Origin of the sequence: Bacillus sp. MAG717A (genome assembly GCF_036884855.1) — a bacterium.
Classification (GTDB): Bacteria; Bacillota; Bacilli; order Bacillales; family Bacillaceae; genus Bacillus; species Bacillus safensis.
The window spans coordinates 1,090,849-1,148,519 of sequence record NZ_CP145733.1 but is presented as its reverse complement, the minus strand read 5'-3'; the positions used below and the strand labels follow the sequence as shown (position 1 = coordinate 1,148,519).

Here is a 57,671-nt window from a genome sequence, read left to right as displayed (position 1 = left end):
TATCGGATTAAATTCTTTTACAATCTTACCTTTTAAATCTTTATGATTCTTATTTATTCCACTATCTAAAACCGCGACTTTAATTTTTTCATTTAATTCTCTCGTACTAATAGTTTCATTTTTTAAATTATCTTTTAGCAAAAAACTAAACACTCCAAAGAATAAAATCACCATTATAAAAACAAATAAAATCAACCATTTCTTTAACTTTAGAATTTTATCAATCATATCTTCTCACTCTTTCAATAATCATTTCCTCCTAGCCTTTTTTAATAATCGATCGTACCCCCAATAAGTCTTGGTATGTTTCTGAATTTTCATGAAAGATATCACTAATGTATCTCTAAATAAGATTTTTTCGACAACATCAGATAACTCTTTTTGTAAATCGAGTATTTGATAACATAACTTTTTTCTCTTTTGTCAACTAACTTATAGTAGTCTAATAATATTTTGAGATTTGAATTGTTGGATAAACAATATTATTGAGTTCACATTAGTATCTATACATTCGAAGGTTTCAGAAGCTAAGACATTTTATTAGACAAGATCATTTTCCATGGTAAATTTTCTCTTTGATGTGGTTACTAATTCTAGCATAATAATAATGATAAAAAGTTTAAAATTACCTTAAAAATGAGTATAAAGAACCTTTTTTTGAATACATTATAAAAATGAAATTATTTATATCTCGAAGAGTTTTATTAAGGAATAACTTAAATAGAAAAAGAGTGGGTGAATGAAAATGATGGTTTACTTTTATAATGAGTGGCTAGATTTATAATATAGTTCAATAGAAATAAAGAGTGAGGAGAACCTTTTTTTATTTTGAGTTTACATGTCATATTTAACACAAATAAGCAGAAAAAAATCTTAAGTACAAAAAAGAATAATCAGGATTGAATATCTCATAGTGACAAGCTAAAGAAATGGAACACTGATTATAGAAAGAAATGTTGTCAAGGGTAAGAATAACTTGACTATATTCTGGTTTTTGATGATAGAGGAGGTTCACGATACCAAACCAGGTGATAAATCATAACAAAAAAACCCCCGGGATCGGGGGTTTTTCTTTAGTTCTTGATGAATTTCTCAACTAATGAGCTTGTTTTGTAGTCGTTCAAATCAAGTTTCCATTGGTCGATATCATTTTTCTTCATGTTCACTTCTACTGTTTCTTCAGAAGATGATGGTCCTAATTTTTTAAATTCATCTGGATAGATAGAAAGTAGATATTTCTGTGCATCATCATAAGATGCTGAACGGTTTTTGCTGTAGAACTCAGTCGCTTTCTCTTTCAAACGATCGACAAGCGGGCTTGCATCAATCGGTGTAAGCGTCACAGTGACGACAGCTTTATCACCACTGATCGCTTTTGTTTTTGTTGATACTTTTGATTTTTCAGCTAATGTTTCTTTTACTGCTTTTAAAAGCTTATCAAGGTTTTCGTCCTTCGCTGAGCTAGAAGAAATACCTGATGAAGTGATGTAGCCTTGTTTGAATGATTTATCAAACTCGTTCACAACAGTTGATTTGTTATCACCTGTTAGTTTTTCGAAATCGTCGTTTTTCTTACCAAAAATCATAACATCAATATAAGAAGAAAGAGCTTTTGCAGATGCTTGTAGTGTATCTGCTTTTTTCATTAAGTCTTTTCCTTTAATATCGAATTCTAATGTTTTGTCATCTTTTTTCGATCCACTGCCTGGCTCTGTGTAAACAAGCTGATAGTCTTTGTCTTTGTCAACAACAAAGAATAGACCGCCTTTTGTTACTTTGTCTGCATTTAAAGAGCTTGAAGATAATACTTCGTTGTAGTCATCTGGAGAGATCGTAGATACCTGTGCGTCATCTTGGTAAAGTGTGAAGTTGCTTTTATCAACATTGAGAGGCTCTTTGCTGATATTTTTTACAGATACATTCACTTTTAGTACATACTGATCATCCTGTACAGATGTATCGTATTGAGGTGGTAATGTGTACTCAGCACTTTCTACCTTTACTTCTGCTGCATCAAGAGATTTTTTGGTATCGTTTTCTTTCGCAGCTGTTTTGTCTTTACCACCACTACAAGCGGCAGCGACAACAGTTACACACAAGATCAGAAGAAACAGGGATAATTTCTTTTTAAACATGTCGTGTTTTCCTCCTCGGGTTTATGGTGAATTTCATTGAAAAGCTGTAGTTCATATCGTTCTTTTTGCACAAAAAGAAAAATACTGTATGTTTTTTACTGTAGAATGAAGCGAAAGTACTGTCAATACCTCAGTGCGTTTCCGAGGTTGATTGGCTTCAAGTAGTAAAAATGACACTAAGTTGAGAGGAGAAACTTGTAATTTATTATTTGATATCTCCTGTAGAAACTCAACATTTTATATTTTAAGGTTTTGAGTCGGATTATTGAATAGGTTCAAATGACTGTTTTTGAAGATGATGTCGCAATTAGAAGGATTTTTATGACTTGTAAATGAGTATATAGTAATGAATATTTTTTCCTGCTATGTGGATGGTCACTTGGTTTGTGTGTTGTTGACAGCAAGACACATGTCCAGCAAATTTAGACAGGCTGTCGACACTGAACGTGCTTTTTCATGTCAAAATGGCAGTCATCTACACAGAAACACCACATAAAATAAAAGAGAAATGAACTGGAGGTGGATGTATGGCAGTGGTAAGAGCGACAAGCTCTGATATTGATTTAATGGCCAGACTGCTGAGAGCGGAGGCAGAAGGTGAAGGGAAGCAAGGGATGCTGCTTGTAGGAAATGTGGGCATCAATCGGCTGCGTGCCAACTGCTCGGACTTTAAAGGGCTGCGTACGATTCCACAAATGATTTATCAGGAGCATGCATTCGAAGCGGTCACGCATGGGTACTTTTATCAACGAGCACGAGAAACTGAAAAAACACTTGCGCGGAGAAATATTAACGGAGAACGTTTTTGGCCGGCAAAATTCAGCCTTTGGTATTTTAAACCGCCTGGCAATTGTCCGGCGACATGGTACAATCAGCCGTTTGTGGCAAGATATAAGTCGCATTGCTTTTATCAGCCAACCGCCGAAACGTGTGAAAATGTCTATAACACCTTTTAGCTTGATGAAACGCACAATCCTCTTAGAGTACGAATGCAGAGGGTTGTGTTTTTGTTTTTTCCAAAATGGGTAACCATTGTGTATCAACAAGATGAAGCACGTGAATGGAGGAAATGAAGATGTATCAAGATTTAAAAGGGAAAACAGCCATTGTCACAGGCTCTTCAAAAGGAATTGGACAAGCGATCGCATTGCGGTTTGGACAAGAGGAAATGAATGTGGTTGTGAACTATAAAGGCGATGAAGATGGAGCTGAAGAGACCGTACAAGCCATTCAGAAGCACGGAGGTGGGGCGGTGAAAGTACACGCAGATGTCTCCAAAGAGGAAGGCATCCAAGCCATCATGGATACAGCATTGGAGCATTTCGGTACAGTAGATGTATTCGTCAATAATTCAGGCTTCAACGGTGAAGAAGCGCTGCCGCATGAGATGACGCTGGAGCAATGGCAAAACGTCATTGATGTGAATATGACAGGCGCATTTTTAGGCGCAAAGGCTGCGCTCACCTATATGATGGAGCATGACATCAAAGGGTCTATTTTAAATATTTCCAGTGTCCACCAGGAGATTCCGCGCCCGTTCAACGTTCATTATTCCACTTCAAAGGGCGGAATAAATATGATGACGAAGACGCTGGCTCTTGATTATGCCGAAGCAGGTATTCGAATCAACGCGATTGCGCCAGGTACCATGGCAACCGAATCAAATGACGATTTGCAGGATGAACAGAAAAAACAAAAGCAGCTTGATAAAATTCCGATGAGAACCTTTGGTGAACCGAAGGAGATTGGGTCCGCTGCTGCATTCCTCGTTTCTAAGGAAGCGGCATATATCACAGGCACCACCTTATTTGTGGATGGTGGAATGACACTTTATCCTTCTCAAATCAATGATTAATCCGAAAAACATCCGCCTGTTCAGCCGGCGGATGTTTTTTGTTCGTAGCGTTGTGTAGCTTTGGCTCGTTTGCCAAGCAGCATCGGGTACTTGCTCAGGAAGGAGATACATGGCACCATGAGCAGCAATGTGCCGATTGTATAAAAAAGTGTCCAAGAGAGCTGCGCTGTATCAGCAATATTGATACCAAGTCCATAAAAAACAAATGCTTTCATGATATCGATGCCTGCAAACTGCAAGACAAGAATGACAATAGAATTTCGTCCTAGATACGTCAAAATAGAGGATGTTTTCAATTTAAAGCTTAAATAAATCACGGCAGCTGAACCGAGCAGAGCACATGCATAGAAAATAAAGAGATCACCGTAGTCGTTGACGCGCATATCAATCCGTGAATTAAAGCTCTGCATGTAAGCCGTCAGCACAAGCAGACCTGTACATAAAAGAAGGGTTGGGTCTGTTTTTAATTCTACAAACCACTGCTTTGCTAAAAATCCAATCGAATAAAACACAACAGCCGTCAAGGCGACATTGGCATTCCAAGGAAGACTTTGATCTAAAAGCAAGGTAGAGGCATATCCAGCACCTCCGCAAAGAACAGTCAGCAAGATTAAGGCAGCGGGTCTTCCTTTTGAAAGACGATGCATAAAGAAAAATAAAATTTCCACTAAAAAGAGTGTCGTTAAAAACCAAATCGCTGGGTTATGTGTAAGTCTTGCTTCATCTGCATTGGATATGAAAATACCTGTAAACGGAACGAAAGGGTCGATATCCGTTTGTCCCTTGAATGCGAAAAAACGAGTAACGGAGAACCAAAATACATACGTAATGATGGAGAAATAGAGATAGGGCAGGAGTAAGCTTTTGGCTTTTTTCTGAATAAATGACAGAGCAGGGGATGAGGATGATCGAAACATCATGCCTGATAGTAAAAAGAAAAGCGGCATATGAAAAGAGTAAATGAATTGCTTGAGCGAATCTGGAATGGGCACATGCGCCATAACCACGAGCAGAATGCCGATTCCTTTAGCTGCATCTACCCAATCGAGTCTCTTTTTCATGTCTGTCATCTCCTTTTTCTCAGCTTCGTAAACCGTTCATTGAATATGTACCTCTACTATATAAAAGGTACACCTCTTATGCGTTTACAGTTCGCTAACGATTAGAAGACACATTTGCGATCAGATGACAGACGGAAGGATTTTGACATCTTGATGTTACATTTCCCATTTTTTATGACAATGTAAAAAAAGAAGCCTGAAAAGCTGGCTTCAAAATAATTCTGCTATTCGCTTGTAGGAGCGTTGTTTTTCAATCGGATCAAAGGAATTGTTCAGAATCATGATGTCATCTGTTTGATAGCGGTCCATCAAGGTCTGTAATTGCTCTTTCACCGTTTTCTTCGAGCCGACAATCATCCGCTGGCGGTTTTGCAGCACTTTTTTCTTTTCCTGCGTGGTGTAGTGATAGGCACTTGCTTCTTCTATAGAAGGAACGCGGCTGTCCAGTCCTTTTTCAACACGCAGCAGCCATAAATCTGTACTGCTGGCGATCCGGTCTGCTTCTTCATCTGTTTCACCGCAGATGACAAAGACGGCAAACATAGATTGTGGCTGCCTAGAAAAGACAGATGGAGAAAAGTGTGATCGATACGTCTCAAATGCTTGTTTGCCGCGTGCAGGATGAATAAAGTGGCCAAAAATATAGTTGATTCCAAGCTCCGCCGCCTGTATGGCACTATTTTCTCCTAGTCCAAGCAGCCAAACCGGCGGATGAGCATCAACAAGCGGAGCAGCTTTCACACCTGCATGCGGATGACCAGAAGGCAGGCTGTCTGATAAGTAAAAAAGAAGGTCCTTCAGCTGGCGGTCAAACTGTGATAGGTCTTTTTTTGCACCGTCCGTCAAAGCGAGTCTCGTCCTTTCAATCCCGCCTGGAGATTTGCCGACACCAATCTCAATCCGTCCAGGATAAAGGGCTTCAAGCTGCCGCGTGACTTCTGCTACTTTAAAAGGACTGTACTGAGGAAGTAAAATGCCGCCAGATCCGGTACACAAGGTCGATGTATGAGCCGCAATATGAGCCATTAATATTTCAGGCGCTGTACTAGCGAGCCCCCTTGTGCTGTGGTGTTCAGCGAACCAATAGCGCTCATACCCAAGCGTTTCAGCCAGCTGAGCCAGCTGCGTTGTATGAATCAATGTCTCCTGCGCAGACTGACCTTTAGGAATGGCGACTTGATCTAATATATGAAGTGATGGCATCATCAACATCCTTTCAACAACATGCTGAATATAAGTATAAAGAAATCAATGGATGGAAGGAAACGAAAGGGTTTATCCTTTGAACACATGCTTTTATCTTTTCTATATCAACATATGAAACCACATCTTACGCTCCTTATCAGTAAGAGCTGCTCACCGGGAACTTTCGACAATGTTTCACATGAAACACTTCATTTACGACATGAACTATTTTCAATGTGCATCTTTCTTTAAAAAAATATAAAGTGTTTGAAACCTATCTTGAACATAGATCGTATATACTAGTAAATAGAAAAAAGAGTAAGAGGCTCCAATGTCATTTCATGAATTTTGTCGAATTTTCATGTATGATGATTTTAATAGGGTCCATCGCTTAATAAATAGATTTTTATTATGCTGGAGGAGTGATTGATTTGGCGATTACATTAGAAAAAGGTCAACGTATTGATTTAACAAAAGGGAAAGCAGGGCTAACGAATATTCTTGTTGGACTTGGCTGGGACCCTGTCTCACAAGGCGGCGGGTTTTTAGGAAAGCTGTTTGGCGGCGGAGGCGGCGCTGATGTTGATTGTGATGCTTCAGTGCTCATGCTGAAAAATGATAAGTTTACGGAAAATAAAGATTTGATTTATTTTGGCAACCTAAAAAGCAAATGCGGCAGTGTTGAGCATACAGGTGACAACCTGACTGGTGAAGGAGACGGAGATGATGAACAAGTCCTCGTCAACTTGAGCAAGGTGCCGGGTAATGTGAATAAATTGGTGTTTGTCGTGAACATTTATGATGCCCTTAGAAGAAACCAACACTTTGGTATGATTCAAAATGCTTACATTCGCATCGTTGATCGTTCAAACAATCAAGAATTAGTGAAATATAATTTAAAAGAAGACTATGCAGGAAAAACATCGTTAATCGTCGGAGAACTTTACCGTCACGAGAATGAGTGGAAGTTTGCGGCTCTTGGAAATGGTACAAATGATGCGAAGCTTGCCGATATTACGAGAAACTACATTTAAACAGAAGGGAGAGGTTCCTAGTGGGAATTTCTTTAGCGAAAGGTCAAAAAATTGATTTAACAAAAACGAATCCGGGTTTAACAAAAGTAGTCGTTGGTCTTGGCTGGGACGTCAATAAGTATGACGGCGGACATGACTTTGATCTAGACGCAAGTGTATTCCTTTTAGATGCAGCAGGTAAAGCAAGCTCTCCATCTGACTTTGTCTTTTACAACCAAACAACTGGCGGAGGCGGCAGTGTCGTACATACAGGCGATAACCGCACTGGCGAAGGGGACGGAGATGACGAGCAGGTCAATGTTGACCTTGCAGCTGTACCAGCAAGTATTGAGAAGATTTCATTTGTCATTACAATTCATGATGCAGAAGCGCGCAGTCAAAATTTCGGACAAGTATCTAACGCATATGTACGTATTTTAAATGCGGCTTCGAATGAAGAACTCATTCGCTACGATTTGGCAGAGGATTTCTCAATTGAGACAGCCATTATTGTAGGTGAATTATACCGTCATGGTGGGGAATGGAAATTCTCAGCTGTAGGATCAGGCTATCAAGGCGGTCTTGCACGCATTGCAACGGACTTCGGCTTAGATATCGGATAACGATAGTTTCCTATTTTCAAAGACAGGAGAGATACGAATATGGCGATTCAGCTTTCAAAAGGACAACGTGTCGATTTAACAAAAACCAACCCAGGGCTGACGAAAGTGATGATCGGTCTTGGCTGGGATACGAATAAATATTCTGGCGGAGCCGAATTTGATTTGGACGCTTCGGCTTTCTTGGTGGATGCAGACAATCGTTGTCAGCAAGATACAGATTTTGTGTTCTATAATAACCTTCAGCATCCGAGCGGCAGTGTCACTCATACAGGTGATAACCGGACGGGTGAAGGAGATGGAGATGACGAGCAAATTCTCGTTGATTTCTCGAAAATTCCTGCTAACATTGATCGTATCGGAATTACAGTTACGATCCATGATGCAGAGACGCGCAGCCAAAATTTTGGACAAGTCTCTAATGCATTTGTTCGTGTTGTAAATGAAGAGGGCGGGGAAGAATTGATTCGCTTCGATTTAGGCGAAGACTTCTCAATTGAAACAGCTGTTGTGGTATGTGAATTGTACCGACACGGAAGTGATTGGAAGTTTAACGCGATCGGAAGCGGATTCTCTGGCGGACTTGCAGCTCTTTGTCAAAATTATGGGTTAGAAGTGTAAATAAGAGAAACAAATCAATTCAAGAGGTGCTGTCAAAAACTCAAATGAGGGTCTTTTCCAAAGTGAGAAAGAAACAGCGATCAAGAATAGCAGCAGGCGAAAGCCTGCTGATGCTTCTACACTTATAGGAGGAAAACCAGTTGGACATTTTGAAACATATGTTGGATACATATGCCTCGTTTTTTGATTGGCATATGTGGGCAGAGGTGTTAACAGACCCTGTCTCTTGGGGGCTTATTGGGACGCTTGTCGTGCTTGAAGGATTGTTATCAGCAGATAACGCACTTGTATTAGCTGTGATGGTGAAACATTTACCGGAAAAGCAGCGTAAAAAGGCATTAACCTACGGATTAATTGGCGCTTATTTCTTCCGTTTTCTATTCATTGGCGTAGGGATGCTGCTGATTAAATTCTGGTGGATTAAGGTTCTTGGAGCTGCTTACTTAGCATGGCTTGTCATTAAGCACTTCTGGTTAGGTGACGGCGATGATGAAGCGAAGGAACTGAAAAAAGAAGGCTGGATGGTTCGTGTCTTTGGTGTGTTCTGGGCAACCGTTATTTCTGTTGAAATTATGGACCTTGCCTTCTCGGTTGATAGTATTCTTGCGGCATTCGCTGTATCTGAGGAAGTATGGATTCTTCTATTAGGCGGAATGCTTGGAATTCTCATGATGCGTACAGTGGCACAGTTATTCCTTGTTCTCATTGACCGTATCCCAGAGCTCGAGAATACAGCGTTTATTCTTATCGGGATCATTGCGATCAAAATGGGCTTGAGTGCTGCTCACATTGAAATCCCGCATCTTGTATTCTTTGCGATTATTATCCTAGCATTTATCGGAACGTTTATTATTCATAAAATCAATAAGAAGAAACATCAAGGTGTAACAAACGAAGCTGCGGCTTCAAAAGAAGAATAGGACGATCAAAAAGGAATGGAGTTGATTAGCGGCTCCATCCTTTTTTGAATCATCAAGTCATTTGTTCGATTTTCTCTCAACAACAGGAGGTGGCACAGCATGCGGTATTTTCAGTTTTTATCAGAGGCGAGGCAGCACGATATTTTTTTCAAACGGCCGGGGACGATGCATTTGATGACGCCAAGGCACGTACTTGCGCATGCATTAGGTGCTACTTTGTATATGCCTGCAACAAGACAGGATATAGCAGACATGCTGCTGTCGCAGAAATATGAAGCGCTTTGCTCTGTTGTATTTTGTTTAGAGGATGCCATCGGTGATCAAGAAGTGGAAATGGCTGAGCAGAATCTAGTGGTACAACTCGCCAAACTGTCGGACAAATTGACGCATACGCCTGAAACGGCTGAACAATTGCCGCTTTTATTTATTCGGGTTCGTTCGCCGAAGCAGCTGCTCGAAATGGCAGATTTGCTTGGTTCATCTCTTCATTTATTGACGGGTTTTGTATTTCCAAAGTGTTCTATTCATAATGCGAAGGATTATTTGGACAGCTTGAAACAGGTTTCAGCACAAACGAAGACAAAGCTGTACGGTATGCCCATTTTGGAAACACCTGATTTATTAGAAAAAGAAACAAGATATACGGTGCTGTCTGAGTTAAAGCAGATCATGCTGAATGATGAAGAATATATTTTGAATATTCGTATTGGGGCAACGGATCTTTGCGGCTTATATGGCATTCGCCGTGATCGTGACACCACCATCTATGAAATCAGATTGATTGCTGATTTGATCACAGATATGATCAATTATTTTGGCCGTTCCTTTGTTGTTTCAGGTGCAGTATGGGAGCATTTTGGCCCTGCACGAAAGGAACAAAAGCCATTCATACGTGCGCTTTCTAAGGGCGGTGAGCTGTCCTTATCTGAATTCGATGACGTACAAGGCTTACTCAAGGAGACAAGACTCGATGTAGCCAACGGCATACATGGGAAGACAGTGATCCATCCAACACATCTCAAGCCAGTGCAAAGCATGTACGTTGTGACAAAGGAAGAATACTTGGATGCATTAAGTATTTTGGAACATGCCGACGGCACAGTTGGCGTAATGAAGAGTTCCTTTTCTAATAAGATGAATGAAACGAAGCCCCATTACCGGTGGGCAGAGCACATATTAATTAAGTCAGACATTTACGGGGTGTTTCATGAAAATAGAAGCTATATCGACATACTCACAGAATCAGAAGCTGCATACGCTGAACATCTTGGAACATATGGAGGTTGAGCTTGATCTCAAAGAAGGTGCGCTCCAGCTCGAGAAAGAGCATCTTTTTGAGATGGCAGCAAGGGTGAACAAAAAAAGAGCCTTTTTATTCGTTAGTAAGGTGCTTGGAAAGCATATTCCTGTTCATCCAGTGAAACCGCTCCTTGTCTCGGGTCTTTTAGCGATGGCATATGCCAAAGAGCAAACGGGACAGACGCCTCCGTACCAAGATATTCTTGTAGAGGCACTCAAGGCGGATGATCACGCGGCGTTAACGGCAGCCTATGAAACACTCAAAAAAGAAAAGCTATCAGCTGGCAATGAGCCTGTCGTCATCGGCTTTGCGGAAACGGCAACAGCCCTTGGACATGGTGTGTATGATGTGCTAGAAGGCGCATCTTACATTCATACGACACGTGAACAGCTGCTGGGTCTTGACCCGTCATTGGTATTTGAAGAAGAACATTCGCATGCAACAGATCAGCTTTGTTATGCAGATGAAGCATTACTTCGCACAGACCGCCCCATCGTGTTAGTAGATGATGAAGTTACGACAGGCCGTACAAATATCAACATCATTCGTGACCTTCATGCAAAGTACCCGCGGCATTCTTATATCATTCTTTCCATTTTGGACTGGCGGACGGAGGAGCATGAGAAAGCCATGTGCCAGCTTGAAGAGGAGCTCGGAATTCATATCACATCATTGTCTTTATTAAAAGGACAGATGGTCTTTAGAGGAAAAACGCTTGATGAACCAGCTTATTCGTATGAGATTGCGGAGCAAGAGAAGCGGCCAAGTCTCTCTTTTCATTCTCTTCAATCTTTCTTTAAGCAAGTGCCGTATTCACTTTCTCATGCAGCAAATTCGGCTGGTCATTCGCCATATATACATGAAACGGGCCGTTTTGGTTTAAACGCAGCAGATACGGAAGCACTCGACCAAGCAGCTGCTGAAGCGGGATTGAAGCTGCGGCAGGAACGCAAAGGAAAACAAACACTCTGCTTAGGGACAGGTGAGCTGATGTATGTACCGATGAGACTGTCTGCACATATGGGGGAAGGCGTTCGCTTTCATTCAACAACGAGAAGCCCTATTCACCCAGTCGAAAAGAATGGATACGCTGTTCAAAATGGGTTTACCTTTATAAATCCAGAGGATGCCCGAATTCAGCACTACGTGTACAACATTCCAAAGGGTGAATATGATGATGTATTTCTCTTTTTTGAGAAAAAGGTCTCTCAGGAGGCATTGCTTCCGCTTATTCATTTATTTGCCGAGCGGCATGTGAAGCATGTGCATATTGTGACTTTATCAGACGAGGTGAAGGTGAATGGCTAACGTGTATACAAAGATGGGAAGCTATCCAGAGCAGGATGTAACCTTCTTACTCAAAGATTTATCCTCTATTGAGATGGAGAAAAGTACAGAAGAGCGGGAGCGTTCAATTCAGAGTGGTGCGCATTATTCAGAAATGCTGCCAATTGAATATAAACCAACGGCATCTTATATGACTTTATTCTATCAATCTCTTGAAGAAAGTAAGGAAAAGGTAGCCGAAGCAGTAGCTGTTGTAGCAGAACAGATTGTGAAAAAGCGAGGCTTTAAAACCGTGCTTTGCAGCTTGGCGCGTGCAGGAACACCGATCGGGGTGCTAATCAAACGATATATTCGAAAGACATATGGTGTCGATCTGCCTCATTACAGTATCTCTATTATTCGTGATCGCGGAATAGACGAGAATGCACTGCATTATATGCTGAAAGAACATCCAGGCTTTGAAATTGCTTTTATCGATGGATGGACTGGAAAAGGTGCCATTTCGAAAGAGCTCGAAAAAGCTGTGATTGATTTTGAAAAAAAATATGGTGTGCGTCTTTCGAGTGAGCTGGCTGTGCTGGCTGACCCTGGCTATTGTACACATGTATATGGAACGAGAGAGGACTTTCTCATTCCAAGTGCCTGCCTGAATTCGACGGTATCAGGGCTTGTCAGTCGTACGGTACTAAACAACCGCTGGATCAATGCCGATGATTTCCATGGGGCAAAGTATTATAAAGAGCTGCTTGATGAGGATGTGTCCAATCTGTATGTGGATACGATTGAAGATGCATTTTCCAGCCTCGGACCAAATGTACAAGAGAAAGCAGAAACCATACTTACGCAGGGAACGCCGGCAGATTGGCGCGGAATGGCATCCATTGAAGCAATCGGTCAGGAGTTTCAAATTAAAAATACCCATTTGATTAAGCCGGGTGTTGGTGAGACGACCCGCGTGCTGCTTAGAAGAATCCCGTGGAAAATCTTGATTCAGCCTGGATCTCAGGAGAAGCTGAAGCATATTTTGCTTTTGGCAGAGGACAGAGGTGTTCCTGTCATTGAATATGCCAATATGTCCTACACGTGCTGTGGGTTAATTCGCCCGCTGGAGCAAACGTCATGAAGACATATGCATTTGCTAGTGATTTAGACCGGACGCTGATCTTCTCACATCGAGTGCTTGACCAGTATGCGTATGAAGGAGAGTATGATCTAGTTGAGGTGCTGGACGAACGGCCGCTTTCCTATATGTCTGTTGAAACGAAAAAATCCTTGCAGACGATTCATCAATCAGGCTGGTTCATTCCAGTGACGACAAGAACAACTGCACAGTATGAACGGATCACCTTCTTTCAACAAGAGCTTCAACCGGAGTATGCTGTCACAACAAACGGGGGCTGTATTCTTCACCATGGCAAGCCGCTTGAGGATTGGCAGGCCATTGTTGATGAGAGACTTAGGGAGTGTATGTCGGTCAGAGAGATGCTGAGGGCGATCTACGAACTTCCGGTTGCGGCTTGGGTGAAGCGTACCCGAACAGCAGAGGGAAGATTTCTTTATTTGATTATGAAAGATGAGTATTTATCTCACATACCGCTTGCTGAATTGAAGCTGTGGGGTGAGGAGAGAGGCTGGCAGGTTTCTCTTCAGGGACGGAAGCTTTATTTTATTCCACAGCCGCTTAATAAGTGGGATGCTGTTGCTTTTCTAAAGGACAGGCTGAAGCTTGAATACGTCTATGGTGCGGGTGATTCCCTGCTAGATGCGGGGCTCATTCGTCAATCAGATAAGGGCTTTGCCCCAAGGCATGGAGAAGTTCTCGACTTTGACCCAGAACTTGAGCCGACAGCAGCCTTTGGCATGGCCGCAGCGGATGAAATCACCGCTTCTGTCATCGAGCAGATGACGAAGGCAAAAAAGCCTTCGATTCGATAGCAGAAGTAGAAGGCTGAATGATATGATAGTAGTAGCTTTCTAGAAAATATAGGAGAAAGGAAGGAGCGGCGTGAGTTATAAAGAAATCAATGTCACCCATACACGGGCGGAGCAGGAAGCCTGGAAAAACGTGCTGAAAAAGCCGCTCCCTGAAAGAGACGGTTATGTAAAGGACGAGCATACGTTGTCCTTACCGCGTCTCGCCGCCCGGGTCCTTGGAACTCCGCATGATGCAACCGATTATTTTATTTATTTACATGAATTATACGAAACAGACGGCATGCATATTTTAAGTGAAACGCTCAATCGTCATATTGAGCCAGAGCATTTTCAAGCGTTGCAGCGTATTCATTTGATTAACCAAGAAGAAAAGGGATTGTCCGTGAATCGCTTTGTGGCTTTTTTAGATGGTGAACAGCTGATTGTACGCCATCCAAACCCTGTGATGAACCGGCATATCCGTCTTTCATTGATCAAGGTGTTTGAGCATTTCAAGCAGCTGCATGAGGGTGGATTTCAGCATCCCGATTTCCGCCGGGTCTTGCTGGATGTCGTGAAGTTTTCAAATAACCATCTAGGTCCATGGCTGAAGGAAGTCAATATAGAAGAAAAAATGCCGGCTGTCATTTGGTATGGAGAGGCGAATAAAAGTCAGCTTTATTTTCTTTACTATGTCATGCTGATTGGCTGTGATGTTGTGCTATTTCATCCAGAAGGCGAGGATTCGTTCCGCGAATTAGATCCAGAAGAAAAGCTGACTTTTATTGATCAGTACCCGGGGACTTCAAAGCTTGAGCCGTTCCCTACTGAAAAGCCTGAGAGGAAATCAACGGTGGCGTACCGCTCGACAAGAGAGCTTGAAGAGGTGCTTCACACGGAAGATTCAATGCTGTATAAGCCGTGGCAATTCAGAGATCATACTCCTCATTCTATTACGCTGAAGACAACGTATGATGAGCTGTTTTTAATTGCAAAGGAACGATCCTTTATCCGCCCGAATTTCAAAGCAGACCGGGACACGATACAGATTCCGAATCTTTTTGCGAAAATGATGGGTGTCACACGAGACAAGCGTGAATACTGGGATCGCATTCACACGTTAATGGAGGGGAAAGAGACGAAGACCATTCGCCATTTTCCTTTTACAAAAGAAGTGACTTCGAATTATCAATTTCATTATCAGCATGCACTGTCTACTACTGGAGAGATTGATCCTGAATTATTAATGAAAAGCAATGTGTGGCAGTTTTCTCATCTATATGAGGGCGCGCAGCGTGCGATAGCAGAGGCGATATCTCGAATCTGTCAGCATCCGAAGCTATTAAAAGAAGGCAATGAAACCGAATTAGATGTCTGCATTTATTTATTCAAGCAGGTTCTGCATTTGAGCCAGGATCTCATTGAACTGATTCAAACCTTTGATTATGCACAAACCGTACCGAAAGTGATTTTATACCATACGGAATATAATGGTGAGCTGACTCGTTCTGATGCGGCCGCCCTGATTTTCCTAAATGAAATGGGTGTGGATCTCTTCGTATATCATCCGGCGGGATATCAGTGTATCGAACGGTATATCGATGACCAATTATTTGATACCCATTGGCTTGATGAGATGGTCATGAACCAGGAGTTTAAAGAGCCGTCCATCGTTAGAAAGTTATTTCAATCCATTAAAAACCGATAAGGAGATCAAAGCTTATGACAAATACAAACGGAAATGACATCATTTCAATTGATAAAGAGGAAATCACGATTGAGAAGGCAGACGATATTCGCGTTCAGCTTCGAAACGAACCAGAAGTGCAAAATATTGCGAGACAGATCGATGCGAAAAATCAGCTTGAGCTTCTTGAATACGGAAAACAGCCAGCCGTTGAAATCTCTAAGTTTTCTGATCGTATCCTTTCAATGATGCGTTCAACAAGCGTGACTGACTCAGGAACAATGCTGACGCAGCTTGGTAAGATTATGGATCGCTTTGATAAAAATGATTTTGACGAACCGAAGGGTGGTTTGTTGTCAAAAATCTTTAAACGCGGCGGCAGCATGATTGAAAAGATTTTTAGTAAATATCAAACGCTCGGTGCTGAGATTGAAAAAATTAATGTAGAAATTAGTAAATATAAAGATGAAATGACCAAATCGACTGTGACGCTTGAAGAAATGTATGAGCATAACATTCAATACTACATGGAGCTTGAAAAGTATGTCGTAGCCGGTCAAATGAAAATTGAAGAATTAAAGCAATTGGTTCCTTCATATGAAGAAAAAGCAGCTAGTGGAAACCAGCTGGCACAAATGGAACTTGATACGCTTCGTAATGGGATTCAAGCGCTTGAAGAGCGTGTATATGACCTTGATATGGCAAGAATGGTCGCGCTTCAAACGGCACCGCAAATCCGTTTACTTCAGCGTGGGAATACAAAATTAATCGGTAAAATCAACTCTGCCTTCATTATCACAATTCCAATCTTCAAAAATGGGATCATTCAAGCTGTGACAGCGAAGAGACAAAAGCTTGTCGCTGATTCCATGAGTGAGCTGGATAGAAGAACAAATGAAATGCTGAAACGAAACGCTGAAAACATTTCAAGTCAAAGTGTGGAGATTGCCAAATTATCCGGCCGTCCAAGCATCGACATTGAAACGATCGAATCTTCCTTTAATACAATTGTACAAGGGATGAAAGAGACGAAACAGATCGAAGAAGAGAACAAGCGATTACGTGAAGATGGAACAAAACGTATGCTTGAGCTTCAAGATAATATTAAGCGGGCTGCCCTAGAGTCCTAAAAAAACAAGCTGTCTGTAACTAAAGTTGCAGGCAGTTTTTTTGTGAATTTAAAATAAAATTTGAGAAAAAAGGTTTTTATGTGACCATTTTCGGGTAAATCATGTTCAGGGGAATGGTTCGCCCATGATTCAAAAAAACTGCTATGACGAGGATTTGACTTATTTTTTAGCACAATTAGGAATTTCCAGTAAAATATTGTCTGATGAGAGGAAATACCCCGTAAAATATGTAGTTTATGAAGCATTCTATAGGATTTACGAGTAATACGGCGTATAAACTCTAATGACCAGACCTCTATATGGAATTCATACATATTGTGGGGAAATAAGCGAATTCTAAAGATTGTTCGCATCATAACGCTTATGTTACGGTTATAAAGATGCTAATTTGGAGGGAAAATATGAATTCTGAAGAGAGAAATATCAAAATCAAGATAAATAATGTATCTAAAATTTTCGGTAAAAATGCTAAAAAAGCATCTCAAATGCTTGAAAACGGGAAAACAAAAAGAGAGATCCTAAAAGAGACCGGCGCAACAGTTGGTGTCAATCGAGCAAATTTTGATGTTTATGACGGCGAGATATTTGTCATCATGGGGCTATCAGGGAGCGGAAAGTCCACACTTGTGCGGATGCTAAACAGGTTAATCGAACCAACCTCCGGTGAAATTTATATTGATGGGGATATGATAACAAATATGTCAAAGGATCAATTGCGTGAAGTCAGACGGAAAAAGATCAGCATGGTTTTCCAAAACTTCGCATTGTTCCCGCACCGTACAATTCTTGAGAACACAGAGTATGGTCTTGAATTGCAAGGTGTAGATAAAGAAGAGCGCAGACCAAAAGCGCTTGAATCTTTAAAGCTTGTTGGACTTGAAGGCTTTGAAGAGCAATACCCAAATCAATTAAGTGGTGGGATGCAGCAGCGTGTTGGATTGGCACGTGCGTTAGCAAATGACCCTGACATTTTATTAATGGATGAAGCATTCAGCGCACTAGACCCATTAATTCGTAAAGATATGCAGGATGAATTGCTTGAGCTTCATACATCTGTAGGAAAAACGATCATTTTCATTACCCATGATTTAGATGAGGCGCTTCGTATTGGCGACCGCATTGTGCTCATGAAGGACGGAAATATCGTTCAAATCGGAACACCAGAAGAAATTCTGATGAACCCATCGAATGAATATGTTGAACGCTTCGTTGAAGATGTTGACCTTTCTAAAGTATTAACCGCTGGTCATATTATGAAACGTGCAGAAACAGTTCAGATTGATAAAGGGGCACGTGTTGCGCTTACGCTCATGAAAAACCTAGGGATTTCGTCTATCTATGCGGTAGATAAGAAAAAGCATTTATTAGGTGTCATTTCTGCCCAAGCAGCGAAGAAAGCAGCAGAAACGGGAGCGTCGCTTGAAACGGTTCTCGATAAAGAATTTACGACAGTGTTGGAATCTACGTATTTGACAGAGATCTTTGATGCGGTGTCTGATGCGAACATTCCGATTGCCGTTGTCGATGAGAAAAACAGAATGAAGGGCATTGTGGTCAGAGGTGCATTGATTGGTGCATTATCAGGAAATGATGAGTATATCAACATGTCTTCTAACAAGCTAGAGGAAATTAAAGCACAAGAGCCTTCTGCACAGGAGGTAGAATAAGATGTTTAGTATGAGTGATTTACCTAGAATTCCGTTTGCGGAATATATCGATCGATTTGTTGACTGGTTAACATTAACGTTTGGTGGTTTCTTTGATGGCATCACAAATGGATTAGCAGGAACAGTCAATGGGATTGTGGCTGCACTTGGCGTCATTCCATCCATTATTTTAACTCTTATTTTTGCCGGCATTGCTTGGTGGATCAGTACAAGAGGAGTTGCTCTTTTCACACTTATTGGATTTTTACTGATCGACTATTTAGGCTACTGGCATCCAATGCTTCAAACACTTGCGCTCGTTTTGACCGCTGTGGTCATTTCTATTGTGATCGGGGTTCCGATCGGTATTTGGGCATCACAGAAGGAAACTGTGCGTAAAATTGTGACACCTATTTTAGATTTAATGCAGACAATGCCTGCATTCGTTTATCTATTACCAGCGATCTTCTTCTTTAATATTGGTGTTGTTCCTGGGGTTGTGGCATCGGTTATCTTCTCCATGCCGCCAACGATCCGTATGACCATTCTCGGTATTAAACAAGTACCAGCTGATTTAATTGAAGCAACCGAAGCATTTGGTTCAACGACATTCCAGCGTTTATTCAAAGTTCAGCTTCCACTTGCAACAAAAACCATCTTAGCTGGTATTAACCAAAGTATCATGCTGGCTCTATCAATGGTCGTTATTGCAGCAATGGTAGGTGCACCAGGACTTGGTTCAGAAGTATATAGTGCGGTAACCCAGCTGAAAACCGGTATTGGTTTTGAAGCAGGTATTGCCATTGTTATTGTGGCGATTACACTTGACCGTATTACACAAAACATTAAAACGAAAAAAACCAGGGGGAATGCTTAATGTGGAAAAAGTCTCTCTACATTGGGATGACCGCCCTGCTTGTCTTTTTACTAGCCGCTTGCGGTGCGCAGACAGATTCAAATGCGAGTGCAGCACAGCAGGTGAATAAAACCATTATCGGAATCGATCCAGGTTCAGGGATTATGGCACTGACAGATCAAGCGAAAAAGGATTACGGCTTAGAGGATTGGACGGTTGTGTCTGCATCAAGTGCAGCTATGACGGCAACACTCAAAAAATCTTACGACCGTAAAAAGCCAATCATTATCACTGGCTGGAATCCACACTGGATGTTTTCCCGTTATGATTTAAAATATTTAGATGATCCAAAAAAATCTTACGGTGAAGCGGAAGAAATTCATACGATTTCACGTAAAGGCTTTGCAAAGGATCAGCCGGAAGCAGCCAAAATGCTTAGTCAGTTTAAATGGTCTCAAGATGACATGGGCGAAGTCATGATTGATATTCAAGATGGTGTGAAACCAAAGGATGCTGCCATAAAATATGTGAAAAAACATAAAGACCAAGTAGCGAAATGGACAAAAGGCGTGAAAAAGTCGAATGGTGGAAAAGTCAATCTTGCCTACGTTGCCTGGGATAGTGAGATTGCAAGTACCAATGTCGCGGCAGAAGTATTGCGTGAACTCGGGTTTAAAGTGACTTTGACTCAGGTTGAAGCAGGTCCAATGTGGACAGCAATTGCAACCGGAAGTGCAGATGCATCATTATCCGCTTGGCTGCCAAATACGCATAAAACGTATGCAGCGAAGTTTAAAGGAAAATATGATGACCTTGGTACAAGTATGAAAGGCCTTCGAATGGGGCTAGTTGTTCCGAAATATATGAAGAACGTAAACTCCATTGAGGATTTGAAAAAATAGTCAATGATGTATTGGTTCCCTTATAATAGAAGGGAGCATGTGGAAAAAGCAGTCTGCTCAAAAAGCGGCTGCTTTTTTCTTATATAGAAGGATGGAGTTGTCGTCGATGATGGATAGGTCAATCATGATTTTTCTGCATGGTGGAGGAGTAAGCAGCTGGATGTGGCAGGAGCAGGTTGAAATATTTAAGGACACGTATGAATGCTTTGCCCCTGATCTCATTGGACATGGGACAAGAGCAAAAGAACAGATATTTTCAATGAATGAAAGCGCCCAAGAAGTCATCTCATGGATCAAGGAAAACGCGAATGGCCGTCAAGTGATTCTGATTGGATTTTCTTTAGGTGCGCAGATTGCCGTTGATGTGTTATCAAGAGAGCCAGATATCGTAGACATCGCTGTCATCAATAGCGCCCTTGTGATGCCTTTGCCATGGCTCCATTTCATGGTGAGACCCCTCTTGCCACTGACGTATCCATTATTAAAGAAAGATTGGTTTATCCACCTCCAAGCTGAAAAGATGGGGCTCTCGCAACATGTACTGCATCATTATGCGGCGGAATCGAAAAAATTGCAGAAGAAAACCCTTCTTACGATGTTTCAAGAAAACCTCCATTACAGGCTCCCAGACACGTTTCAGCAAGCAAAGGCACGCATTCTTGTCACAGTGGGAGAAAAAGAAAAAGGCATTATGACACGGTCAGCAAAAAAAATAACAAATTCACATCCGAAGGCAACAGGCGTCATCGTTCCCGGTATTGGACATACATTTACTTTTGAGAAAAAAGAACTTTTCACAGAAATGATCAAAAGCTTTATAGAGGCACGTGCATTACCAGTGGAATTAACGGAAATCCAGTAGCCGTGCCCATCAATAAGAGAAGACGAGCATAAAAGAGGCGGTGATCTCTTAGAATCTGTATGATATAGGTATAAAACGCTTTCAGTTTGTGTGCCATAGAAGGAGGAGCTATGAGTAAAAACTATATCATATTCGGTGCAAGTCAAGGATTAGGAGATGCTTTTGTAAAGGGTCTTCCTTCAAGTGGAGATACAGTTTGGATTGTGTCGCGAAGTGAACCAAGTAGTTTGAACATAGATGACGGTGTACATAGAGTTTGGCTAAAAATCGACTTATCAAGCCAAACGCATATCCCTTATATGCTCGAAGCACTGGAGAACAAGACGATTGATGTACTCATCTATAACGTCGGCTTATGGGAAAAACGAGGCTTTGAAGACGATTATTCCTTTGATTACGATCAGCCAGAGGATATTGCGCACCTAATTAATGTGAATGTCACCTCAACCATTACGTACATCCAGGCACTACTTCCGCACGTAAGGAAATCAGAGAATGGGAAAATCATCGTGATTGGCTCAACGGCTGGACTCGATCATACAAACCTGCCGCAAGTCTCGTTTGTTGCATCTAAATTTGGCCTGCGCGGAATTGTGAATGCGCTGAGAGAGCATGTGAGAAAAGATAAAATATCTGTCACCTGTATCAATCCAGGAGAGCTGGCGGCGGAGGTTCCGTATGAGGAGGGAGCCGAAAAAGCCATTACTCTATATGACGAAACGAGAATCCCTGTCCAGGACATTGTGGAGCTTGCTAGATGTGTGATTCACTTATCAAGGGTATCATGTGTGAAAGAAATCAACGTTCCAGCCATGACAGATTTGAATGCGTAATATAAAGCGACCACCCGCCCTGAAGAGAAGGCGGGTGGCTTTTTCATTTTATGATGAATGCTGCTGGAGTGTTTGATAGACAGCTTCAGTCAAAATCTCAATGCCGGTAAAGATTGCAGAGCGGTCGAAGGTCATGTACGGATGATGAAGACCTGGCTTTAAATCACAGCCTAAACCGAGCATCGTAGATTTGATATGCGGAAGCTTTGCTGCATAAAAGTGAAAGTCCTCTCCACCTGTTGTGACGATTGGGGGATCAAGCTGCTCTTGTCCTAAAACCTGTTCAATCGCATGAGACATGATCTGGACAGCTTCTTCATTTAAGGTGGCGGCAGGCAGACGATGGTCTGTTGAAAGTGTAATGGAAGCACCAAAGGCATCCGCTACAGAATGAACCGCTCTTTCAATTTCTTTTTCTAGCTCATCCATTACTTCGTTTGTTTGCGCCCGTACATCTAATGTAAAAGAAGCTTTGCCAGGAATGATGTTTGAACTGCCCCCGCCAGCATGTAAATTGGTCATTTTCACAGAATGGGCGACTCGTGGATCGACATGGATATGCGCGAGTCTCTGCACGAGGGTTGAAGCCACTTCTATTACGTTGACGCCAAGGTGTGGACGTGCCCCGTGCGCTTCCTCTCCAGTAATTGTGCCGACATAATGATTACTTGATCCGTGCAAAATAGCAGGGGCGCAGCGTCCGTTTAATGTTTCTTGAATTGGGCGCACATGTACGCCATATAAGTAATCGACATCTGCCAGCACACCTTTTTCAATCATTTTCAGCGCACCGCCGCCTCTTTCCTCGGCAGGCTGAAAGATGAAACGGATCGTGCCGTTTGGGCGTTCTTTTTTCTTTAATGCCATAAAGGTGCCAAGAGCCATTGTCATGTGTGCATCGTGGCCACATGAATGATTGGCTTGAAACTCTCCATCTACTTCCTGCCAAAGTGCATCAATATCGGCTCTCACAGCGACCACTGGTGCGCCTTCTCCAATTTCACCGATCACCCCTGTACAGTCGTCAAATGTTTGAGTTTTGCAGCCTAATTTTTTCAATATATCTTCAATATAAGCGGTCGTTTCTGTTTCTTCCCAGCTTATTTCTGGGTGGGCATGCAAGTGTTCAAAGATGTCTGTCACGGTTTGTTTCATTTCGTTTGTCAAAGTTGTCATGAAGAGCCTCCTTGCTGACAGATAATCTGCCAAAACATTATTTTAGTGAAATAATATTGATCTTAAATATCAACAGTGTTTATAATATAACACATCATTTGATTATTCTGAAAATTAAGTGAAATTCCGATCGGGACAAAGGGGTTTTGACACATGAAAACAGCGACAGTATCAGCACCAGAGAAACAGAAACGAAAACTTCAAATGCCGGATGCGTATGTTCTCTTATTTATGATTGCACTGATTTGTACCATAGCAACGTATTTCGTACCAGCGGGTGAGTTTGACCGAAAGACATCTGGGGAGATCACAACAGCCGTTCCTGGCAGTTATCACCGCATTGATCAATCACCAGTGAGTCCAGTTGGCTTTTTCACTGCGATACAAGAAGGAATGGTAGGGTCCTCTTCTATTATTTTTCTGATTCTATTTACGGGCGGAACCATTGCCATTTTGGAGAAGACAGGTGCTATTAACGGGATGATTCACCATGTCATCAGCCGGTTTCAAACGAAGCAATTATTGTTTATTTGTATTGTTGGGGGATTATTTTCAGTCCTTGGAACGACCGGAATTGTCGTGAACTCTGTTATTGGGTTTATTCCAATCGGCATCATTGTGGCACGATCCTTGAAATGGGATGCTGTAGCAGGAGCGGCTGTCATATACATCGGCTGTTATGCAGGGTTTAATGCAACGATTTTATCTCCATCTCCATTAGGTTTATCACAAACGATTGCAGAGCTGCCGATCTTTTCTGGCATTGGCCTGCGTGTCATCATTTATCTTTGTTTTCTTATTTCTAGTATCGTGTACATCTATTTATATACAAGACGTCTGAAGAATAAAGAAAAGGGAAGCATTCTTGGCGATCAATGGTTTCCTGCTAAGGGGCTTGGCGGAGCCGATGCGGAATCTGTGGACAAGCCTGCATTCACTGGCAGACATAAGCTGATTTTAGCGGTGTGCGGATTGTCTCTTGGAGGGTTCTTATATGGCGCACTTCAGCTTGGCTGGACCGATAAGGAAATGGCGGGTGTGTTCATTTTTATGGCAATTGTAGCTGGATTGCTCGGGGGATTAGCGGCCAATGATATTGCGAAAACGTTTATTGTCGGCTGTCAAAGCCTTGTATACGGTGCACTTATTGTTGGGATGGCACGCTGTATTTCGGTCATTTTAGAAAATGGGAAGCTGCTTGATACAGTGGTCAACGGCTTGGCGAGTATGCTGACAGGCTTTAGTCCAATTGCTGGTGCGATCGGGATGTATATTGCGAGTGCGCTTCTTCACTTTTTGATTTCATCAGGATCAGGAGAAGCCGTTGTCTTTATCCCGATTCTTGCGCCGCTCGCTGATTTAATGGGCATCACAAGACAGGTAGCTGTAGAAGCGGTAATGCTTGGTGAAGGGGTGGTCAACTGTATCAATCCGACTTCTGGTGTGTTGATGGCTGTGCTTGCTGCAAGTGGTATTCCTTATGTAAAGTGGCTGCGTTTTATGGTCCCGCTTGCCCTCATTTGGTTTGTCATTGGTCTTGTATTTATTTGTATTGGGGTCATGATCAACTGGGGCCCTTATTAAACATGTATGAAGCTGCCGAAGAGCGTTTGGCAGCTTTTTTTGTGGAAATATGTATGGAGCCAGCGCTTTGAAAGCACAATAAATGTGTTCACAAATTCGCTACATATTTTTTTTGAGCAACCCCCTTGCAAAAGTTTGTGAAATGTTGCACAATAATAATGTGAAATACTTCACATATCAAAAACAACCTAGTTTTACTCAGGAGGATGAGATAAATGACAAACGAAAAAGTAAACAAAGTAGCCCTTATTGGAGCAGGTTTCGTCGGCAGCAGTTATGCCTTTACATTAATAAATCAAGCGATCACAGATGAATTGGTTGTTATCGATTTAAATCAAGACAAAGCAATGGGTGACGTCATGGATTTAAACCACGGGAAAGCATTTGCCCCGCATCCTGTGAATACTTGGTATGGAGATTATGAGGATTGTAAGGATGCAGACATTGTATGTATCTGTGCTGGCGCAAACCAAAAGCCAGGTGAAACAAGACTTGACCTTGTTGAGAAAAATTTAAATATATTTAAGGGCATTGTAGACAATGTGATGAAAAGCGGATTTGATGGTATTTTCTTAGTTGCTACGAACCCAGTTGATATTTTGACATATGCGACTTGGAAATTCAGTGGACTTCCAAAAGAACGAGTGATTGGCAGTGGTACGACGCTTGATACGGCAAGATTTAGATACATGCTCAGTGAATACTTTGACGCAGCGGCACACAATGTGCATGCGTACATCATTGGCGAGCATGGAGATACAGAGCTTGCTGTTTGGAGTCATGCGAATATCGGAAGTGTACCAATTACAGAATTAATGAAGAGAAATGATCAATACAAACAAGAAGACTTAGATGAAATCATGGAAAATGTCCGTCATGCCGCTTACCAAATTATTGAGAAAAAAGGCGCTACTTACTACGGCGTAGCAATGAGTTTAGCCCGCATTACAAGAGCGATCCTGCACAATGAAAACAGCATTTTAACTGTCAGCACTTACTTGGATGGTGAGTACGGAGCAGAAGATGTCTACATTGGTGTACCAGCCCTTGTGAATCGAAATGGCGCAACAGAAGTGATGGAGCTTGCACTAAACGACACGGAGAAAGAAAAATTTGCACACAGTGTGAATGTGTTAAAAGGTATTTTGGCTCCTCATTTTTAATCAATCAAAAGCAACCTATCTGAGCAGAAAAGGATGAATCACTATGTGGCAGCAAATATATAATCCGTTTGGTAATGAATTCGTCAGTGCATTGGTGGCAATGCTCCCAATCTTATTTTTCCTACTTGCATTAACCGTTTTTAAGTTAAAAGGTGTTTTAGCCGCTTGTTTTACCTTAATCGTCAGTTTTGTAACAGCTGTTTTCTTCTTCCATATGCCAGTTGAAAAGGCATTATCTGCTGTGCTGCTCGGTATATCTAATGGGCTGTGGCCGATTGGATATATCGTGATCATGGCGGTATGGCTCTATAAAATTGCAGTGAAATCTGGTAAGTTCGATGTCATTCGTTCTAGTATTGCAGGAATCTCTCAAGATCAACGTCTTCAGCTCTTATTAATTGGTTTTAGCTTTAACGCATTTTTAGAAGGAGCTGCTGGGTTTGGTGTACCGATTGCGATCAGTGCCGCTCTATTAACAGAACTTGGGTTTAAACCGCTGAAAGCTGCGATGCTCTGCTTAATTGCCAATGCTGCATCTGGTGCATTTGGTGCTGTGGGAATTCCAGTGATTACAGGGGCACAAATGGGCAATATGACACCGCTTGCGTTATCTCAAACCCTTGTATATACGATCCCGTTTATTTCATTCTGTATTCCGTTCCTGCTCATTCTGATTGTAGATGGATTCAAAGGAATCAAAGAAACTTTGCCAGCCTTGCTTGTTGTGAGTGGAACCTATACCATTTTGCAAGCTGTCACCATGGTGACGATGGGTCCTGAGCTTGCCAATATTATTTCTGCCTTAGCAAGTATGGGAATTTTGGCTTTATTTCTTCGGAAATGGCAGCCAAAACACATTTATCGTGAAGAAGGAGCGCCAGATATTGAACAGAAACAAACGTATCGCGGCGTTGAAGTACTGAAAGCATGGTCTCCGTTCTATATTTTAACTGCTGTTATTACAGTATGGAGTCTGCCAGCATTTAAAGCATTGTTTGCTGTAGGAGGACCGCTTAACTGGACGACCATTTTAGTGAAAATGCCATTTTTACATCAGCAAATTGTGAAATTACCACCAATTGCACAAACGGAAACACCTATTGATGCGATCTTTAAAATTGATGTCATCAGTGCAACGGGTACTGCCATTCTGATTGCGGTGATGCTGACAGGGCTGTTTAGCAGACATATTACATTAACAGAAGGTGCTGCCTGCTTAAAAGCAGCGGTGAAAGAGCTTTGGGTCCCTGTTCTTACCATTTGTTTTGTCATGGGCTTTGCCAACCTGGCGAACTTTGCTGGACTAAGTTCTGCGATTGGACTTGCTCTTGCCAAAACAGGCGATTTGTTCCCGCTTGTCAGCCCGGTGCTTGGCTGGATCGGCGTGTTTATTACGGGGTCTGTCGTGAGTAACAACGCCTTATTCGGTAACCTTCAAGCGGTCACTGCTTCTCAAATCGGCTCACAGGCAGGTTTGTTAATTGGGGCGAATACGACCGGTGGTGTGATGGCGAAATTAATTTCTCCACAATCTATCGCTATCGCTACAGCAGCTGTTGGAGAAACAGGGAAAGAATCTGAGCTCTTCAAAAAGACCGTGAAGTACAGCTTCATCCTGCTCGGCATTGTATGTATATGGACATTCATTCTTGCTCAATTTGTATAGGTTGATAGATTAAAAAAGACTGAGATCTCTCTCAGTCTCAGCGTGTAGACAAACCCTCGCATTCGGTGTCAGGTCTGCGCTTCGGTGCTCACGAATGTCAAATTCTCTCCGCAAAGGTAGCCGTCCTTCCTAGGGCTGCAAAGGTTTTCTATCACGCTGAAAAGAAGACAAAGAGCTAAAATGATTTTGATTTTAGCCCTTTGTCAACAATCTGAAAGACTGAGATTTCTCTCAGTCTTTTTCTTTATGTAGATTCTCTTGTCACGAGCCGGGTAGGCAGCTGGATATGTTCGCGCTGTAATGGTTTTTGATCTTGCAGAAGTGCGATCATTTGCTGTACAGACTGCTGGCCAAGCTCTACGATCGGTATGTCAATCGTGGTGATCGTTGGAGCTGTCACTTCGCATATGTCTTGGTTGTCATAGCCGATGACCGCTAGATCATCGGGGATTTGATAGCCATATGAAATGGCCTGTTTAATGAGCCCTGCTGCAACTTGATCATTGCCGGTGAAAATGGCATCAGGCGTATCTGTCATGTGATGGATGACCTCCATTAAGCGAAAGCCGTCTTCAATGGTAAAAGCCTCTCCAAACAGCCAATCATCTTGCAGCGGCAAACCATGAGCAGAGAGTGCATCAAGATAGCCCTGTTTTCTTTGTTTCTGCGCTTCACTGCTTTCTGTATCAAAGCAAAACCCAATCGATTTTCTACCCGACCGAATCAAGTAGTCCACCGCTTTATAGGCGGCTTCCCGTTCATCGTATCCAATAATCGGGATGTTTGCTGTTTGGTGATATTCATTTGCCATCACAATGGGTCCGTTCGATAAAAATGGCTCGATCTTTTCCCACTGATTTTCTAACGCCCCCAATATGACCCCATCTACTTCTTTTCTTTTTAATAATTGAAGCCCTTCAAGCTCTAATGCTCCTTGATAAAACGTCTGGAGCACGATGGCTTTATATCCTTGATCCAGTGCTTCCTTTGAAATGCCTTTAATCAATTGTGCAAAAAAAGGATGGTCCACAGCTGGAACAGACACAGCAATGGTTTTTGTCTGATGTGACCTTAGTGTGCGGGCTGCTGAACTCGGTGTATATTCCATTTCTTTCATCACCTGTAAGATGAGCTGCCGCTTTTCTTCTGCCACATATGGGTGATGGTTTAGCACTCTGGAAACGGTGGTGGTTGAAACCCCGCAGCGTTTGGCAATTTCATAAATTGTACACATATTAACAAATCCTTTACACAAAGTTATTGTTCTGAAATCGATAACATCATTTACAATGTGAAACAAGTTAAATATTAACAAAAGGAATTGATTAATTGGAGGGAATGGAATGCAAATATTGACGAAGATATCAGGTAAAAGCAAGGATTATCTTCCTTTGCTGGATATGATCAATCAAGGTGTTCAAGTAAAAGCCGATTCAGTTGAAAAGCATCTAGCAAATGAAAAGCTGGTGACGTTCCTTGAGCAAGATATAGAGCGCACAGGTTTGGAAAAAATTCTCTTCCATTATAAACAAAATAAGGAAAAAAAGATACCGTTTCTGCCAGTTGATAAACTGATTTCAGAGGATGAAATCGATGATATTATGCTGGTGTTGAAGGAAGTATTGAGCTCTGGCCGTTTTACTTCAGGGCCATATATTCCGACCTTTGAAAAGGCGATTGCTGAGTACTTAGGGAAAAAATATGTCATAGCCACGTCAAGTGGAACAGATGCCTTGATGATCAGTCTCATATCGGCAGGCGTCCATCCGGGAGACGAGGTAATTTTGCCAGCCAACAGCTTTGCTGCAACAGAAAATGCAGTGCTTGCCATTGGGGCTGTTCCGGTATATGCCGATATCGATCCAGAAACATACTGCCTCGCACCGAGTGAAATAGAGAAGCATATCACAGATAAAACGGTATGCATTCTACCGGTTCATTTATATGGAAAGCAAGCGGATATGAAGGCTATTTCGGCGATTGCGAAACAGCATGGGCTGAAAATCATTGAAGATGGCTGTCAAGCGATTGGCAGCAGCGGCCTTGGTGCTTATGGAGATGGACTTGTTCTCAGCTTTAATCCATACAAAAACCTTGGGGTCTGCGGCAAGGCAGGCGCCATCGCTACAAATGATGAGGCCTTAGCGGAAAAATGCATGGAGATCAGCTATCACGGCTTTGAAGCTGGAAAGAAAAATGTCAAACGCAGTGACTACGGCTTTAATTCCAAAATTGATAATTTGCAGGCAGCGATCGGACTCGAACGAATGAAGTATTTAGGACTGCAAAACTTTAAACGTTTTTACTTAGCCAAGCGATATATTGACCAGCTGCAAACGCTTGAGGATGAAGGATACATGAAGCTTCCGAAGCTGACGGATGATCATGTATGGCATCTATTCCCGATTAGAGTACTGAAGGGAGAGCGAGATGAACTGGCAGCGAAATTGCTGGAAATGGGCATAGAGACGGATGTCTATTACCCGATTCTATCGCATCAGCATCAAACAAATCTTGTTGCTCAAAAATATAGACAAACAACACTTCCACACACGGAAAAAGCAGCGCAGCAATTACTTCACTTGCCGCTTTATCCAGGAATGCCGCTGCAAGATCAGGAGAAGGTCATCGAGGGGGTTCAACATGTTATCAAGTCTTCCATTCAATAAAAAATTGCTGAATCAGCCGAAGAATCCGCAGTGGATCGTCTTCTGTGATTTTGATGAAACGTATTATTCTCACGGAATGACAGAGGAGCAGAGAGAGAATGTCAAGCAGCTGGAAGCCTTTGTAGCAGAAAAGAGTGAAGCGGGACAGCTCTTGCTGGGCTGGGTGACGGGAAGCAGCCTCGATTCTGTCACGAGCAAAATGGAAAAAGGCGGGTTTTATCAATTCCCGCATTTCATTGCGTCGAACTTAGGGACTGAGATTGTATATACGTCGGATGATCATTTTGGACAGCCAGATACAGAGTGGATGAAGCGGCTGGATGCACAGGGCTTTTCAGATGAAAAAATCGAAGACATCCTGGAAACTATCCGAGAAAAGGGCATTTCCCTTAGACCGCAAACGCAGCTGGGCAGTTCAGGGTATAAGAAGAATTTCTATTATCAGGAGCAGGATGAACGGACGGATCTTCATCATCTATCATTTATCCAAACACTGGCTAAAGAGCGAGGTGTGGCGGTCAACATCAACAAGTGCAACCCGCTTGCAGGAGATCCTGCGGATTGCTATGATGTCGATTTTTTACCAGTAGGAACAGGGAAGGATGAAATTGTTCGCTTTATGCTGAACCAATATGATCTATCGAAAGATCAAGGCTTTGCGTTTGGTGATAGTGGGAACGATTTGCGGATGCTTCAATCCGTCACGCACGGTTTCCTTGTCCGAAATGCGACAGGCGAAGCCAAACGGCACCATCACCAAATTTGTCATCATGGGTATGCAAAAGGAATCTATGAAACACTGAAAACAGTGATGTATAAACATGAGGAGGCACATTCATGAAGAAAATTGGAATTGTTGGAGCAGGGAATATTGCAAAAGCACATGCAAGAGCATTATCAACGATCAAAGGTGCAGAATTATCCGGGGTCTATGATTTGCATGAGTCGGTCGCACAGGGATTCATTAAACAGTACGGCGGACGTGTGTATTCAAGTATCGAGACACTTGCAGATGCATCTGATGGGTTGATCATTGCTTCTCCTAATTTTTGTCACAAGGACCATGCCCTTCAGTCGCTAAGAGCAGGACAGCCGATTTTATGTGAAAAACCGATGGCTGTGTCGCTGAAGGAAGCGAAGGAAATGGTGGAGACAGCCAAACAGTTCCAGGTTCAAGCCAGTATGGGCTTTAACTATCGTTATTTATCCTTTGTGAATATATTGAAGAACTTGATTGCCAATGGTGAATTAGGCCGCATTTTGACCGTCAGAACTCATTTTAAGAAAAACAGTGCCCTCAGAAGAAAGACATTTTCATGGAGAGACAGCGGCGAAAGTCTGCGTACGAGTGGTGCACTAGGGGATCTTGGCATTCATTTGATTGATATGCTGTGGTACATATTTGGCAGTGAAATGAAAAAAGAATCACTTAACACCAAGATGCTGACACATGTAAAGGAAAAAGAAGAGAAAAAGGTTCAGGTGGATGATCATACTGAAATTTTCGGGCAGATGGAGAATCAAGTGTTCTTTCATTTGGTGACATCCAAAAGCACGCAGCCTGAAGAATGTGGATTTAGTGTAGAAGTCGTTGGTCATGACAAGGTATTCAAATACCATACGAACATGAAAAACGAATATGAGATTAGTGATGGATTGTGTGTGGAGCGTCATCAAATGCCGCAAACTTTGCTGACAGATCCGCCAAATGAATTTTACGGATGGTCCGATACATTCCGCGATCAGCTGATGCATTGGGTGAATACTGATTCATACCCATCTCATATGAAGGTCGCTGACTTTGAAGATGGTTATCGCGCACAGGCTGCGCTCAATACATGCTTTGAGAGGGAAGAGGCAGTCGTTTCTGCCCAGGCATATTAAAGAGGTGGAGCGGAGGATGTTATGACTCCGCTCCTTTTTAGAGGAAGTGAAAAGATGAAAAAGGTATTTTATTTTGGCTGTGTCTTTTATTTTTTTATTGGGACGATTCATGTTTTTTTTGGGAGCTTAACGCCTTATTTGCTGTCGAGTTACGATAAAGGCCCCGGGGAATTATCATCTTTAATTTTTTTTCAGTTTATTGGTTTTTTGACAGGTGTTCTGTTATCCCCCATTCTAGTGAGAAAAAAAGGCTATGGCGCTGTGCTGACAATGGGTCTTTTGCTGATGATCGGCTCTCTTCTGCTGGGGCTATTGGTGCCGGGCTGGACAACGCTTGTGCTGGCAGGTTTTTTTCTTGGGAGCGGTGCAGGCAGTCTTGAGACAACAGCCGGTGCGTATGTCATTTCGATGGCTAATAGTGCAAAGCGAATCAGTATTATGGAGGTCTTTTTTGGATTAGGCGCGCTATTATTCCCGCTAGTAATTTTGCTGACTGTCACAGATCAGACATGGCAGTATGTGTTTTTATTTCAAGTGGGTGCGCTGACATTTTTCCTCATGCTCTGGCTTGTTTTTATGAACAAACTGCCTCATGGACAGATGGATGCTCCTTCCAAAGGAGGAAAGATGAAACCGTCTATACTTGTTGATCGAAACAATCGAATGATCGTGGTAATCATGATTTGTTTTGCCTTTTTCTACGCAGGGATTGAAACGAATTTTGCGAACTTTTTGCCGTCCATCATGCTGGAAAAAGGGGGAGATAATTGGGGCCTTTTTGCGGTCTCTACTTTCTGGACAGCGATCGTCATCGGCAGAACCGTGATTGCAAGGAAAGCTGATCAGCTGCATCCAATGCGTTTTTTAAAGCTAAGTGCATCACTGATGATTTTGCTGCTTGTGATATTCGCTCTGACAACCCACATCACAGCGCAGCTGATTCTCATCTTTTTCATCGGCCTTTGCGCAGCTGGCATGTTCCCAATCGCACTGACAGCGTCTGCCTTAATGATTGAAAATGCCATCGATGAGGCGACGAGTTATTTTATTGCAGCCGCGAGCTTGGGTGGAGCCTGCTTGTCCTTTTTAATTGGATTTAGTCTGGAATGGGCAGGAGCGGCAAGTGCCGTCTTTGTATTTGCCTTCTTAGCTGTTCTTCTATTTGCAGCTGCGGTTCAAATGAATCGTTCTAAGAAAAAAGAAACGGTACACGCGCAGCAGTCGGCACTGAAAGCAGACCGCTAAGAATCCACCTGAAATGATGACAAAGGACTTGTACTAAAACGCAGAAAGTTTGAATAACATGTACAAGTCAGCATCAAAAGGAGGACGTCTATGTGGCGGTGTTTTTTGGTTATATCTTTTTAGGGTTGTCACTATCAGCGCCTGTTGGGCCAGTCAATGCAGCCCAAATCGACAGAGGGATTAAAAGTGGATTTTGGCATGCGTGGATTTTTGGTGTGGGAGCTATGGCTGCGGATATTGTCTATATGCTTCTCATCTATTTTGGTGTCGCCCAGCTTTTGACTGCACCTCTTGTAAAAACCTTTTTGTGGCTGTTCGGCTTTTTCGTTTTGACCTATACCGGCATTGAAAGTCTGCGTAAAATCAATTTGCAGGAGAGTCCGAAAAAGGACAGCGAAAACACATCAATTGGCAAATCGTTCATGACCGGGTTTTTCATTTCTCTTTCTAATCCGCTCAGTATTTTGTTTTGGCTTGGCATCTATGGCAGCATCTTAGCCAATACGATCGAAAAGTATGGAGCTTCCCAAATGCTCATGTACAGTATGGCTATTTTTATCGGCATGCTGATCTGGGATTTCAGTATGGCGCTGCTTGCTAGTTCGTTTAGGCGTTATTTAAGTGAACGTGTGTTACATGGCTTATCCGTTCTTGCAGGTCTATCTTTACTTGGTTTCGGCGCCTATTTTGGGTATCAAGGAATTATGGCGTTGATTGGGTAGAAAAACAGACTGACATGTCGGCCAAACCTTCGCATTCTTTGTAAATAATATGAAACAGACTGACACGTTCAGTCTGTTTTTTGTAAGGATTGACAGACATAACACATTCTTGAATAATGGTGGAATAGAAAATGGATTAAAGGAGCTTCTGTTATGCGTCTGTTTTTACCAGTATTCAACTATGTGTGTATGTTGATTTTATCAGTCATCACAGCCACATTCGTTTATACGTTTTTATTCATGCCTCCTGAAGTGGGCTTCAGTTATGTGGAGATGACCAGTCTGTTCATTTTGCTCGCTTATGTCATTTTTGCTGTACCGATTCAGCTTGTTTTACACCGGCATCCTAAGAGGTTTCGAAGCCGTGACTTATTGATTTATTTTATTGCGGCATGGGTGGTTTGTTCGGCTTTGGCTTTATGGATTGATTATGGACTTGTTGTGTTCATCAGCTATAAAGTCTATTTGTTTAGCTTCTGCGCAGCCCTTATTTATTGGGTGCTGGATTCCGTCTTTTTGATGAAGAATCAATCGTAGGTATGACGAAAGGCTCTCTATCAACTTTCACTAGTCTGATCATACATAATAGAATAAAAGAAACAAATAGCTGCTCAATTTGAATGGAAACCCATCTTGTCATGCGCTAGGAAAGTCGTGGAAGGACAGTCACAACAGCCATTTGCACCTCATAGGCTATGGAGAAGACGCTAAAACGAGGTGTAAGGAAATGGCCCAGCTGTATGCAAAAAGTTGCCTTGATCAAAATCTACGATCACTAGAAGAATGGAAGCAGGATGCTTTCACACAATTTGGCGAGATGGTAGGAGATGAAGCAGATACATTCCCTTGTGTACCCGGAAGACAGGGATTTTTTCTCGACCATTTACGCTATGGATTTGTTGGTGATCCGAGGGAAGAGGAAGCGGTGGATGAATTAGCCCAGCTGCTTAGAGAATATAAAAGCTGTGCGAAAGAAACCGGTCAATATGCTTCATTTATCTGTTTTTTTGAAACACCGCAGGATTTAAGGGAAAGTTCGCTTGAAGAGTTTGAGCAGCAGTTTTGGTCGCTGCTTCAACGGCTGCATCATAAAGATGAAGAACCATGGCCTGAGGAGATTCCGCTAGATACTCATCATCATGAGTGGGAGTATTGCTTCCATGGTGAAGCGTATTTTATTTTGTGTTCCACACCTGCTCACAAACTCAGAAAAAGCCGCCACTTCCCTTATCTCTTGATGGCATTTCAGCCTAGATGGGTGTTTGAGAAGTTGAATGGATCGACCAAGTTTGGACAAAAAATGAGCCAGCTCGTTCGCAAGCGGCTCAAAGCATATGATGGGGTCAGTGTTCATCCATCATTAAAATGGTACGGTGATCCGACCAATCATGAATGGAAGCAATACTTTCTCCCAGATGAAGAGGCGGAGAAACCAGCCTCCGCCAAATGTCCATTTACTGCATTAAAAAACATGATGAAATTATGATGCGGTCTGATCCTGCTTCCACTTTTTCCTCATAAATAGCACCATGATGGCAATCACTGCAATGATCCCAAGGCTGATAAAAAAGCCAGGTCGTCCACTTGCCTCTGTTAATGTGCCTGATACGGCGGCTCCAATTAAGAGCAGCGCAAGAATCATTTCGCACGTTTGGCGAGTGGATGGCTTGGATAGCTTTTTACTTGAGAACAGAATAAAGATCCATGTGTACAGTAGGGTAAGACCGGCTGCTGTTGTGAGATGCTCGTAGATGTGTTTGGACAAAAAGAGTGCAAGCAAAATCGAGACAATTAAGCCAGCAGCAGTTAAGATAATCGAAGACCATCTCACATGCGATGGATCTTTTTGTTTAAAGCAAGCAGGTGCATCCTGATGCTCTGACATTGTGCCGAGAAGCGTTGTGACCGCATAGAGAGAGGCAACCAATGTCGAAAAACCAGCAATAATGAAAATGCCATTAAAGATATGAAGAAAGATCGATAAATGAAACGGCTCTAATGAAGTAATAAATGGACTGCTGTTCTCATTAAAGGCTGTCACTGGGACAAGCAAGAGAGCAAGTCCGATCGAGACGATATAGATGACTGCTAGAATGATTAGCATGACACGTCCAGCCTTTGCCGCATCCTTCGGGTCCTTTAAATGAACCGCCATCAGCCCCATGACTTCAATTCCCCCAAATGCATAAAACGCATAAATCAATCCATTCCAAAGACCAAGCGGGCCAAGAGGCATCCATTCGTGATCCTTGTTAGGCAGATGCAGGGTCGGTTTATGTTCTGTCAAAATACCGAATAACACAAGCACCGCAAGAATCATAAACATAAAAATTGCCGCTGTCTTCAGAACCGCAAGAACATTTTCTGTCTTTTGAAAAGAAGAAAGCCCAATGATAATCACAAGCAGGGCAAGAGCAGAATAAATTGCAGAAAAAACCCAAAGCGGAACAGAAGGAAACCAGTGGCGGGTAAATAGAGAAATGGCGGTTAACTGACTTCCCGTAATCAGCATTTCCGCAAACCAATACACCCAGCCATTGCTAAAACCTGCCCAGCGTCCATATGCTTTACGAGCATAGGAACAAAACGATCCTTTATCAGGGTTATCGGCTGTCATCGCAGCCAAATGTTTAAAAACAAGATACGTTCCGACCGCAGCAAGCAGAAAGGAAATGCAGGCGGAATAACCGGATTTTGTAATGGCGATGCTGGAACCAAGGAAGAAACCAGTGCCAATTGTACAGCCGACTCCGATGAGAGAAAGCTGCCACCAAGATAAAGATTGTTCTTCTTTCAATGCAAGTGCAACACCTTTCTATTTCAATGACATTAGCTTGTGACCACCACTTTTTTTTATACATGATCAAGTGGACATTTTGGGCATACTGTCTTGGAAAGGAGTGCATGTGATGAACGGAGAACACGTCATTTTACCAAAGGGTAGACTCGGTTTTCGTTTAGGAAAAGGCCAATGTATGCGAGTGGTTGATGTCGAAGGCCAGCAAGTAGCAGATGTGATGGCCTATCATGAAAAAGATTTTTATGAAAAATTCGACCAAGGTGCGACGATGGATAGTTTGTTCTCGTCCAAAGTGAAAAAAGGTGATAAGCTCTATTCTAATTTATATAAACCGATGTTTACGATCATTGAGGATACAGTAGAATGCCATGATTTATACATGCCCGCCTGCCGGCAAGAGATGTATCAGCTTTTATACGGCCGGACGCACTTGGAGGTCATGCATACTTGCTACGATAATTTGCGGACTGCCTTTGAGCCCTTTGGAATTCCAAAGGAGGATATGTACCATCCTTTTAATGCTTTTATGAATACAGTCATTGATGAAAAAGGAAAGCTGTCTGTGGAGCTACCAAAATCTCTACCTGGTGACTATATTCGCCTGCGGGCTGAAATGGATCTCATTGTGGCCGTGTCCGCATGCCCTGCTGATATTGGGAAGTGTAATGGATCAAGCTGTACATCTATACGGGTAGAAATCGATTAACAAGAAAAGGGCCAGTCCATAAAGACGTGGTCTTTTTCACTTGTGAATGTTTGATCATCTAAGAAATAGGGGAACGTCTAACAAAATGTTCTTGATGAAAACATGGTATAATGAAGATTCAAAAAACGTTGTTAAATCAATGAATTGTGAGTAAAACCTGTTCTCTTCATGTAGAGGATGCTTAGGAGGAAAAGTGTATGAGTTTGCAGAAAAAGATCAGCCAAGAGTTGCATGTGCAGCCCTCAATTGACCCAAAGCAGGAGATCGAAAAACGGGTTGGATTTCTAAAGGAATACTTGAAAAAAACCGGGGCAAAAGGATTCGTACTCGGCATTAGCGGCGGGCAGGATTCAACGCTAGCCGGACGTCTTGCACAGCTTGCTGTAAGTGAACTTCGTCAAGAAGGAAAAAAGGATGCAGTCTTTATTGCGGTACGCCTTCCGCACGGAGTGCAGCAGGATGAAGATGATGCACAACTCGCCCTATCATTTATTCAGCCAGACAAGTCGTGGAAATATGATATTGCACCTGCCGTATCAGCATTCAGTAATCAATATCAAAAGGAAACTGGCGGCCCATTGTCTGACTTTAATAAAGGGAATGTCAAAGCGCGCATGAGAATGATCGCGCAATATGCTGTCGGCGGTGAGGAAGGATTGCTTGTCATCGGTACAGATCATGCAGCTGAAGCTGTAACCGGCTTCTTCACGAAGTATGGTGATGGCGGTGCAGATGTTCTTCCGCTCACAGGTTTGACAAAACGCCAAGGCCGGGCACTTTTAGAAGCGCTAGAAGCACCGGAACGCCTGTACTTAAAGAAACCAACAGCCGATCTGCTGGACGACAAACCTCAGCAAACGGATGAAACAGAACTCGGCATTACGTACAATGAAATTGATGATTACTTAGAAGGTAAACCAGTGTCAGATCAAGCAGCAGAAGCGATTGAAAAGCGCTATGTTCAATCAGAGCATAAACGCCAAGTACCCGCTTCCATGTTTGATGACTGGTGGAAATAAAAAAGAAACCTCTCCAGAAGATGGAGAGGTTTTTGTATGTCGAATTTCAAGTGGGTTTGACAAAATAACCAAAAATTCATTAAATTAGTAGAACGATCTACTTAAGTCCATTTAACTAAATATCGATTTTTTTGTTCAAAAAAAGTAAACATAATTAGTTCGATTCACTTAATTTCACTTTTATTGACAGTATTTTCAGAAAAAATAATTGACGAATGAAAAGAATGCGCTTACAATGAAACCACATTCCGAAAAGTGAAATTAGATTCCACTGAATGGAATATAGGGGTGATCCACCTCCAAATAAGAAGCTAAAGGAATGATGGACACAATGAAAAATCGAAGTGCACTGGAAATTTACAAAGAGGGAGGCGCTTGGTGGGAGACTGAGATTAGTCATATTCAAAAAAATTCAATTGAACTTCGAGGATATCCGATTGAAGAACTGATTGGTGAATTGTCGTATCCACAAATGCTCTATTTACTGCTTGTTGGTGAATTATTGGATGATTCAAAAGCAGCTCTTTTTGAAAGTGTTCTTGTCGCAGGTGCGGACCATGGACCAAGGGCGCCATCTATTGCAGCAGCCAGAATGGCCGTGACTTGCGGCATTTCGTTTAATTCCTCTGTTGCAACAGGGGTGAATCTATTAGGTGACATTCATGGCGGAGCCGGAGAGAAGGCCATGCGTATGTTATACGAAGCCAAAGCGATCTATGATGATCAAAAGGATATACAGTCTGCGGCAAAGCAAGTGTGCCAAACATGGTTAAGTCGCAAGGAAAAAATCCCGGGAATCGGCCATCAGCTTCATGATGATGATCCGAGGGTGAGACGTCTCTATGAGCTGAGTCATACACATGTCCAGCAAGGTCTTATCAGTGGGACATATTTACGGTTAGCCGAAGCGATTAGACATGAGCTTGAACAATTGAAAGGGAAGAAAATCACGATGAATATAGATGGTGTGTCTGCTGCAATCCAATGTGAATTAAACATTCCAGCAGAAGCAGCAAAAGGCATTTTTTCCTTATCCAGAGGAATGGGCATCGTGGCGCATGCATATGAGGAGCTGACAAAGGGAGCCCTCGTGAAGGGACCTTGTCCGAATGAAGAAAGATTGGTTCGTTATGCAGGACATGGAACGAGGCACTTGAAGGAGGGAGAGAAAATTTGAGTAGTTTGAAAGCGTTGTCATATATAAGCGGCGAGTGGCTGGATACCGATCGTGTCCAAACAGACATCATCAATCCTTACTCAGGAGAGAGGATCGGTACATCCTATCTCGCCTCATCAAAAGACATAGAACAGGCACTTTCTAGTGCGCAGCATGCTAAAAAACAAATAGCGGGAATATCGGCAATCGAACGCTCAAAGCTTCTAACAAAAGCAGCCACCTTACTTGAAGATCAAAAAGACCATTTTGCAAAACTGATTTCGCTAGAATTAGGCAAACCGCTTAAAAATACAAGAGATGAAGTCTCGCGTTCAATCGAGACGCTGGCGCAGTCGGCGGAAGAAGCGAATCGATTAATAGGTGAGACCATTCCTGGCAATGTATCATCGCGTGGACAGGGAGCAATGGCCATGACATTTAAAGTACCAGTCGGAGTTGTACTGGCAATTACCCCTTTTAATGCACCGCTCAACTTAATTTGTCACAAAGTCGGTCCAGCCTTTGCGGGAGGGAATGTCATTATTTTGAAGCCTGCACCGCAAACATCAGCTGTTGCCACAGCGTTTGTCAAACTTCTTCTCGAAGCAGGGTTTCCTGAGGCTAGTTTGCAGCTTGTGATTGGTGGGGTGGAGGCTGGGAAACAGTTAGTCACTGATGAAAGAACGAATCTCATCTCTTTTACCGGCGGGGCTGCCGGAGGCGAACATATTACAACCTCTGCGGGGTTAAAAAAGGTACTGCTCGAACTCGGAGGGAATGGCGCGACGATTGTTCATCACGATGCAGATGTTGAACAAGCCGCATCACTTTGTGCCAAAACAGGCTTTAGTAATTCCGGTCAAAGCTGTATTTCTGTTCAAAGAATTTATGTCCACCAGGAAATTATGCCGTCGTTTACTGAGGTATTAAGACAAAAAGTAGAACAGCTTGTTGTTGGAGATCCGCTGTCCAGTGAGAGTGATATCGGCTGTATGGTTGATGTCCAGGCGGCAAAGCGCGTTGAGGCATGGATACAAGAGGCAGAGAGCATGGGTGCTGAGCTTTTATATGGGGGAAAAAGAAATGGAGCGAGCATCACACCGGCTATTTTGTTAAACCCGCCGAAACAGGCCAAGGTCGTCTGTGAGGAAGTGTTCGGCCCAGTTGTCAGCATTCTTCCTTATGAGGAGCTGGAGGAGGCAATCAAAGAAGCAAATGATAGTCGATATGGGTTGCAGGCAGGGATCTTTACGAATCAGCTGGATGTGGCATTACATGCAGCAAAAGAGCTTGAAACTGGCGGTGTTGTCATCAATGGGACATCGAATTTTAGACTGGATCATTGGCCTTATGGTGGGATTAAGCGAAGTGGTCTTGGAAGAGAAGGTCCGCGTTTCGCCATCGAGGAGATGACCGAAACCAAAATGGTTGTGCTTCCAAATGGCCTATGAAAGGGGCGTAGGGATGTGAAGGCATTTCAGAAAAAGGTAAAAAGTGTGCAGACAGGCAGTCAGCCAATGATTTGTACGCCGCTCATCGGACAAACAAAGGAAGAATTGTTACATGAGATCGAGGTGTTAACTGAGAAGAAGCCTGATGTGATCGAGTGGCGGGCTGATTTTTTTCAACACCTTCATGACAAGGAACAAGTCATTGAAACTCTTAAGAGAATGGTAGAAAAGGCAAAGGGCATCCCATTTTTATTCACCATTCGCTCTGAAAAGGAGGGCGGCGAAAGTATATCACTCTCCGAAACTGAGAAGGTTTCTTTGCTTGCCGAGCTTTGTTCCACGCAGCTTGTGGATGCCGTTGATTATGAATTGATGCAGGATGTGGCACATATACAGCAAGTCAGTCAGGCGGCTAAAAGAAATGGCGTCACCTTGATTGTGTCGTATCACGATTTCCATCGCACCCCTGAGATAGATCGTCTCGTGCAGCTACTCGTCAATGCAGAATCAGTCGGTGCCGACATCGCAAAGATCGCAGTGATGCCGCATTCCTATGACGATGCATTAACACTGCTCTCAGCGACCAGTCATGCGAAAAAGCAGCTTTCAATTCCCGTGATTTCGATGGCAATGGGGGAATACGGGGCTTTTACAAGAATGATTGGCGGGCTTTTTGGATCTGTCATGACCTTTGCTGTAGGGAAAGAAAGCTCAGCTCCCGGGCAAGTGGCGATACAGGATTTAAGCAATGTTCTATCTATTGTGTTTTCAAAGAATAAGTGAGTAGCAGATTCATAGCTGCACCGTGAGAGGAGAGAAACATGAAGAAGAATATTTCTACACAGGTTATTCAGTATTTAGAAAATCGGGGAGTCGAGCATATTTTCGGTCTCTGTGGTCATACGAATATTGCTTTTTTATCAGCGCTTGAAAAAAGCTCAATTCAATTTGTAAATGTCAGGCATGAACAGATAGCGGCACATGCAGCAGATGGTTATGCGCGAGCAAAGAAACAGACGGCTGTTGTTCTCAGTCACCTAGGTCCTGGACTCACCAATGCGGCAACAGGGGTGGCGAATGCAGCACTTGATTCCATTCCAATGGTTGTCATTGCAGGAGATGTCCCAAGTCATTACTACGGAAAGCACCCACATCAAGAGATCAATCTTCATTCCGATGCCTCTCAATACGAAATTTACCGGCCGTTTGTGAAAAGAGCATGGCGAGTTGATATTCCAGAATTATTTCCAGAGATTTTATCAAAAGCATTTCAGTTAGCTGAAAGCGGCCGTCCTGGCCCGGTGCTTATTTCTGTTCCGATGGACGTTTTCTCAAAAGAACTAGATGTCTCCCTGTTTGAACAAATGAACCATCATACACACACCATTGAAAAACCTTCTATTGATGATCAAACGGCCAATCGGATATTAGACCGATTGCTGCAGGCAGAAAGGCCGCTCTTATATGTAGGAGGAGGCATTTTACTAGCTGATGCAGCTGAAGAATTAAAGGCATTTTCTGACCATCTAAGTATCCCTGTTGCTCATTCTTTGATGGGGAAAGGAGCCATGCCGGATGATCACCCAATGACCCTTGGAATGACGGGGTTTTGGGGGACAAAATTTATTAATGATCAGTGTAAAGAGGCGGACTATATATTGGCTTTAGGGACCCGTTTTGCTGAAGCTGATGCGAGCTCTTGGGAATCGGAGTATACGTTCAATTTCCAATCAACCAAGCTCATTCATATTGACATTGATCCAAATGAAATTGGCCGGAACTACCCTGTTGAAATTGGAGCGGTAGCCGATCTCAAGCAGGCACTGACCGTACTCAATCGCGTGGCGAAAGAAAGGCTGCCAGAAGGTATCGATCGCCCTGAACTGAAAAAGGACATTGCGGCATATCGTGAGGAATTTCAAAAGAGCAATTTGACGAATATTCAAGACGAGTCTTTCCCAATGAAACCGCAGCGTATTTTGCAGGAAGTGCGGGAAGTATTGCCGTCAGATGCTTTCATTACAACAGATGTTGGCTGGAATAAAAATGGGGTAGGACAGCAATTTCCTGTATTCACTCCTGGGACCATTTTAACGCCAGGTGGTTTTGCAACAATGGGATTTGGAGCCCCTGCCGCACTTGGGGCAAAGATTGCCCAGCCTGACCGTGTCGTTGTGTCACTCGTTGGAGACGGCGGATTCGGTCAAAATCCATCCGTTCTCGCAACAGCCGTTGAAGAAAACATTCCTGTTGTGTGGATTGTGATGAATAACAGTGCGTTTGGCACAATAGCCGGCTTGCAAATGGCGCACTATGAAACAACGTACGGCACTGTTTTTAGAAAAGGTGGAGAAAGCTATTCTCCGGATTTTGCTGCCATTGCGAGAGGTTATGGAATGAAGGGGATTAAAATCACTTCTGCGTCTGAATTCAAAGAAGCTTTGGCTGAAGCCATTGCCTCTCAGGAGCCTTGCGTCATTGATGTAGCGATGAAAAATGATCCTGTTCCTACGGATGGACATTGGAATATTAATGACATTTATTCACCAAATACAAAACGCTCACATGTCAGTGTGAACTAAACATTACTAGGGAGGAATCAACAATGAAAATTAAAGTATTGAATCCGTTTCAAGATGGGAACCCATTATGGTTAGGCTTAGATCGTCCAGAGGAGCAAATGATTCGAAAGGTATTTCAAACGATTACACCAGATACCGTTGGATCAGAGCATATGATGGCGGGTCTCACCATTTTTGAACCAGGGGAAGCAAGTTCAGTGCACAATCACCCGGGTTCAGAGGAATTTGATTATGTAATTAAAGGTTCTGGCGAAGTCATTTGTGATGGAGAACGGCAGTCGTTTAAACAAAATGATTTCATGTTCATTCCAGACGGTGTCCCGCACCAGCATGTGAATACAGGCGATGAACCTTTATGGCTCATTTGGCTCTACACGCCGCAAGGGCAGCTTCCGAAGGATTAAAAACCTGCACCGGTGAGCCCTTCTTTAGAATCATCAGGGCCTTACGGGTCAATCAGAAAGATGAAAAGGGCTAAATTAAAAATGATTTTAGCCCTTCATCACTTGAATGAAAGGGAGTCAAGCAATGAATATGAATACACCGCTTGAAGGAATAAAAATATTAGACGTCTCTACAATGATCGCTGCACCCTATGGCGCGGTGCTTCTAGGGGATTTTGGAGCAGAAGTCATCAAAGTCGAGATTCCTGGTAAAGGCGATACGCTGCGGCATGTCGGCCCTTTTGCAGATGGGGAACCACTTAGATGGTCAGGTCTCTCACGGAATAAGAAATCCCTTACACTTGATCTGCACAAAGACGAAGCAAAAGACATTTTTAAAAAGCTTGCAGCTCAGGTCGATGTACTGATCGAAAATTTCCGTCCTGGCACACTCGAAAAATGGGGCGTTGGGTACGATGTGTTAAAACAAATCAACCCTCGTTTAATTATGATTCGTGTATCGGGTTATGGTCAAACGGGCCCGTTTAAGGACAAGGCCGGATTTGGAACACCAGCGACGGCGTTTAGCGGCTTTACATATATTCAAGGGTTTCCAGACCGGCATCCAGTCAGTCCTTCCTTTTCTCTAACTGATTATATTGCTGGCATCTATGTGGCATTTGCTACTGTGACAGCGATGTATTACAGGGATACACATCCAGAAGGAACGGGGCAAATGGTGGATTTGGCCCTCTATGAATCTGTGTTTCGTATGTTAGAGTTTTTGGTTGCAGAATATGACAAGCTTGGGAAGGTGCGTGAGCGTTCACCGGGGCTAAGCGGTCATTCAAGCCCTGCTGGTACCTATGAGACAAAGGATGGGCATTATTTGGTTCTTGTGACAAGTACAGATTCGACCTTCAATCGATTGGCTGAGGCGATGAATCGATTAGATTTATTAGAGAATGAAAAATTCGCGGTTAATGCATCTAGGCTGAAGCATAACAAAGAAATGGATGCGATTGTTTCGCAATGGATCGCGTCGAAAACAAGGGATGACGTATTAGAAATTCTAGATACTCACGGTGTCCCTGTGAGCCCGATCTTAAGTATTCGGGATATTTTTGAACATCCACAATTTCAAGCAAGAGAGAATATCGTCGAAGTGCATCACCCTCGACTTGGAAAAGTGAAGGTGCCTGGGATCATTCCGAAATTTGAAAAAACACCTGGAAGTATCCGTCACATTGCACCTGATTTAGGCGAACATAATTATGAGATTTTAACAAATATGCTTGGCTTAACAGAAGAAGAGTGTAAGCAGTTAGAAGAAAAAGGGGTTATTTAAGACGTTCAACCGAACCGCACGCTGCGGAAACAAAGGAGGATGGTTATGAAAGTGCATTCAGAACTGAAGGGGAATGAATTGCAGCCCGCATATGTGAAACCAACGAAAGCCCGTTTTGGCATATTGATTCTGTTGTTTTTTATTACCGCTATTAATTATATTGATCGAGCCAGTGTGTCCATTGTTGCGCCTGCTATTCAATCTTCATTGCAATTAAATCCTGCCTTATTAGGTCTGATTTTTTCGGCATTTAGCTGGACATATACAGCGATGCAAATACCAGGCGGTTTTATTCTCGATAAATTTGGCTCAAAGGTAACGTATGGGATATCACTCGTTACCTGGTCTATTTTTACAGGCTTACAGGCGTTTGCGAATAGCTTTGCCTTTTTATTCGGCTGCCGTTTGTTTATTGGAATTACAGAATCTCCCGCATTTCCTGCAAATAATCGTATTGTCACTACATGGTTTCCAAGGCGGGAACGGGCTTTTGCAACAGGAGTATACACAGCTGGAGAGTATGTGGGTCTTGCATTTGCGACACCTCTTCTTTTTTGGATCATGACGACTTTCGATTGGAGAACCGTCTTTATTACGGCAGGTGCGCTCGGTATCATATTTGCTTTCTTTTGGTACAAGTATTATCACGAACCGAAAGAGCATCCGAAGATAAATGAAGATGAGTTAGAATTAATCCGGCAAGGCGAAGGGCTGACCGTCGCATCACAGGAGAAGCTGAAATGGGCAGACTTTGCCGCCCTTCTGAAATATCGTAAATTGATCGGGCTCTATATTGGCCAATTCTCTGTTGCGTCTACACTTTTTTTCTTTTTAACATGGTTTCCGACCTATTTAGCAGAGGCGAAAAACATGGCGTTTCTCAAGGTAGGTTTTGCTGCTTCTCTTCCTTATATTGCTGCATTCTTTGGGGTCTTGTTTGGAGGTTATGTGTCTGATTGGCTGCTTAAAAAGGGCGTATCAGTGAATGTAGCGAGAAAGCTGCCGGTAGTGGTTGGCTTGCTGATGACGAGTACCATTGTTTTAGCAAACTTTACAACGAATATCCCGCTTGTGCTGACCATTTTATCCATCGCTTCATTTGCGCAAGGACTGTCTAATATCTCTTGGACGATGCTGTCCGAGGTGGCACCGAGGGAAATGGTTGGGCTTGCTGGCGGCGTATTTAACTTTTTTGCTAATTTAGCTGGGATCATCACTCCGCTGATTATCGGATTCATCGTGTCGGCGACAGGCTCTTACAACGGGGGAATTTTATTCGTCAGTTTAGTCGCATTAGGCGGGGCATTGTCGTACATTTTCATTGTAGGTAAAATTGAACGTATCCAATTAAAACCGTAGTGGGAAAGCAAAAGAGAACTCAAATCAAGATGAGTTCTCTTTTTTTATGAATAAAAAATAACGGTGATAACTGTTGCACATGCGATACCCATGCTGATATAAAAGCCAGCAAACCAAATATTCCACCGAGTGATACGGTAAGGGTTGACCTTCATCAAATCTGCCAATAAGGAGACAGAAACATTAAAAGGGCTAAACATAACAGTTGATGTGCCAGCAACGATAAGCATGATAGCAATGGGAAGAGCAGGCAGTTCATGAATGACAGGTGCCATCATGCTGACTAACAAAGCAAGCGAGACGAGCGGATGAAAACCGCAAAGGGCGGTAATCAGAAAATACAACCCGATGACACAATAAACCCAAATGGCATGGTCTGATATACTGACAATAAATGCTTGAATCGGCTGCATACTGTTTGTGGCAAGCAGCATATCGACAAAGAAGCCGGCACTTAAAAATAGACACATATAGTTGGAGAGCTGATTGGTTCTTTCTTTCCAATGTGGCACAGAGACAGCTATATATTGTTTTCTTTTTTTGATAACAGATGAGAATAATAGAGCAAATGGAATAATTGTCAGCACAACAGCAAATAGATAGCCTTTTCCAATCCATGCATCGACAAGTGAGACGGCTGTCATAAAACTCAGCAGCATGAAAGCGAGCTGAAGGGTTTTTCGCTTAATTCGATGAGGATTGGAGTTTGTTTGTGCTGACTGAATGATGTTTGGTAATCGTTTGCTTTGCCGAGAAAAAAGCATCCAATCTGCCGCCAGCACCATGATCATTAAACCAAAAGTAATGGGTGCAATTTGATAATATTTTAGTTTGGTTGCATCAATGGTGACGCTGACTAGCACTTCAACAGGACTCCAGCTTAAACATAATGCATATGACCTTAAGAGGTTGCGTGTATAAAGATGTTGCTGCACCTGTTTTTTTAGGGATTCCAGCGACGGTTTGAGTGATGTATATAGTAAGGGGATCGTCGCGATATTTAAAAACATGCCAAGAATATGAGTGACAAATGAACTCTTGCGATAAAGCTGGTTTGGACTCGTTGTATGCAGTGTGAGCAGTTTATTTAATTGTGTATCGAAATGTCCAACATGTATGAGAGAATGAATAAAAGGCAGCATGAAAAATAGAGAAAGCAAGCCTAGCATGGAATGAAAGTGAAGAACAAACGTATGCAATGGCTGGCCGGATAAGAAGAATAAGAACAAACCAATGATGAGAAACACAGCACCTGTTTTCAAATAAAGCCCACTGGCTTTCTTAAAAGAAATGGTGAGCGAGATAGCGGCCAGCAGACCAACAAAGTAGGAGAGTATGGGAGCAGGAAATAGTTGATGAACAATATAGAAGCTAATTAGAAGTGTAAAAACGATCAGGTACATTCAAATATCTCCTCCATCAAACAACTTCAAGTGATTTTATTCCGTCTAGTGGAATTTGTTTTCTTTTAGTGGAACGTTTAAAATGGATTATAGCAAAATCGATCGTTTATGTCGATAAGAAATCAAAGGGGAAAAGGAGAAAGTGAATATGGCTGATAAAAAGTCAAAAGAAGAATCAGGACTGCGTACGGTTCAGCGCGCTTTGGATATTCTTTCTTGTTTTAGTGAAGAACGTCAAGAGCTGACGCTAACGGATATTTCAAAAGAGATGAATTTAGCAATGTCTACGACAACGAGACTGCTCAAGGCACTTGAAATGAATCATTTTGTGGAAAAGAATCAAGAAACAATGAAATACCGATTGGGTCAAAGGCTTTATCTCCTCGGGTACATTGCAGGGAAGTCCATTCAATTGAGAGAACTGGCTAAACCACTCATGTACGCACTTCGTGATGAAACAAAGGAAACCGTCAACCTGTATGTACTCGATTCAACAAGCAGGGTTTGTATTGAACAAGCGGAAGGGCTGCAATCGATTCGACATCTTGTCAAGATTGGTGAGAAGCTGCCATTGTACGCAGGTGCAGGCGGAAAGGTATTATTGGCATTTCAAAGTGAAGAATTTCAACAAAAAGTATTTGCGGCTGAGGCTGATCATGTGATGGGAGACGACTGGAAAAAGGAACGCAAACATATTCTTGACACTTATACTTCTTGCAGTATCGATGAACGAGAGGTAGGATCTGCGGCAGTAGCGGCACCAATCTTTAATATTCATGGGGAAGTGAAAGCTTGTTTATCCATATCTGGTCCAACCCATCGGTTTACTGAAGAAGTCATTCCCCAACTGCAGCAAAAAGTGAAAGAACAGGCACAGAGGCTCTCTGAACAGCTCGGCTACGTCGTCAAACACAATTTTTAAGATGGTCTATCTTTTCGCGCTCCATTTATCATATAATAGAAACATTATGTAGCATTCCTTGTCGTAGGGAGGACGTGTCACGACCATGAAAATCAATAGAGAAATTCCTGTAAGACAGCGGAATATTGTCCTCATTGGCTTTATGGGTGTTGGAAAAACAACCATTGGGCAGCTGGTTGCCAAAAAGCTATATAGAGATTTTATTGATGTCGATCAGGAGATTGAGAAAAAGTACAACATGACGATTCCAGAGATGTTTCAGCAAAAAGGAGAAGCATTCTTCAGGCAGGCTGAAAAGGATTATATCGTCGATTTATGTGAACATACACAGCTCAAGATCGTCTCCCTTGGAGGCGGTGCATTCAAACAGGAAGAAATCAAACGCGCCTGCTTGAAGCATTGTACCGTTCTTTTCCTTGACCTGTCTTGGGAGAATTGGAAGCAGCGGCTTGATATTTTAATTGAAAACCGTCCTGTCCTTCACAACCGGACGCTTGATGAGATGAAAGAGCTGTTTGAAGAGCGCCGGGAGATTTATTCTCTTCATAACTCCAGAGTGGAAACAGATCATTTAGAGGCTGAGGAAGTCGCCAATTATATTGTGGACACACTCAAGCTTGGCTGGGATTTATATTCGAAATAAAAAAAGTCTACCGTTTAGGGTAGACTTTTTTCTATCAGTTTAATGCTTGATTCCTTGAAGCAATGCAGCTTTTAAACAGAAAGAAATGGGTTGATGCTGTGCGTCAAATTGAAGCTGAAACAGCTGCTTTGTGTCAGGGTCTGCGGCTTGAAGGTGGGAAACGATCTCCTTTTGAACGTTCTCTGGTGTGCGTCCACGTATAATCCAGTCCTGATAATCAATTTGCAGATCCCAGTAACGAATCTCGTTTTGAGTCAATTGGTTGGCTGCGAAGAGCTTTTTCCATTCCGATAACGAGCTTTCCCGCACATGAGAAGGGTCTCTCAGTCTATTTAAGTGATTAATAAATGAATCCTGTGCAGTGTTTTCAGGTGCATAATGATCGACGAGCAGAAATTGGCCGCCCTTTTTTAAGACTCGGCTGATTTCAGACATGGCTGCCGGAAGGTCTGGAAAATGGTGAGCGGCAAATCGGCACGTCACTAAATCAAATGATTCATTAGAGAAGGGCAATGCTTCTGCGGCTGCCTGCTCAAAAGTAATGTGGTTCAGCTGGCGTTCTTCCGCAAGTGCTGCTGCAACCTCGATCATTTTTTGTGTGACATCTATGCCGATCCCTTTAGAGATAACGTCTGAAAAGGAAAAAACGGTATGTCCTGCCGCACAGCCAATATCAAGTAAATGCTCATGTCCCTTCGCATTTGCTGTTGTTTTCATCCATTCCAGCTCTTCTCCAGCTGCAAATATAGGTGAATCTCGATAGTTCTCGGCATTTTGTGAGAATTGGTTCTCTGCTTTAGCATATGGATTCATTTCTTTTCCCCCTTTGTGGTCTCTTTATCGTAGAATTCCTTCTGTTATTTGTCTAAGACATAAAAGATATGGCATGAATAGTTAAAACCTATGAGGTGATGAAAGTGGATATACGAATGATGGAATATGTCATAGAAGTGTACCGGCAGCAAAGTTTTACAAAAGCAGCTGATCAACTTCATATTGCACAGCCTTCTTTAAGCCAGCAAATAAAGAAGCTGGAAGAGGAATTAGACACACCACTATTTATTCGAAAATATGGACAAGTAACGCCCACACCTCAAGGGAGACGATTCATTAAAAGGGCTGAGAATATTTTGAAGGAAAGAGATGATTTGCTGCGTGAAATGGAAGAAGCAGCTTATGAAATCGGGAAAGAGCTGAACATTGGAGCGCCAGCAGTGACAGGGGGATATGTCTTGCCCGGTTTATTAAAAACCTTTTGTCAAACGTATCCTCATGTTCACGTTCAACTGATAGAAGAGTCTCCGCGTGAGCTCGAAAAACTTCTATTGGCTGGAAAGCTGGATTTGGCTATTTTATCGATGCCTGTCGAGCACGAATCATTGAAAACGAAACAAATGCTGACCGAGCCGCTCCTTCTTGCAGTTCCGCAAGCTGCTCAGCCCTGGTTATCAGAGGAATTGAACGAGATCATTGAGCAAGCAGGGCAAAAAGAGACCGGTCACGAAATCGTTCCCTTTCGGCTTCTTGAAGGTATCCCATTTATTTTGCTGAAAGAGGGATACGGTTTTCGGCAAGTGGTCACAGAACTGTGCCGTCATCACGGTTTTCAGCCAAAAGTGGCTTTTGAAACAAGCCATATTCAAACAGCACAGGCAATGGTCAAAAACGAATTAGGAGTGACCGTTGTGCCGAAAATGGTGGCACAAGAGGATAGAAACCAAGTCACTTATTTGCAAATTGATTCATGCCCAACCCGCACACTTGTGTTTGCATATGTGGAAGAAAGGTATTTAACGAAAGCCGCTCAAGTCTTCATGGACCTATATCAGGATCAAGGGAAAGCTTAAACAAACGTTTAATTAAACGCAAAAAGCAGGGGGGCACCCTGCTTTAAGATTGGTGACAAAGGGCTAAAATGATCTTGATTTTAGCCCTTTGTCTTCTTTTCAGCGTGATAGAAAACCTTTGCAGTCTAGGAAGGACGAGCACCGGAACGGAGCGAATTTGACATTCGTGAGTACCGGCGCGCAGACCTGACAAAGAATGCGAGGGTTTGTCTACACGCTGAAAGCAGGGGAGGACCCTGCTTTTTAATATAAGTCCAGACGCTGATCCGTCATAACTGGAATTTGCTTCCTGACTTCATCCACAAGCTGAAGATCAATTTCAGCATAATAAATGTCTTCGTCACCGCGTGTTTCAAGCAGTATGCGGCCGAGTGGATCAATCACCATGGAATGTCCAGGGAATTCTGTGTCTCTGCTTGTGCCTGTTCTGTTAACAGCAATCATAAATGACTGGTTTTCAATCGCTCTTGCAATGAGCAGGCTGCGCCAATGGTCCACTCTTGCTGACGGCCATTGCGCCGTATTGATGAGCACCTTCGCTCCTCTGTTCACAAGTGTTCTGGAAAGCTGCGGGAAGCGGAGGTCATAGCAAATCATCGCACCAATCGTTACATCTTCACCATAGTCAAATAAACCAAGCTGATCACCAGCGGTTAAATAGTTGTGCTCATCCATTAAGCGGAATAAATGAATTTTATCATAATCTAACACAAGCTCACCTTGGCGGTTAAAGACATACATCGTGTTGGTGATGTTTTCATCTTCTGTCCGCTTATTTAATACACTGCCTGCGATGAGATACACTTGATGCTTACGGGCAAAGGAGGAAAAGAGCTGTATTGTGCGTTCACCGTTTACATCCGCAAGCTGATCGGCTTGCTCAAGGGCGTAGCCGGTATTCCACATTTCGGGTAAAATGATCAGATCCGGCTGCTCGCGGACCGCTTCTTCTAAAAACGCTTCTGCTTTTTTAAAATTCACTTCAGGTTCTCCAATTTGTACGTCCATTTGGACAAGGGCGATTTTCATACGGGTTCCTCCTTTATTCGCTAAATATCATGGGAACATCCATGAATGTATGTAATGGTTTATTCTAGTCTTCAAGGCCAGTTTCTTTATCATAAAGGTTTCCATCATCTTTGCCAATAGAAATGTCAGAAGGTTTTGTTAAATGGCTTTCTAACTCAAGAAATCGGTGTTATGATACATATAATGAATAAAACAAAGGGGGATACTAGGATATGCAATTGTTCGATTTACCGCTTGAAGAGCTAAAAAAATATAAACCAAAGAAAACAGCACGTCCTGATTTCTCAGACTTTTGGGAGGCATCGCTCGAAGAACTGCGCCAAGTAGAGGCAGAGCCATCACTTGAACCTTATGACTATCCAGTGAAAGGCGTCAAAGTGTACCGCCTGACCTATCAAAGCTTTGGACATTCTAAAATTGAAGGCTTTTATGCTGTACCTGATCAAACTGGTCCACATCCAGCTCTCGTTCGTTTTCATGGCTATAATGCCAGCTATGACGGCGGCATTCACGACATCGTCAACTGGGCGCTGCACGGCTATGCAACATTTGGTATGCTCGTCCGCGGTCAAGGCGGCAGTGAAGATCAGGCAGTGACACCAAGTGGTCACGCTTTGGGATGGATGACAAAAGGCATTTTATCAAAAGAGACCTACTATTATCGAGGTGTTTATTTAGATACGGTTCGTGCACTCGAAGTCATTCAGTCCTTACCGGAAGTGGATAAACAACGGATCGGCGTGATTGGCGGGAGCCAAGGGGGCGCATTAGCGGTTGCAGCTGCAGCCCTTTCTGACATTCCGAAGGTCGTCGTGGCAGATTACCCTTACTTATCAAACTTCGAGCGTGCAGTTGATGTGGCATTGGAGCAGCCTTATTTAGAAATCAATTCATACTTTCGAAGAAATAGTGATCCGGAAGTGGAAGAAAAGGCATTTGAGACATTAAGCTACTTTGATTTAATCAATCTAGCTGGATGGGTGAAAAAGCCAACATTGATGGCGATTGGGCTGATTGACAAAATAACTCCGCCTTCTACTGTGTTTGCGGCATACAACCATTTAGAAACAGAAAAAGACCTGAAGATATATCGCTATTTTGGACACGAATATATCCCGGCTTTTCAAACAGAGAAGCTCGCCTTCTTACAAAAGCATTTGCTCAAATAAAAGAACAAAGAGGCCGCTCTAGGAGGGCCTCTTTTTTAATAACTCGTATTCTGCCTCGTTTTTTCATCAGGCACTAACGCTGTGATAATCAGGGCAAGAGCTGTGATGATATGCAGGATGAATCCGAGTATCGGAATCCAGGCGAGGCAGGATGTGATAATCCCAATGATGCTGCCAATCATTGGTCCTTGGTCTCGCTTCGATAAGACGAGTGTGATAATATGCAGAATAAGCATGACCATGAGCGGTGTATAGCCATTACTGATAACAAATAGTCCTCCAATGACAGGGATGGCAAGACAGGCTTCAAAAATCCCGGTGATCCATTTCATGATGCGAGATATAGACATGAGATCCAACTCCTTTTTCATATATGTCTTATTCGTATTTTCCCAAAACGTGAAGAAGTCATGCAGAATTCTATAGAAAGAGTTGATGGATGATGAGAGAGAGAATCAAGGAAGAGCTGAAAATCATCGAAGAAACGTATGACGTAAAGATTTGCCTCGCGGTTGAATCAGGCAGCCGGGCATGGGGATTTCCTTCGACTGATAGTGATTATGATGTTCGTTTTTTATATGTTCCTCGGAAAGAATGGTATTGGGCGATGGAAGAGCATCGTGATGTCATTGAACGGCCGATTGATGATGCGCTTGATATAAGCGGCTGGGAGCTTAGAAAGGCACTTCGTTTATTTAATAAATCGAATCCGTCCATCATGGAATGGCTGTCTTCTGACATCATCTATGCTGAATCCTTCTCTTTGGCAAAGCAGCTTAGAGAATTAAAGGATCGAGCGTTTTATCCCGCAGCATTGATGTATCATTACCTCAATATGGCGAAGCGGAATGAAAGCGGGCATTTACGAGGAGAGCAGGTGCGAATCAAGAAGTATTTCTATGTGCTTCGTCCGCTGCTTGCTTGTCAGTGGATTGAACGCTACCGGACGGTTCCGCCGATGGACTTTCATGAAATGCTCGAGGAACTAGTGGAGGAAGGACCGCTTTTAGCGGAAATCCATGAGCTGCTCAAACGTAAAATGGACGGCGAAGAAATGGATATAGAGAACCGTCTCGCTTATGTCCATCCATTTATCGACAAAGAGCTCGCGCGATTTGATGAATTGGTGAAAAGCTACAATCAGCCGAAAGACAACCTGATGCAAGAATTAAATGAGCTGCTGCAGTCTACCCTTGATGAGGTGTGGGCGTAAGCAAGGAAGAGCCAGCCGGATCGCGGCAGGCTCTTTTTTATCTCTTATTGTGATAAAACCACAAAAAAAGTCAGAATTTTTGTCATCTTCAAATATTGTAGCGGACAGCTTATGAGCCTTACAATAAAGACATAGCTTACAAAGAGTGGGAGGTGCCCTTTATGGAGTCGGTCACAAGAAATTTCTTCTTGTTTTTGTCAAAGAGCAGTCTCTTGAACCATATTGCTCGTAATTGGGGAAGTGCTGTTGCATCTAAGAAAATCATCGGAGGGAAGGACTTTGAGAGTGCGATCCCTGTTATCAAGCGATTAAATGACCAAGGAATGGCTGTGACAGTTGATCACCTTGGTGAGTTTGTCACAAAGGCAGAGATTGCAAATGAACGGACGATTGAGTGTATTCAAACCATTCAGCGGATTGCAGAGGCGGGACTCAATTCTCACGTGTCACTCAAAATGACATCACTTGGCCTGGATATTGACGATGACCTTGTGTATCGCAATATGAAAAGGATTTTAGATACGGCAGAGAAACACCGTATCATGGTGACAATCGATATGGAGGATGAACAGCGCTGTCAAAAAACGCTGGACATTTTTAAAGAGATGAAATCTCAATATGAGTATGTCAGTACGGTCTTGCAGGCCTATTTGTACAGAACAGAAAAGGATCTTGATGACCTAAATAAGCTGCAGCCATTTTTAAGACTTGTAAAGGGTGCCTATAAGGAATCCGCCGAAGTGGCGTATCCAAACAAAAAAGACGTCGATCAGAATTATCAAAAGCTGATCGAAAAGCAATTGCTCTCAGGAAACTATACAGCTATTGCGACACATGACGATCGAATGATTGAGTTTACGAAAAATATTGTGAAAAAACACAATATACAGACAAGTCAGTTCGAATTTCAAATGCTGTACGGCATGAGATCAGAAACGCAGCAAGCACTTGTGAAAGAAGGCTATCAAATGAGGGTCTATACTCCGTATGGACGAGAGTGGTATGGCTACTACATGAGACGTCTTGCAGAACGGCCGGCAAACATTGCCTTTGCTTTAAAAGGGATGACGAAAAAATAATTTGAAACGGGAGCGTGACAAAAATGACAACACCTTACAAGCATGAACCATTCACGGATTTTAGCCAGGAAGAAAACCGCAAAGCGTTTGAACAAGCATTAGCTAAAGTAACAGAATCACTTGGTCAAACCTATCCGCTCGTGATTAATGGAGAAAGAATTGAAACGAAAGACAAGATCGTTTCAATCAATCCAGCGAAAAAGGATGAAGTGGTTGGAACCGTCTCAAAGGCCGGGAAGGAAGAGGCAGAACAAGCGGTTCAAGCAGCAGCGAAAGCATTTGAAACATGGCGCTACACGTCTCCTGAAGAAAGAGCAGGCGTATTATTCCGTGCTGCGGCAAGCATTCGTCGTAAAAAGCATGAGTATTCAGCCCTTCTTGTAAAAGAAGCAGGAAAGCCTTGGAATGAAGCAGATGCAGATACAGCAGAAGCGATTGACTTCCTAGAGTATTACGCTCGTCAAATGCTGGAGCTGGCGAAAGGCAAACCAGTGAACAGCCGCGAAGGGGAACGCAATCAATATGTGTACACACCAACTGGCGTGACGCTCGTCATTCCGCCGTGGAACTTCTTGTTTGCCATCATGGCAGGAACAACAGTAGCGCCAATCGTCACTGGGAATACAGTTGTTTTAAAACCAGCAAGTGCGACGCCTGTCATTGCAGCCCGTTTTGTGGAAGAGCTTGAGCAAGCCGGTCTTCCAAAGGGTGTTGTCAACTTTGTACCAGGAAGCGGTGCAGAGGTCGGGGATTACTTAGTAGATCATCCGAAAACAAGTCTGATTACATTCACTGGATCAAGAGAAGTAGGGACACGTATCTTTGAACGCGCGGCAAAAGTACAGCCAGGCCAGCAGCATTTAAAACGTGTCATTGCTGAAATGGGCGGTAAGGATACAGTAGTTGTTGATGCGGATGCAGATGTTGAATTAGCGGCTAATGCCATTTTCACATCAGCCTTCGGGTTTTCAGGTCAAAAATGTTCAGCTGGATCGCGGGCAGTCGTCCATGAGAAGCTGTATGACCAAGTGGTTGAGCGAGTGAAAGAAATCACAGAAACGAAAACAACAGCCAATCCGCTTTCTGCGGATGTTTACATGGGACCTGTCATTGATCAAGCGTCCTTTGACAAGATCACGGATTATATCGAGGTTGGCAAACAGGAAGGCCGCTTAGTCACTGGCGGAACGAGTGATGATTCGGAAGGATACTTTATCCACCCGACCATTTTTGCAGATCTTGAGCCAACTTCCCGTTTAATGCAAGAAGAAATCTTTGGACCGGTCTTGGCTTTCTCGAAAGTTTCTAGCTTTGATGAGGCACTTGAGGTAGCCAATAACACAGAATACGGTTTAACAGGTGCTGTGATTACGAATAATCGTGATCACATCAACCGTGCGAAGCAGGAGTTCCATGTGGGGAACCTTTACTTTAACCGTAACTGCACAGGTGCCATCGTTGGATATCATCCATTCGGCGGCTTCAAAATGTCAGGCACTGATTCAAAAGCAGGCGGTCCAGATTACCTAGCTCTGCACATGCAGGCAAAAACGATTAGTGAAATGTTTTAAGATGGAAAAGCATGAACCTGCGCTGATGGGTTCATGCTTTTTTTGCCTGCCTGCG

At 42.8% G+C, this 57,671-nt stretch carries 54 protein-coding genes (1 of these 54 running past the window's edge); 43 read left to right on the top strand and 11 right to left on the bottom strand.

What is annotated here, in order from left to right; genetic code table 11:
* Together V6Z54_RS05795 and V6Z54_RS05790 are read right to left on the bottom strand one after the other, a co-directional pair.
* Positions 1 to 228: the beginning of a S8 family serine peptidase gene (locus V6Z54_RS05795; protein WP_052470340.1), read on the bottom strand. 660 nt of this gene lie to the left of the window's left edge; only the first 228 of its 888 coding nucleotides appear in the window; it begins with the start codon at positions 226 to 228; the stop codon falls past the left edge of the window.
* Between the two features lie 845 nt (positions 229 to 1,073).
* A complete protein-coding gene (locus tag V6Z54_RS05790; RefSeq protein WP_039176247.1) occupies positions 1,074 to 2,135 on the bottom strand; it encodes a DUF4352 domain-containing protein in 1,062 nt (353 codons plus the stop codon).
* Positions 2,136 to 2,662: 527 nt separating this feature from the next.
* Between V6Z54_RS05790 and V6Z54_RS05785 the strand changes: the two genes are divergently transcribed.
* Together V6Z54_RS05785 and V6Z54_RS05780 are read left to right on the top strand one after the other, a co-directional pair.
* On the top strand, positions 2,663 to 3,091 hold the full coding sequence (locus tag V6Z54_RS05785; RefSeq protein ID WP_039176249.1) for a cell wall hydrolase: 429 nt from the start codon (positions 2,663 to 2,665) through the stop codon (positions 3,089 to 3,091).
* Between the two features lie 119 nt (positions 3,092 to 3,210).
* On the top strand, positions 3,211 to 3,990 hold the full coding sequence (locus V6Z54_RS05780) for a glucose 1-dehydrogenase (protein WP_041088915.1): 780 nt from the start codon (positions 3,211 to 3,213) through the stop codon (positions 3,988 to 3,990).
* A 20-nt stretch (positions 3,991 to 4,010) separates the two neighbouring features.
* On the opposite strand, the gene V6Z54_RS05775 is transcribed toward V6Z54_RS05780, so the two are convergent.
* Complete coding sequence (locus V6Z54_RS05775) at positions 4,011 to 5,051, bottom strand: acyltransferase family protein (RefSeq protein ID WP_338527804.1); 1,041 nt, start codon at positions 5,049 to 5,051, stop codon at positions 4,011 to 4,013.
* Between the two features lie 210 nt (positions 5,052 to 5,261).
* The gene (locus tag V6Z54_RS05770; RefSeq protein WP_338527803.1) at positions 5,262 to 6,254 is read right to left on the bottom strand and encodes an LLM class flavin-dependent oxidoreductase; all 993 of its coding nucleotides are present in this window, start codon (positions 6,252 to 6,254) and stop codon (positions 5,262 to 5,264) included.
* Between the two features lie 413 nt (positions 6,255 to 6,667).
* On the opposite strand from V6Z54_RS05770, the gene V6Z54_RS05765 reads away from it, so the two are divergent.
* The 15 genes from V6Z54_RS05765 to V6Z54_RS05695 all read left to right on the top strand — a co-directional run bounded on the left by V6Z54_RS05765 (position 6,668) and on the right by V6Z54_RS05695 (position 21,827).
* Positions 6,668 to 7,270 carry a TerD family protein gene (locus V6Z54_RS05765; RefSeq protein ID WP_041088920.1) on the top strand — a complete coding sequence of 201 codons (603 nt, stop codon included), beginning with the start codon at positions 6,668 to 6,670 and terminating at the stop codon, positions 7,268 to 7,270.
* A 20-nt stretch (positions 7,271 to 7,290) separates the two neighbouring features.
* The gene (locus tag V6Z54_RS05760) at positions 7,291 to 7,872 is read left to right on the top strand and encodes a TerD family protein (protein ID WP_039176267.1); all 582 of its coding nucleotides are present in this window, start codon (positions 7,291 to 7,293) and stop codon (positions 7,870 to 7,872) included.
* A gap of 39 nt (positions 7,873 to 7,911) precedes the next feature.
* Positions 7,912 to 8,490 (top strand): TerD family protein, encoded by a 579-nt coding sequence (locus tag V6Z54_RS05755; RefSeq protein WP_075612323.1) that lies wholly within the window; start codon positions 7,912 to 7,914, stop codon positions 8,488 to 8,490.
* A gap of 140 nt (positions 8,491 to 8,630) precedes the next feature.
* Positions 8,631 to 9,410: a TerC family protein gene (locus V6Z54_RS05750; RefSeq protein WP_305960766.1), complete on the top strand. Its 780-nt coding sequence runs from the start codon at positions 8,631 to 8,633 to the stop codon at positions 9,408 to 9,410.
* Between the two features lie 99 nt (positions 9,411 to 9,509).
* The gene (locus V6Z54_RS05745) at positions 9,510 to 10,697 is read left to right on the top strand and encodes an HpcH/HpaI aldolase/citrate lyase family protein (RefSeq protein ID WP_075612324.1); all 1,188 of its coding nucleotides are present in this window, start codon (positions 9,510 to 9,512) and stop codon (positions 10,695 to 10,697) included.
* Positions 10,687 to 12,018 carry a phosphoribosyltransferase family protein gene (locus V6Z54_RS05740; protein ID WP_305960806.1) on the top strand — a complete coding sequence of 444 codons (1,332 nt, stop codon included), beginning with the start codon at positions 10,687 to 10,689 and terminating at the stop codon, positions 12,016 to 12,018. Before V6Z54_RS05745 ends, V6Z54_RS05740 begins: the two co-directional genes overlap by 11 nt.
* On the top strand, positions 12,011 to 13,120 hold the full coding sequence (locus V6Z54_RS05735) for a cysteine protease StiP family protein (protein ID WP_075612326.1): 1,110 nt from the start codon (positions 12,011 to 12,013) through the stop codon (positions 13,118 to 13,120). Before V6Z54_RS05740 ends, V6Z54_RS05735 begins: the two co-directional genes overlap by 8 nt.
* A complete protein-coding gene (locus V6Z54_RS05730; RefSeq protein ID WP_338527802.1) occupies positions 13,117 to 13,932 on the top strand; it encodes an HAD family hydrolase in 816 nt (271 codons plus the stop codon). Before V6Z54_RS05735 ends, V6Z54_RS05730 begins: the two co-directional genes overlap by 4 nt.
* Before the next feature lie 70 nt (positions 13,933 to 14,002).
* Positions 14,003 to 15,619 (top strand): YceG family protein, encoded by a 1,617-nt coding sequence (locus V6Z54_RS05725; protein ID WP_338527801.1) that lies wholly within the window; start codon positions 14,003 to 14,005, stop codon positions 15,617 to 15,619.
* A gap of 14 nt (positions 15,620 to 15,633) precedes the next feature.
* Positions 15,634 to 16,728, top strand: coding sequence for a toxic anion resistance protein (locus V6Z54_RS05720; protein WP_034283225.1), 1,095 nt, complete (start codon positions 15,634 to 15,636; stop codon positions 16,726 to 16,728).
* 401 nt (positions 16,729 to 17,129) lie between these two features.
* A complete protein-coding gene (gene opuAA / locus V6Z54_RS05715; RefSeq protein WP_039176292.1) occupies positions 17,130 to 18,395 on the top strand; it encodes a glycine/proline betaine ABC transporter ATP-binding protein OpuAA in 1,266 nt (421 codons plus the stop codon).
* A gap of 10 nt (positions 18,396 to 18,405) precedes the next feature.
* A complete protein-coding gene (opuAB, locus tag V6Z54_RS05710) occupies positions 18,406 to 19,251 on the top strand; it encodes a glycine/proline betaine ABC transporter permease subunit OpuAB (protein ID WP_041089307.1) in 846 nt (281 codons plus the stop codon).
* On the top strand, positions 19,251 to 20,132 hold the full coding sequence (locus tag V6Z54_RS05705) for a glycine betaine ABC transporter substrate-binding protein (RefSeq protein ID WP_073978622.1): 882 nt from the start codon (positions 19,251 to 19,253) through the stop codon (positions 20,130 to 20,132). Before opuAB ends, V6Z54_RS05705 begins: the two co-directional genes overlap by 1 nt.
* Positions 20,133 to 20,238: 106 nt before the next feature.
* On the top strand, positions 20,239 to 20,994 hold the full coding sequence (locus tag V6Z54_RS05700) for an alpha/beta hydrolase (protein WP_338527800.1): 756 nt from the start codon (positions 20,239 to 20,241) through the stop codon (positions 20,992 to 20,994).
* Between the two features lie 110 nt (positions 20,995 to 21,104).
* Positions 21,105 to 21,827: an SDR family oxidoreductase gene (locus V6Z54_RS05695; RefSeq protein WP_041088937.1), complete on the top strand. Its 723-nt coding sequence runs from the start codon at positions 21,105 to 21,107 to the stop codon at positions 21,825 to 21,827.
* 48 nt (positions 21,828 to 21,875) lie between these two features.
* Here the strand turns inward: V6Z54_RS05695 and V6Z54_RS05690 are convergent, their stop codons facing one another.
* Positions 21,876 to 23,003, bottom strand: a complete 1,128-nt coding sequence (locus tag V6Z54_RS05690; RefSeq protein ID WP_041088939.1) for a M20 peptidase aminoacylase family protein — start codon at positions 23,001 to 23,003, stop codon at positions 21,876 to 21,878.
* Between the two features lie 153 nt (positions 23,004 to 23,156).
* On the opposite strand from V6Z54_RS05690, the gene V6Z54_RS05685 reads away from it, so the two are divergent.
* The 3 genes from V6Z54_RS05685 (at position 23,157) to V6Z54_RS05675 (ending at position 27,416) form a co-directional block, all read left to right on the top strand.
* Positions 23,157 to 24,587 carry a YfcC family protein gene (locus V6Z54_RS05685; RefSeq protein ID WP_073978618.1) on the top strand — a complete coding sequence of 477 codons (1,431 nt, stop codon included), beginning with the start codon at positions 23,157 to 23,159 and terminating at the stop codon, positions 24,585 to 24,587.
* A gap of 215 nt (positions 24,588 to 24,802) precedes the next feature.
* Entirely contained in the window at positions 24,803 to 25,750 is a 948-nt protein-coding gene (locus tag V6Z54_RS05680; protein WP_041088942.1) for an L-lactate dehydrogenase, read from the top strand.
* 43 nt (positions 25,751 to 25,793) lie between these two features.
* On the top strand, positions 25,794 to 27,416 hold the full coding sequence (locus tag V6Z54_RS05675) for an L-lactate permease (RefSeq protein WP_041088944.1): 1,623 nt from the start codon (positions 25,794 to 25,796) through the stop codon (positions 27,414 to 27,416).
* A gap of 244 nt (positions 27,417 to 27,660) precedes the next feature.
* Here V6Z54_RS05675 and V6Z54_RS05670 read toward each other — a convergent pair whose 3' ends face one another.
* The gene (locus V6Z54_RS05670) at positions 27,661 to 28,650 is read right to left on the bottom strand and encodes a LacI family DNA-binding transcriptional regulator (RefSeq protein ID WP_338527799.1); all 990 of its coding nucleotides are present in this window, start codon (positions 28,648 to 28,650) and stop codon (positions 27,661 to 27,663) included.
* A gap of 109 nt (positions 28,651 to 28,759) precedes the next feature.
* On the opposite strand from V6Z54_RS05670, the gene V6Z54_RS05665 reads away from it, so the two are divergent.
* The 7 genes from V6Z54_RS05665 to V6Z54_RS05635 all read left to right on the top strand — a co-directional run bounded on the left by V6Z54_RS05665 (position 28,760) and on the right by V6Z54_RS05635 (position 35,422).
* The gene (locus tag V6Z54_RS05665) at positions 28,760 to 30,085 is read left to right on the top strand and encodes a DegT/DnrJ/EryC1/StrS family aminotransferase (protein WP_073979526.1); all 1,326 of its coding nucleotides are present in this window, start codon (positions 28,760 to 28,762) and stop codon (positions 30,083 to 30,085) included.
* Positions 30,060 to 30,926 (top strand): HAD-IIB family hydrolase, encoded by an 867-nt coding sequence (locus V6Z54_RS05660; RefSeq protein WP_075612335.1) that lies wholly within the window; start codon positions 30,060 to 30,062, stop codon positions 30,924 to 30,926. The genes V6Z54_RS05665 and V6Z54_RS05660 overlap by 26 nt, the downstream gene beginning before the upstream one ends.
* Complete coding sequence (locus V6Z54_RS05655; protein WP_041088953.1) at positions 30,923 to 31,969, top strand: Gfo/Idh/MocA family oxidoreductase; 1,047 nt, start codon at positions 30,923 to 30,925, stop codon at positions 31,967 to 31,969. The genes V6Z54_RS05660 and V6Z54_RS05655 overlap by 4 nt, the downstream gene beginning before the upstream one ends.
* 54 nt (positions 31,970 to 32,023) lie before the next feature.
* On the top strand, positions 32,024 to 33,214 hold the full coding sequence (locus V6Z54_RS05650) for an MFS transporter (RefSeq protein ID WP_041088955.1): 1,191 nt from the start codon (positions 32,024 to 32,026) through the stop codon (positions 33,212 to 33,214).
* Positions 33,215 to 33,306: 92 nt separating this feature from the next.
* Positions 33,307 to 33,936 (top strand): LysE family translocator, encoded by a 630-nt coding sequence (locus V6Z54_RS05645; protein ID WP_024424337.1) that lies wholly within the window; start codon positions 33,307 to 33,309, stop codon positions 33,934 to 33,936.
* A gap of 153 nt (positions 33,937 to 34,089) precedes the next feature.
* On the top strand, positions 34,090 to 34,473 hold the full coding sequence (locus tag V6Z54_RS05640; protein ID WP_041088957.1) for a UPF0715 family protein: 384 nt from the start codon (positions 34,090 to 34,092) through the stop codon (positions 34,471 to 34,473).
* Between the two features lie 190 nt (positions 34,474 to 34,663).
* Positions 34,664 to 35,422, top strand: coding sequence for a YqcI/YcgG family protein (locus V6Z54_RS05635; protein ID WP_041088959.1), 759 nt, complete (start codon positions 34,664 to 34,666; stop codon positions 35,420 to 35,422).
* Here the strand turns inward: V6Z54_RS05635 and V6Z54_RS05630 are convergent.
* Positions 35,417 to 36,733, bottom strand: coding sequence for an amino acid permease (locus V6Z54_RS05630; protein ID WP_041088961.1), 1,317 nt, complete (start codon positions 36,731 to 36,733; stop codon positions 35,417 to 35,419). The two genes, V6Z54_RS05635 and V6Z54_RS05630, sit on opposite strands and share 6 nt — an antisense overlap.
* 112 nt (positions 36,734 to 36,845) lie before the next feature.
* On the opposite strand from V6Z54_RS05630, the gene V6Z54_RS05625 reads away from it, so the two are divergent.
* From V6Z54_RS05625 to V6Z54_RS05585, 9 genes are all read left to right on the top strand, one after another.
* Complete coding sequence (locus tag V6Z54_RS05625) at positions 36,846 to 37,442, top strand: urea carboxylase-associated family protein (RefSeq protein WP_041088963.1); 597 nt, start codon at positions 36,846 to 36,848, stop codon at positions 37,440 to 37,442.
* A gap of 197 nt (positions 37,443 to 37,639) precedes the next feature.
* Positions 37,640 to 38,461, top strand: coding sequence for an ammonia-dependent NAD(+) synthetase (nadE, locus tag V6Z54_RS05620; protein WP_338527798.1), 822 nt, complete (start codon positions 37,640 to 37,642; stop codon positions 38,459 to 38,461).
* 319 nt (positions 38,462 to 38,780) lie between these two features.
* Complete coding sequence (locus V6Z54_RS05615) at positions 38,781 to 39,638, top strand: citryl-CoA lyase (protein ID WP_080772299.1); 858 nt, start codon at positions 38,781 to 38,783, stop codon at positions 39,636 to 39,638.
* Positions 39,635 to 41,068 carry an aldehyde dehydrogenase family protein gene (locus tag V6Z54_RS05610; protein WP_338527797.1) on the top strand — a complete coding sequence of 478 codons (1,434 nt, stop codon included), beginning with the start codon at positions 39,635 to 39,637 and terminating at the stop codon, positions 41,066 to 41,068. The genes V6Z54_RS05615 and V6Z54_RS05610 overlap by 4 nt, the downstream gene beginning before the upstream one ends.
* Before the next feature lie 66 nt (positions 41,069 to 41,134).
* On the top strand, positions 41,135 to 41,851 hold the full coding sequence (gene aroD, locus V6Z54_RS05605; RefSeq protein WP_220396377.1) for a type I 3-dehydroquinate dehydratase: 717 nt from the start codon (positions 41,135 to 41,137) through the stop codon (positions 41,849 to 41,851).
* 38 nt (positions 41,852 to 41,889) lie between these two features.
* A complete protein-coding gene (locus V6Z54_RS05600; RefSeq protein ID WP_041088971.1) occupies positions 41,890 to 43,650 on the top strand; it encodes a thiamine pyrophosphate-binding protein in 1,761 nt (586 codons plus the stop codon).
* A 23-nt stretch (positions 43,651 to 43,673) separates the two neighbouring features.
* Positions 43,674 to 44,054 (top strand): cupin domain-containing protein, encoded by a 381-nt coding sequence (locus V6Z54_RS05595; RefSeq protein ID WP_041116575.1) that lies wholly within the window; start codon positions 43,674 to 43,676, stop codon positions 44,052 to 44,054.
* A 124-nt stretch (positions 44,055 to 44,178) separates the two neighbouring features.
* Complete coding sequence (locus tag V6Z54_RS05590; protein WP_082179355.1) at positions 44,179 to 45,381, top strand: CaiB/BaiF CoA-transferase family protein; 1,203 nt, start codon at positions 44,179 to 44,181, stop codon at positions 45,379 to 45,381.
* Positions 45,382 to 45,426: 45 nt separating this feature from the next.
* Entirely contained in the window at positions 45,427 to 46,740 is a 1,314-nt protein-coding gene (locus tag V6Z54_RS05585; RefSeq protein ID WP_039176349.1) for an MFS transporter, read from the top strand.
* 44 nt (positions 46,741 to 46,784) lie between these two features.
* Here the strand turns inward: V6Z54_RS05585 and V6Z54_RS05580 are convergent, their stop codons facing one another.
* Positions 46,785 to 48,143 carry a hypothetical protein gene (locus V6Z54_RS05580; RefSeq protein ID WP_338527796.1) on the bottom strand — a complete coding sequence of 453 codons (1,359 nt, stop codon included), beginning with the start codon at positions 48,141 to 48,143 and terminating at the stop codon, positions 46,785 to 46,787.
* 148 nt (positions 48,144 to 48,291) lie between these two features.
* On the opposite strand from V6Z54_RS05580, the gene V6Z54_RS05575 reads away from it, so the two are divergent.
* Both V6Z54_RS05575 and V6Z54_RS05570 read left to right on the top strand, forming a co-directional pair.
* The gene (locus V6Z54_RS05575; protein WP_039176354.1) at positions 48,292 to 49,065 is read left to right on the top strand and encodes an IclR family transcriptional regulator; all 774 of its coding nucleotides are present in this window, start codon (positions 48,292 to 48,294) and stop codon (positions 49,063 to 49,065) included.
* A gap of 85 nt (positions 49,066 to 49,150) precedes the next feature.
* Complete coding sequence (locus V6Z54_RS05570) at positions 49,151 to 49,708, top strand: shikimate kinase (RefSeq protein WP_003214270.1); 558 nt, start codon at positions 49,151 to 49,153, stop codon at positions 49,706 to 49,708.
* Between the two features lie 39 nt (positions 49,709 to 49,747).
* Here the strand turns inward: V6Z54_RS05570 and V6Z54_RS05565 are convergent, their stop codons facing one another.
* Positions 49,748 to 50,521, bottom strand: coding sequence for a class I SAM-dependent methyltransferase (locus tag V6Z54_RS05565; protein WP_075612343.1), 774 nt, complete (start codon positions 50,519 to 50,521; stop codon positions 49,748 to 49,750).
* Between the two features lie 116 nt (positions 50,522 to 50,637).
* Between V6Z54_RS05565 and V6Z54_RS05560 the strand changes: the two genes are divergently transcribed.
* The gene (locus tag V6Z54_RS05560; protein ID WP_041088978.1) at positions 50,638 to 51,555 is read left to right on the top strand and encodes a LysR substrate-binding domain-containing protein; all 918 of its coding nucleotides are present in this window, start codon (positions 50,638 to 50,640) and stop codon (positions 51,553 to 51,555) included.
* 243 nt (positions 51,556 to 51,798) lie between these two features.
* Here the strand turns inward: V6Z54_RS05560 and V6Z54_RS05555 are convergent, their stop codons facing one another.
* A complete protein-coding gene (locus V6Z54_RS05555; protein ID WP_305960753.1) occupies positions 51,799 to 52,584 on the bottom strand; it encodes a carbon-nitrogen family hydrolase in 786 nt (261 codons plus the stop codon).
* Positions 52,585 to 52,796: 212 nt separating this feature from the next.
* Here V6Z54_RS05555 and V6Z54_RS05550 point away from each other — a divergent pair, with 212 nt between their 5' ends.
* Positions 52,797 to 53,753 carry an acetylxylan esterase gene (locus V6Z54_RS05550; RefSeq protein WP_041088982.1) on the top strand — a complete coding sequence of 319 codons (957 nt, stop codon included), beginning with the start codon at positions 52,797 to 52,799 and terminating at the stop codon, positions 53,751 to 53,753.
* Between the two features lie 35 nt (positions 53,754 to 53,788).
* Here the strand turns inward: V6Z54_RS05550 and V6Z54_RS05545 are convergent, their stop codons facing one another.
* Positions 53,789 to 54,103 carry a hypothetical protein gene (locus V6Z54_RS05545; protein WP_041088984.1) on the bottom strand — a complete coding sequence of 105 codons (315 nt, stop codon included), beginning with the start codon at positions 54,101 to 54,103 and terminating at the stop codon, positions 53,789 to 53,791.
* A 92-nt stretch (positions 54,104 to 54,195) separates the two neighbouring features.
* Here V6Z54_RS05545 and V6Z54_RS05540 point away from each other — a divergent pair, with 92 nt between their 5' ends.
* The 3 genes from V6Z54_RS05540 to pruA all read left to right on the top strand — a co-directional run bounded on the left by V6Z54_RS05540 (position 54,196) and on the right by pruA (position 57,616).
* Positions 54,196 to 54,966, top strand: a complete 771-nt coding sequence (locus V6Z54_RS05540) for a nucleotidyltransferase domain-containing protein (protein WP_041089313.1) — start codon at positions 54,196 to 54,198, stop codon at positions 54,964 to 54,966.
* Positions 54,967 to 55,127: 161 nt separating this feature from the next.
* On the top strand, positions 55,128 to 56,045 hold the full coding sequence (locus tag V6Z54_RS05535; protein ID WP_338527795.1) for a proline dehydrogenase: 918 nt from the start codon (positions 55,128 to 55,130) through the stop codon (positions 56,043 to 56,045).
* Positions 56,046 to 56,068: 23 nt separating this feature from the next.
* A complete protein-coding gene (gene pruA / locus V6Z54_RS05530) occupies positions 56,069 to 57,616 on the top strand; it encodes an L-glutamate gamma-semialdehyde dehydrogenase (RefSeq protein ID WP_047202099.1) in 1,548 nt (515 codons plus the stop codon).
* Positions 57,617 to 57,671 lie beyond the last annotated feature (55 nt).

Excerpts from the sequence above, each read along its gene's own strand:
- V6Z54_RS05790 (WP_039176247.1), bottom strand. The coding sequence starts at position 2,135 with ATGTTTAAAAAGAAATTATCCCTGTTTCTTCTGATCTTGTGTGTAACT.
- V6Z54_RS05785 (WP_039176249.1), top strand. The coding sequence starts at position 2,663 with ATGGCAGTGGTAAGAGCGACAAGCTCTGATATTGATTTAATGGCCAGA.
- V6Z54_RS05780 (WP_041088915.1), top strand. The coding sequence starts at position 3,211 with ATGTATCAAGATTTAAAAGGGAAAACAGCCATTGTCACAGGCTCTTCA.
- V6Z54_RS05775 (WP_338527804.1), bottom strand. The coding sequence starts at position 5,051 with ATGAAAAAGAGACTCGATTGGGTAGATGCAGCTAAAGGAATCGGCATT.
- V6Z54_RS05770 (WP_338527803.1), bottom strand. The coding sequence starts at position 6,254 with ATGCCATCACTTCATATATTAGATCAAGTCGCCATTCCTAAAGGTCAG.
- V6Z54_RS05755 (WP_075612323.1), top strand. The coding sequence starts at position 7,912 with ATGGCGATTCAGCTTTCAAAAGGACAACGTGTCGATTTAACAAAAACC.
- V6Z54_RS05745 (WP_075612324.1), top strand. The coding sequence starts at position 9,510 with ATGCGGTATTTTCAGTTTTTATCAGAGGCGAGGCAGCACGATATTTTT.
- V6Z54_RS05740 (WP_305960806.1), top strand. The coding sequence starts at position 10,687 with ATGGAGGTTGAGCTTGATCTCAAAGAAGGTGCGCTCCAGCTCGAGAAA.
- V6Z54_RS05735 (WP_075612326.1), top strand. The coding sequence starts at position 12,011 with ATGGCTAACGTGTATACAAAGATGGGAAGCTATCCAGAGCAGGATGTA.
- V6Z54_RS05730 (WP_338527802.1), top strand. The coding sequence starts at position 13,117 with ATGAAGACATATGCATTTGCTAGTGATTTAGACCGGACGCTGATCTTC.
- V6Z54_RS05720 (WP_034283225.1), top strand. The coding sequence starts at position 15,634 with ATGACAAATACAAACGGAAATGACATCATTTCAATTGATAAAGAGGAA.
- opuAA (WP_039176292.1), top strand. The coding sequence starts at position 17,130 with ATGAATTCTGAAGAGAGAAATATCAAAATCAAGATAAATAATGTATCT.
- opuAB (WP_041089307.1), top strand. The coding sequence starts at position 18,406 with ATGAGTGATTTACCTAGAATTCCGTTTGCGGAATATATCGATCGATTT.
- V6Z54_RS05705 (WP_073978622.1), top strand. The coding sequence starts at position 19,251 with ATGTGGAAAAAGTCTCTCTACATTGGGATGACCGCCCTGCTTGTCTTT.
- V6Z54_RS05700 (WP_338527800.1), top strand. The coding sequence starts at position 20,239 with ATGATGGATAGGTCAATCATGATTTTTCTGCATGGTGGAGGAGTAAGC.
- V6Z54_RS05695 (WP_041088937.1), top strand. The coding sequence starts at position 21,105 with ATGAGTAAAAACTATATCATATTCGGTGCAAGTCAAGGATTAGGAGAT.
- V6Z54_RS05690 (WP_041088939.1), bottom strand. The coding sequence starts at position 23,003 with ATGACAACTTTGACAAACGAAATGAAACAAACCGTGACAGACATCTTT.
- V6Z54_RS05685 (WP_073978618.1), top strand. The coding sequence starts at position 23,157 with ATGAAAACAGCGACAGTATCAGCACCAGAGAAACAGAAACGAAAACTT.
- V6Z54_RS05680 (WP_041088942.1), top strand. The coding sequence starts at position 24,803 with ATGACAAACGAAAAAGTAAACAAAGTAGCCCTTATTGGAGCAGGTTTC.
- V6Z54_RS05675 (WP_041088944.1), top strand. The coding sequence starts at position 25,794 with ATGTGGCAGCAAATATATAATCCGTTTGGTAATGAATTCGTCAGTGCA.
- V6Z54_RS05670 (WP_338527799.1), bottom strand. The coding sequence starts at position 28,650 with ATGTGTACAATTTATGAAATTGCCAAACGCTGCGGGGTTTCAACCACC.
- V6Z54_RS05665 (WP_073979526.1), top strand. The coding sequence starts at position 28,760 with ATGCAAATATTGACGAAGATATCAGGTAAAAGCAAGGATTATCTTCCT.
- V6Z54_RS05660 (WP_075612335.1), top strand. The coding sequence starts at position 30,060 with ATGTTATCAAGTCTTCCATTCAATAAAAAATTGCTGAATCAGCCGAAG.
- V6Z54_RS05655 (WP_041088953.1), top strand. The coding sequence starts at position 30,923 with ATGAAGAAAATTGGAATTGTTGGAGCAGGGAATATTGCAAAAGCACAT.
- V6Z54_RS05650 (WP_041088955.1), top strand. The coding sequence starts at position 32,024 with ATGAAAAAGGTATTTTATTTTGGCTGTGTCTTTTATTTTTTTATTGGG.
- V6Z54_RS05640 (WP_041088957.1), top strand. The coding sequence starts at position 34,090 with ATGCGTCTGTTTTTACCAGTATTCAACTATGTGTGTATGTTGATTTTA.
- V6Z54_RS05635 (WP_041088959.1), top strand. The coding sequence starts at position 34,664 with ATGGCCCAGCTGTATGCAAAAAGTTGCCTTGATCAAAATCTACGATCA.
- V6Z54_RS05625 (WP_041088963.1), top strand. The coding sequence starts at position 36,846 with ATGAACGGAGAACACGTCATTTTACCAAAGGGTAGACTCGGTTTTCGT.
- nadE (WP_338527798.1), top strand. The coding sequence starts at position 37,640 with ATGAGTTTGCAGAAAAAGATCAGCCAAGAGTTGCATGTGCAGCCCTCA.
- V6Z54_RS05615 (WP_080772299.1), top strand. The coding sequence starts at position 38,781 with ATGATGGACACAATGAAAAATCGAAGTGCACTGGAAATTTACAAAGAG.
- aroD (WP_220396377.1), top strand. The coding sequence starts at position 41,135 with ATGATTTGTACGCCGCTCATCGGACAAACAAAGGAAGAATTGTTACAT.
- V6Z54_RS05600 (WP_041088971.1), top strand. The coding sequence starts at position 41,890 with ATGAAGAAGAATATTTCTACACAGGTTATTCAGTATTTAGAAAATCGG.
- V6Z54_RS05595 (WP_041116575.1), top strand. The coding sequence starts at position 43,674 with ATGAAAATTAAAGTATTGAATCCGTTTCAAGATGGGAACCCATTATGG.
- V6Z54_RS05590 (WP_082179355.1), top strand. The coding sequence starts at position 44,179 with ATGAATATGAATACACCGCTTGAAGGAATAAAAATATTAGACGTCTCT.
- V6Z54_RS05585 (WP_039176349.1), top strand. The coding sequence starts at position 45,427 with ATGAAAGTGCATTCAGAACTGAAGGGGAATGAATTGCAGCCCGCATAT.
- V6Z54_RS05580 (WP_338527796.1), bottom strand. The coding sequence starts at position 48,143 with ATGTACCTGATCGTTTTTACACTTCTAATTAGCTTCTATATTGTTCAT.
- V6Z54_RS05575 (WP_039176354.1), top strand. The coding sequence starts at position 48,292 with ATGGCTGATAAAAAGTCAAAAGAAGAATCAGGACTGCGTACGGTTCAG.
- V6Z54_RS05570 (WP_003214270.1), top strand. The coding sequence starts at position 49,151 with ATGAAAATCAATAGAGAAATTCCTGTAAGACAGCGGAATATTGTCCTC.
- V6Z54_RS05565 (WP_075612343.1), bottom strand. The coding sequence starts at position 50,521 with ATGAATCCATATGCTAAAGCAGAGAACCAATTCTCACAAAATGCCGAG.
- V6Z54_RS05560 (WP_041088978.1), top strand. The coding sequence starts at position 50,638 with ATGATGGAATATGTCATAGAAGTGTACCGGCAGCAAAGTTTTACAAAA.
- V6Z54_RS05555 (WP_305960753.1), bottom strand. The coding sequence starts at position 52,584 with ATGAAAATCGCCCTTGTCCAAATGGACGTACAAATTGGAGAACCTGAA.
- V6Z54_RS05550 (WP_041088982.1), top strand. The coding sequence starts at position 52,797 with ATGCAATTGTTCGATTTACCGCTTGAAGAGCTAAAAAAATATAAACCA.
- V6Z54_RS05545 (WP_041088984.1), bottom strand. The coding sequence starts at position 54,103 with ATGTCTATATCTCGCATCATGAAATGGATCACCGGGATTTTTGAAGCC.
- V6Z54_RS05540 (WP_041089313.1), top strand. The coding sequence starts at position 54,196 with ATGAGAGAGAGAATCAAGGAAGAGCTGAAAATCATCGAAGAAACGTAT.
- V6Z54_RS05535 (WP_338527795.1), top strand. The coding sequence starts at position 55,128 with ATGGAGTCGGTCACAAGAAATTTCTTCTTGTTTTTGTCAAAGAGCAGT.
- pruA (WP_047202099.1), top strand. The coding sequence starts at position 56,069 with ATGACAACACCTTACAAGCATGAACCATTCACGGATTTTAGCCAGGAA.